The organism is Streptomyces sp. NPDC101490, from assembly GCF_044767145.1.
Lineage (GTDB): Bacteria > Actinomycetota > Actinomycetes > Streptomycetales > Streptomycetaceae > Streptomyces.
Window position 1 is genome coordinate 734,399 of sequence record NZ_JBIWNI010000003.1, and the last position, 52,977, is coordinate 787,375.

At 72.6% G+C, this 52,977-nt stretch carries 47 protein-coding genes and 3 tRNA genes (1 of these 50 running past the window's edge); 21 read left to right on the plus strand and 29 right to left on the minus strand.

The window, feature by feature from the left end; all coding sequences use genetic code 11:
- Positions 1–12: the start of a GNAT family N-acetyltransferase gene (locus ACIRQY_RS10960; RefSeq protein WP_403923737.1), read on the minus strand. The gene continues 435 nt to the left of window position 1, outside the view; only the first 12 of its 447 coding nucleotides appear in the window; it begins with the start codon at positions 10–12; the stop codon falls past the left edge of the window.
- A 176-nt stretch (positions 13–188) separates the two neighbouring features.
- Positions 189–1,586 carry a cytochrome P450 gene (locus ACIRQY_RS10965; protein WP_403923739.1) on the minus strand — a complete coding sequence of 466 codons (1,398 nt, stop codon included), beginning with the start codon at positions 1,584–1,586 and terminating at the stop codon, positions 189–191.
- Positions 1,587–2,003: 417 nt separating this feature from the next.
- Between ACIRQY_RS10965 and ACIRQY_RS10970 the strand changes: the two genes are divergently transcribed.
- The gene (locus ACIRQY_RS10970) at positions 2,004–2,501 is read left to right on the plus strand and encodes an NUDIX domain-containing protein (RefSeq protein ID WP_351789181.1); all 498 of its coding nucleotides are present in this window, start codon (positions 2,004–2,006) and stop codon (positions 2,499–2,501) included.
- Positions 2,502–2,774: 273 nt separating this feature from the next.
- Positions 2,775–4,439, plus strand: coding sequence for a prenyltransferase/squalene oxidase repeat-containing protein (locus tag ACIRQY_RS10975; protein ID WP_403923742.1), 1,665 nt, complete (start codon positions 2,775–2,777; stop codon positions 4,437–4,439).
- On the opposite strand, the gene ACIRQY_RS10980 is transcribed toward ACIRQY_RS10975, so the two are convergent.
- A complete protein-coding gene (locus ACIRQY_RS10980) occupies positions 4,394–4,894 on the minus strand; it encodes a MarR family winged helix-turn-helix transcriptional regulator (RefSeq protein ID WP_403923745.1) in 501 nt (166 codons plus the stop codon). The genes ACIRQY_RS10975 and ACIRQY_RS10980 overlap by 46 nt on opposite strands.
- A gap of 193 nt (positions 4,895–5,087) precedes the next feature.
- Here ACIRQY_RS10980 and ACIRQY_RS10985 point away from each other — a divergent pair, with 193 nt between their 5' ends.
- From ACIRQY_RS10985 to ACIRQY_RS11000, 4 genes are all read left to right on the plus strand, one after another.
- Entirely contained in the window at positions 5,088–5,504 is a 417-nt protein-coding gene (locus ACIRQY_RS10985; protein ID WP_351789189.1) for an organic hydroperoxide resistance protein, read from the plus strand.
- 178 nt (positions 5,505–5,682) lie between these two features.
- On the plus strand, positions 5,683–7,734 hold the full coding sequence (locus ACIRQY_RS10990) for a phosphocholine-specific phospholipase C (protein WP_403923749.1): 2,052 nt from the start codon (positions 5,683–5,685) through the stop codon (positions 7,732–7,734).
- A 160-nt stretch (positions 7,735–7,894) separates the two neighbouring features.
- Complete coding sequence (locus ACIRQY_RS10995; protein WP_403923752.1) at positions 7,895–8,437, plus strand: VOC family protein; 543 nt, start codon at positions 7,895–7,897, stop codon at positions 8,435–8,437.
- Entirely contained in the window at positions 8,430–9,263 is an 834-nt protein-coding gene (locus ACIRQY_RS11000; protein WP_403923755.1) for a MerR family transcriptional regulator, read from the plus strand. The genes ACIRQY_RS10995 and ACIRQY_RS11000 overlap by 8 nt, the downstream gene beginning before the upstream one ends.
- Positions 9,264–9,318: 55 nt before the next feature.
- Here the strand turns inward: ACIRQY_RS11000 and ACIRQY_RS11005 are convergent, their stop codons facing one another.
- The 6 genes from ACIRQY_RS11005 to ACIRQY_RS11030 all read right to left on the minus strand — a co-directional run bounded on the left by ACIRQY_RS11005 (position 9,319) and on the right by ACIRQY_RS11030 (position 11,997).
- Positions 9,319–9,780 (minus strand): hypothetical protein, encoded by a 462-nt coding sequence (locus ACIRQY_RS11005; RefSeq protein WP_403923758.1) that lies wholly within the window; start codon positions 9,778–9,780, stop codon positions 9,319–9,321.
- Between the two features lie 189 nt (positions 9,781–9,969).
- Positions 9,970–10,428, minus strand: a complete 459-nt coding sequence (locus ACIRQY_RS11010) for a hypothetical protein (protein ID WP_403923761.1) — start codon at positions 10,426–10,428, stop codon at positions 9,970–9,972.
- Between the two features lie 368 nt (positions 10,429–10,796).
- On the minus strand, positions 10,797–11,450 hold the full coding sequence (locus ACIRQY_RS11015; RefSeq protein WP_403923764.1) for a hypothetical protein: 654 nt from the start codon (positions 11,448–11,450) through the stop codon (positions 10,797–10,799).
- A 157-nt stretch (positions 11,451–11,607) separates the two neighbouring features.
- Positions 11,608–11,681: transfer RNA gene (locus tag ACIRQY_RS11020), tRNA-Ile, on the minus strand.
- Positions 11,682–11,846: 165 nt separating this feature from the next.
- Positions 11,847–11,919 (minus strand) — tRNA-Asn (locus tag ACIRQY_RS11025).
- Between the two features lie 5 nt (positions 11,920–11,924).
- Positions 11,925–11,997: transfer RNA gene (locus ACIRQY_RS11030), tRNA-Asn, on the minus strand.
- A 157-nt stretch (positions 11,998–12,154) separates the two neighbouring features.
- Between ACIRQY_RS11030 and ACIRQY_RS11035 the strand changes: the two genes are divergently transcribed.
- From ACIRQY_RS11035 to ACIRQY_RS11050, 4 genes are all read left to right on the plus strand, one after another.
- Entirely contained in the window at positions 12,155–12,466 is a 312-nt protein-coding gene (locus ACIRQY_RS11035; protein ID WP_351789206.1) for a YtxH domain-containing protein, read from the plus strand.
- A 29-nt stretch (positions 12,467–12,495) separates the two neighbouring features.
- The gene (locus ACIRQY_RS11040) at positions 12,496–13,935 is read left to right on the plus strand and encodes an FGGY family carbohydrate kinase (RefSeq protein ID WP_351789209.1); all 1,440 of its coding nucleotides are present in this window, start codon (positions 12,496–12,498) and stop codon (positions 13,933–13,935) included.
- A 95-nt stretch (positions 13,936–14,030) separates the two neighbouring features.
- The gene (locus tag ACIRQY_RS11045) at positions 14,031–15,764 is read left to right on the plus strand and encodes an ABC transporter ATP-binding protein (protein ID WP_351789212.1); all 1,734 of its coding nucleotides are present in this window, start codon (positions 14,031–14,033) and stop codon (positions 15,762–15,764) included.
- The gene (locus tag ACIRQY_RS11050; RefSeq protein ID WP_351789214.1) at positions 15,764–17,689 is read left to right on the plus strand and encodes an ABC transporter ATP-binding protein; all 1,926 of its coding nucleotides are present in this window, start codon (positions 15,764–15,766) and stop codon (positions 17,687–17,689) included. The genes ACIRQY_RS11045 and ACIRQY_RS11050 overlap by 1 nt, the downstream gene beginning before the upstream one ends.
- A 117-nt stretch (positions 17,690–17,806) precedes the next feature.
- Here ACIRQY_RS11050 and ACIRQY_RS11055 read toward each other — a convergent pair whose 3' ends face one another.
- The 5 genes from ACIRQY_RS11055 to ACIRQY_RS11075 form a co-directional block, all read right to left on the minus strand.
- Positions 17,807–18,823 carry an RNA polymerase sigma factor gene (locus ACIRQY_RS11055; protein WP_403923769.1) on the minus strand — a complete coding sequence of 339 codons (1,017 nt, stop codon included), beginning with the start codon at positions 18,821–18,823 and terminating at the stop codon, positions 17,807–17,809.
- A gap of 118 nt (positions 18,824–18,941) precedes the next feature.
- The gene (gene dnaG / locus ACIRQY_RS11060; protein ID WP_351789217.1) at positions 18,942–20,831 is read right to left on the minus strand and encodes a DNA primase; all 1,890 of its coding nucleotides are present in this window, start codon (positions 20,829–20,831) and stop codon (positions 18,942–18,944) included.
- Between the two features lie 13 nt (positions 20,832–20,844).
- Positions 20,845–22,107 carry an FAD-dependent oxidoreductase gene (locus ACIRQY_RS11065; RefSeq protein ID WP_351789220.1) on the minus strand — a complete coding sequence of 421 codons (1,263 nt, stop codon included), beginning with the start codon at positions 22,105–22,107 and terminating at the stop codon, positions 20,845–20,847.
- 165 nt (positions 22,108–22,272) lie between these two features.
- Entirely contained in the window at positions 22,273–23,727 is a 1,455-nt protein-coding gene (locus tag ACIRQY_RS11070) for a deoxyguanosinetriphosphate triphosphohydrolase (protein WP_403923773.1), read from the minus strand.
- 170 nt (positions 23,728–23,897) lie between these two features.
- On the minus strand, positions 23,898–24,584 hold the full coding sequence (locus ACIRQY_RS11075; protein ID WP_403923776.1) for a hypothetical protein: 687 nt from the start codon (positions 24,582–24,584) through the stop codon (positions 23,898–23,900).
- Between the two features lie 80 nt (positions 24,585–24,664).
- Between ACIRQY_RS11075 and ACIRQY_RS11080 the strand changes: the two genes are divergently transcribed.
- Both ACIRQY_RS11080 and ACIRQY_RS11085 read left to right on the plus strand, forming a co-directional pair.
- A complete protein-coding gene (locus ACIRQY_RS11080) occupies positions 24,665–25,387 on the plus strand; it encodes an aquaporin (RefSeq protein ID WP_403923779.1) in 723 nt (240 codons plus the stop codon).
- Positions 25,388–25,431: 44 nt separating this feature from the next.
- The gene (locus tag ACIRQY_RS11085; protein ID WP_403923782.1) at positions 25,432–26,121 is read left to right on the plus strand and encodes a vancomycin high temperature exclusion protein; all 690 of its coding nucleotides are present in this window, start codon (positions 25,432–25,434) and stop codon (positions 26,119–26,121) included.
- Here the strand turns inward: ACIRQY_RS11085 and ACIRQY_RS11090 are convergent.
- From ACIRQY_RS11090 to ACIRQY_RS11110, 5 genes are read right to left on the minus strand one after another with little or no spacing between them, the layout of a single operon-like run.
- Positions 26,101–26,493, minus strand: a complete 393-nt coding sequence (locus ACIRQY_RS11090; RefSeq protein WP_403923785.1) for a gamma-glutamylcyclotransferase family protein — start codon at positions 26,491–26,493, stop codon at positions 26,101–26,103. The two genes, ACIRQY_RS11085 and ACIRQY_RS11090, sit on opposite strands and share 21 nt — an antisense overlap.
- A complete protein-coding gene (cutA, locus tag ACIRQY_RS11095) occupies positions 26,490–26,816 on the minus strand; it encodes a divalent-cation tolerance protein CutA (protein ID WP_351789238.1) in 327 nt (108 codons plus the stop codon). The genes ACIRQY_RS11090 and cutA overlap by 4 nt, the downstream gene beginning before the upstream one ends.
- Positions 26,817–26,857: 41 nt before the next feature.
- Positions 26,858–28,939, minus strand: a complete 2,082-nt coding sequence (locus ACIRQY_RS11100) for an ABC transporter transmembrane domain-containing protein (protein ID WP_403923788.1) — start codon at positions 28,937–28,939, stop codon at positions 26,858–26,860.
- A complete protein-coding gene (locus tag ACIRQY_RS11105) occupies positions 28,936–30,669 on the minus strand; it encodes an ABC transporter ATP-binding protein (protein ID WP_403923790.1) in 1,734 nt (577 codons plus the stop codon). Before ACIRQY_RS11105 ends, ACIRQY_RS11100 begins: the two co-directional genes overlap by 4 nt.
- 12 nt (positions 30,670–30,681) lie before the next feature.
- Positions 30,682–31,317, minus strand: coding sequence for an NADPH-dependent FMN reductase (locus ACIRQY_RS11110; protein ID WP_403923794.1), 636 nt, complete (start codon positions 31,315–31,317; stop codon positions 30,682–30,684).
- A gap of 195 nt (positions 31,318–31,512) precedes the next feature.
- Between ACIRQY_RS11110 and ACIRQY_RS11115 the strand changes: the two genes are divergently transcribed.
- The 4 genes from ACIRQY_RS11115 to ACIRQY_RS11130 all read left to right on the plus strand — a co-directional run bounded on the left by ACIRQY_RS11115 (position 31,513) and on the right by ACIRQY_RS11130 (position 34,937).
- Positions 31,513–32,280: an aminotransferase class IV gene (locus ACIRQY_RS11115; RefSeq protein ID WP_403923796.1), complete on the plus strand. Its 768-nt coding sequence runs from the start codon at positions 31,513–31,515 to the stop codon at positions 32,278–32,280.
- A gap of 211 nt (positions 32,281–32,491) precedes the next feature.
- Positions 32,492–33,292 carry a WHG domain-containing protein gene (locus ACIRQY_RS11120; RefSeq protein ID WP_403923799.1) on the plus strand — a complete coding sequence of 267 codons (801 nt, stop codon included), beginning with the start codon at positions 32,492–32,494 and terminating at the stop codon, positions 33,290–33,292.
- A 327-nt stretch (positions 33,293–33,619) separates the two neighbouring features.
- Positions 33,620–34,177, plus strand: coding sequence for a hypothetical protein (locus ACIRQY_RS11125; RefSeq protein ID WP_351789251.1), 558 nt, complete (start codon positions 33,620–33,622; stop codon positions 34,175–34,177).
- A 142-nt stretch (positions 34,178–34,319) separates the two neighbouring features.
- Positions 34,320–34,937 carry a class F sortase gene (locus ACIRQY_RS11130; protein ID WP_403923802.1) on the plus strand — a complete coding sequence of 206 codons (618 nt, stop codon included), beginning with the start codon at positions 34,320–34,322 and terminating at the stop codon, positions 34,935–34,937.
- A gap of 119 nt (positions 34,938–35,056) precedes the next feature.
- Here ACIRQY_RS11130 and ACIRQY_RS11135 read toward each other — a convergent pair whose 3' ends face one another.
- The 3 genes from ACIRQY_RS11135 to ACIRQY_RS11145 are packed head-to-tail and all read right to left on the minus strand — an operon-like array spanning position 35,057 to position 37,863.
- Positions 35,057–35,842, minus strand: a complete 786-nt coding sequence (locus ACIRQY_RS11135; protein WP_351789256.1) for a TSUP family transporter — start codon at positions 35,840–35,842, stop codon at positions 35,057–35,059.
- Between the two features lie 10 nt (positions 35,843–35,852).
- Entirely contained in the window at positions 35,853–36,191 is a 339-nt protein-coding gene (locus tag ACIRQY_RS11140) for a hypothetical protein (RefSeq protein WP_403923804.1), read from the minus strand.
- A gap of 58 nt (positions 36,192–36,249) precedes the next feature.
- Positions 36,250–37,863 carry a ferric reductase-like transmembrane domain-containing protein gene (locus tag ACIRQY_RS11145; RefSeq protein ID WP_403923807.1) on the minus strand — a complete coding sequence of 538 codons (1,614 nt, stop codon included), beginning with the start codon at positions 37,861–37,863 and terminating at the stop codon, positions 36,250–36,252.
- Positions 37,864–38,252: 389 nt separating this feature from the next.
- Between ACIRQY_RS11145 and ACIRQY_RS11150 the strand changes: the two genes are divergently transcribed.
- From ACIRQY_RS11150 to ACIRQY_RS11160, 3 genes are all read left to right on the plus strand, one after another.
- Positions 38,253–38,837 carry a TetR/AcrR family transcriptional regulator gene (locus ACIRQY_RS11150; protein WP_403923810.1) on the plus strand — a complete coding sequence of 195 codons (585 nt, stop codon included), beginning with the start codon at positions 38,253–38,255 and terminating at the stop codon, positions 38,835–38,837.
- Positions 38,838–39,194: 357 nt separating this feature from the next.
- The gene (locus ACIRQY_RS11155) at positions 39,195–40,481 is read left to right on the plus strand and encodes an MFS transporter (RefSeq protein WP_403923813.1); all 1,287 of its coding nucleotides are present in this window, start codon (positions 39,195–39,197) and stop codon (positions 40,479–40,481) included.
- A 127-nt stretch (positions 40,482–40,608) separates the two neighbouring features.
- Entirely contained in the window at positions 40,609–41,373 is a 765-nt protein-coding gene (locus ACIRQY_RS11160) for an SDR family NAD(P)-dependent oxidoreductase (protein WP_403923815.1), read from the plus strand.
- A gap of 11 nt (positions 41,374–41,384) precedes the next feature.
- On the opposite strand, the gene ACIRQY_RS11165 is transcribed toward ACIRQY_RS11160, so the two are convergent.
- The 3 genes from ACIRQY_RS11165 to ACIRQY_RS11175 form a co-directional block, all read right to left on the minus strand.
- Entirely contained in the window at positions 41,385–41,798 is a 414-nt protein-coding gene (locus ACIRQY_RS11165) for a VOC family protein (protein ID WP_403923818.1), read from the minus strand.
- Between the two features lie 109 nt (positions 41,799–41,907).
- Positions 41,908–42,369 (minus strand): group III truncated hemoglobin, encoded by a 462-nt coding sequence (locus ACIRQY_RS11170; protein ID WP_403923821.1) that lies wholly within the window; start codon positions 42,367–42,369, stop codon positions 41,908–41,910.
- 191 nt (positions 42,370–42,560) lie between these two features.
- Positions 42,561–43,652 carry a hypothetical protein gene (locus ACIRQY_RS11175; protein WP_403923823.1) on the minus strand — a complete coding sequence of 364 codons (1,092 nt, stop codon included), beginning with the start codon at positions 43,650–43,652 and terminating at the stop codon, positions 42,561–42,563.
- A 220-nt stretch (positions 43,653–43,872) separates the two neighbouring features.
- Between ACIRQY_RS11175 and ACIRQY_RS11180 the strand changes: the two genes are divergently transcribed.
- Entirely contained in the window at positions 43,873–45,030 is a 1,158-nt protein-coding gene (locus ACIRQY_RS11180) for an alkaline phosphatase PhoX (protein ID WP_403923826.1), read from the plus strand.
- 62 nt (positions 45,031–45,092) lie between these two features.
- Here the strand turns inward: ACIRQY_RS11180 and ACIRQY_RS11185 are convergent, their stop codons facing one another.
- From ACIRQY_RS11185 to dusB, 3 genes are all read right to left on the minus strand, one after another.
- Positions 45,093–46,106: a helix-turn-helix domain-containing protein gene (locus ACIRQY_RS11185; protein WP_403923829.1), complete on the minus strand. Its 1,014-nt coding sequence runs from the start codon at positions 46,104–46,106 to the stop codon at positions 45,093–45,095.
- 760 nt (positions 46,107–46,866) lie between these two features.
- Positions 46,867–49,578, minus strand: coding sequence for a pyruvate, phosphate dikinase (gene ppdK, locus ACIRQY_RS11190; RefSeq protein WP_403923832.1), 2,712 nt, complete (start codon positions 49,576–49,578; stop codon positions 46,867–46,869).
- Between the two features lie 355 nt (positions 49,579–49,933).
- The gene (dusB, locus tag ACIRQY_RS11195) at positions 49,934–51,070 is read right to left on the minus strand and encodes a tRNA dihydrouridine synthase DusB (protein WP_351789285.1); all 1,137 of its coding nucleotides are present in this window, start codon (positions 51,068–51,070) and stop codon (positions 49,934–49,936) included.
- Positions 51,071–51,122: 52 nt separating this feature from the next.
- Here dusB and ACIRQY_RS11200 point away from each other — a divergent pair, with 52 nt between their 5' ends.
- Positions 51,123–52,559: an MFS transporter gene (locus tag ACIRQY_RS11200; protein ID WP_403923835.1), complete on the plus strand. Its 1,437-nt coding sequence runs from the start codon at positions 51,123–51,125 to the stop codon at positions 52,557–52,559.
- A gap of 117 nt (positions 52,560–52,676) precedes the next feature.
- On the opposite strand, the gene ACIRQY_RS11205 is transcribed toward ACIRQY_RS11200, so the two are convergent.
- Positions 52,677–52,977 (minus strand): transposase (locus ACIRQY_RS11205; protein WP_403923838.1); only part of this gene is annotated, 301 nt, incomplete at its 5' end.

Consider the following 52,977-nt stretch of genomic DNA (forward strand, 5'->3'; position numbering starts at 1 on the left):
GAACTCGGACATGGGGCGAGTATAGGGGCGTCCTGCGATTTTGATCCTTACGTTTTGATGAACGCGGGGCCCTGACGTGCCGCGATCCGAGCGTCGGCGCCCGGATCGCACGAGCCATCCTTGCCTAGCCCGGCTGTACGGACCCAGCCGTACGAGCCCGGCCGCACGGGCCGACGGCCCACGTACCGCTATCCGGCGGGCCGCCCCTCCCGCTCCGGCTCCCCCTCGGGCTTCCCCGTCCTGGCGGTGAGCAGCATCCGCTGGGGGCCCGGGGAGAGCACGAGGCGCGGGACCGGCCGGGGCGGGCGCGAGGAGACCGGGGTCAGCCGCCAGCGGGCGGCGACGGCGGCGAGCGCGAGGGTGGCCTCGGCCGTACCGAAGGCCTCGCCGAGGCATTTGGTGGCGCCGGCCCCGAACGGCAGGAAGGCCTCGCGCGGCACCTCGCCCGCGCTCCACCGGTCCGGGTCGAAGCGCGCCGGGTCACGGTGCGGATCGGGCCGCCGGTGGACGAGGTACAGACAGCACAGGACCGTTCCACCGGCCGGGACGGTGACTCCGGGGCCGAGTTCCACCGGGCGGACGGCGGTCCGGGCGACGGCCCAGGCGGGCGGGTAGAGCCGCAGCACCTCACGGACGACGTCACCGGCGTACGGCAGCCGGGGCAGATCGGCCCCGGTGGGCGGACGGCCGTCGAGCACCGCGTCGGCCTCCGCGTGCAGCCGGGCGCGGGGCCCGGGATGGTCCGCGAGGAGCCGCAGGCCCCAGGCGACGACCGAGGAGGTGGTCTCCGCACCGGCCAGGACCAAGGTGGCGGCCTGGTCGCCGAGTTCACCGTCCGAGAGCGGCCGACCCCGGTCGTCGCGGGCGGCGAGGAGCAGCGAGAGGGCGTCGTCGCGGTCGGTCCCGGCCGCCCGGTGGGCGGCGACGAGAGCGCCGACGCCCGCGTGCCAGACGGCGAGGGCGCGGCGGTAGCGGCGGCGGGTCGGGGAGGGCACCAGGTCGACGGCGGGGGCGACGACCCGGGTGTAGACGGCGCGCAGCAGGACGTCGAGGGCGGCGCGCAGTTCCTCGGCGGCGGCGGGGGCGAGCCCGGCGGAGAACAGGGCGCGCAGGGTGACGGCGGTGGTGAGCCGGAACGCCTCCTCGGTGACGTCCACGACCGTGCCGGGCCGCCAGCGGTCGGTGAGGGCCCGGATCTCGGCGGCCATGACGGCGGTGTGGCGGTCCATGAGCCGGTGGTGGAAGGCGGGTTGGAGGGTCCTGCGCTGCCAGAGGTGTTCGGCGTGGGGGCAGGTGGCGAGTCCGTTGCCGAGCACGGCGCGGACCTTGTCGTAGAGGACGCCGTCCCGGTCGAAGCCCCGGTGGTCGGTGAGGACCCGGCGGACGAGCGCGGGTTCGCTGACGACATGGACGGTACGGGGGCCCATGCGGACCCGTACGACGTCCCCGTGCGCGGGGAGCGAGCCGAGGAAGTCCAGGGGGCGGGTGACGAGGTACGGGAGGTGGCCGAGCAGCGGCCAGGCACCGGGGGCGAGGGGCCCTCCGCCCCCCGAACAGTCTTTCCCTTCAGGCCACTTGGGGCTCACCGGGCGGCCCCTTCTTCCACTGCGGACACCGGGGCACCGAAGCCCGGAAGGGATCTGAAGATCGCACAGGGCACTACGATACGTCATCATGCGACTGCGAAGCGTGATGAGTTGGGTCCTGGAGGGTGATCCGACGGGTCCGGCCGGTGGCGCGCGGGGCCGTGGCGCGCGGGGCCCTGACACACAGGACGCCGGCGCGCAGGGCCGTGGCACGCAGGACGCCGGCGCGCACCCGCCGTTCGGCTGCGGCCCGCACACCTGCCCGGTCGCGCGGTTCGCCACGCGCGGGAGGGGGTCGCCGCCCGGAGCACTCCCGGAGGGGGCCACCTCCGGGACGACGGCACCGCCGGGCGTCCCGGTGTCCGGCAGCGGCCCGCGCCTCGCGGGCCCGCCGCACCCGCGCGTGCGTGCGCGGACGTGAACGCGCACGCCCATGAGTGGATCGACTACGTGGACCCCGGGGACCGGGTCGTCGCCCAGGGCCGCAGGACCGCCCAGCCTCCCGGACTGCTCCGCCGGTACGCGGCCACCGTCTGCACCGACCGCGCGGGCCGGGTCCTCCTCTACCGCCGGATGCCCACGGCCGAGGCCTACCCGGACCACTACGACGTACTGGTCGGCGGGGCGGTGCGGAGCGGCGAGGGATACCGGGCGGCGGCCCTGCGGGAGTTGCGGGAGGAGCTGGGCTGGGAGCCGGTGGACGGCCTCACGGAGGCGTACCGGGTACGCGTGGACGACCCGCACGGCGCCTGCTTCCTGACGGTCCACCGCTGGGTGGCCGACCGGCCTCCCCGGCCCGCTCCGGAGGAGGTCGCCTGGTGCGGTTTCGTCGCCCCGCTCACGATCGCCACGGGCGGCTACACGCCCCTGGTCCCGGCCGGGGCGGACGCGGTGAGACGCCTCTTCCCCCTCTGACCGGCCCCTCACCCCCTCCGGGCGAAAGACCCACGGACCTCACCGGCCACCCCGCCCCCACGGCAGACCGGCCACGCCCGCCCCCCACACCACGACCGCAGCAGCCACATCCCCCGTGCCCAGCGACCCCCGCCCCACCCCTCGCACCCCATCCACCCCGAGCACCACCCCTCCCTCCCCACCCACGAAGCGCCCCCACACAAAGCCCCCCGAAGCACACCCACACAGAACACACCCCCACGAAGAACACCCGCACATGAAGGACACCCGCACATGACGCACTGCGCGCCGCCCTTGGCGGGGGCATCCCTCGCCGTCCCCGGGACCCGGTCGGGGACGGTGGCCGCGGACGGCCGTCTCGACCGCGCGCGGGCCCGGCTCGCCGGACGCCTGACGGCGGCGGCGGGAGCCGACGGGCTGCTCCACGCCCCCTGCGACAGCCGCCTCCTGGAATCGGCGCTCGCGCTGCGGCTGCTCACCGTGACCGGGACCGACCCGGACGCCCAGGAGCGCCTGACCCGTCGGCTCAAGACCGCTCTGGACGAGGGCCCGCCGGATCCGTTGCAGGAGGCGGCGGCCCGTGCGGCGATGGGCGAGTACGTGGACGGGCCGGCCGCGCTGAACCGGCTGCTCGGCGGTTTCGACCACTTCACCGCCGGGCGCAAGCGCCTGATGTTCCAGACCGTCCTGGCCGAGCTGGGCGCCCACCCCTTCCCCGAACTCCCCTCCCCCGGTTCGGTCTTCGAGGCGCGCGGCCAGCAGCACTGGCTGATCACGGAGATGGCCGCGCTGAAGGTCCTGCACGCCTTCGGCACCGGTTCGCCCCGGCTCGTCACCGAGGACGACTGGCGGGCGCTCGCGCCCTCCGCGCTGCCGGGCCCTCCCCCGTACGGCAACCATCTCGCCCGGATGCTCGCCCTGCTCGCGCTGCGGCACCGGTCCCGGTACGCGACGGCGGTACGGGCGCGGGCGCGGGACCTGCGGAGGGAGCTGCGCGCGGACGGCGGGCTGCCGTTCATCACCGGCATGGACGTCTTCGCGACGGCGACCGGCGGGCTCGCCCTGGCCGGGGCGGGGGCGCCCGAGGCCACCCTCCGGGCCCTCGCGTCCGCACTGACGTCTCATCAGAACCGTGACGGGGGCTGGGGGTTCGAGCGGGGCGTCACCCAGAGCGACGTGGACGACACCTCGTACTGCGTGGAGTTCCTGCGGGCGACGGCCCCGGAGCGGTGCGGTGCGGAGGTGGTGGCGGGCGAGCGGTACCTGCTGGCGCGGCACGGCGGGGACGGCGGCTTCCCCACCTTCGAGCCGGGGACCGCGTCGGAGGTGGCGATGACGGCCGCCGCGGTGAACGCGCTGGCTCCCGAACCCGCGTACCGGCGGGTGGTGGCGGACGCGGTCCGGTTCGTCGCGGACCGCCAGGAGACGACCGGGCCCTTCGAGCGGAGCTGGAGCCTCAACGAGAGCAACGCCCTGTTCCGCGCGGTCCTCGCGTACGACTCCTTCCTGGCCGCCGCGCCGGGCCACCCGGCGCTCGCCGGGGTCGCGCGGGCCCGGACGCGGGCGGTGGCGCGGCTCGTGGACACCCAGAACGCCGACGGCGGCTGGGGGCACGTGCCGAGCGACCCGAGCGACCCGATCAGCACCGCGTACGCGCTGATCGGGGTGGCCAGGACGCCCGCGCTGCCGTCGGCGGCGGGTGCCACGGAGAGGGCGGTGCGCCACCTCCTGGACCGGCAGCTCCCCGACGGGGGGTTCGTCTCACGTCCCGACCAGGCCGGTCCGAGGCCCCTGGCGTATCACGTGCCGCTGCTCACGGACGTCTGCGTGCTGCTCGGGCTGAACCACGCGCGCGCGTCCGTCGCACCGGCGGGTGCGCGGCGGCGGTCCGGTCAGCCGTCCGAGGCGCAGGGGGCGGGTCCGTCCGGGGCGGGGTGATCGAGCCGGTCGAGCCGGGCGGTCAGGGTGTCGAGGCGGTCGCGCAGGTCACGGACCTCTTCGAGGCGCAGACCGGTGGCCGCCGCGATGCGGCGGGGGACACTGAGGGCCCGCTCCTTGAGGGCGGCGCCCTCGGCGGTGGGGCGCACGGTGACGGACCGCTCGTCCTCGGGGCTGCGGCGGCGCTCGACGTGTCCGGCCGCCTCCAGCCGCTTGAGCAGCGGTGACAGGGTGCCGGAGTCGAGGCGGAGGCGTTCGCCGATGCCCTTCACGGGCAGTTCGCCGTGCTCCCAGAGGACCAGCATGACGAGGTACTGGGGGTAGGTGAGCCCGAGGTCCTTGAGGGCGTCGCGGTAGACGCCGTTGAAGGCGCGGGTGGCCGCGTGCAGCGAGAAGCAGATCTGGTGGTCGAGCCGGAGGAAGTCCTCGTCCGGGACCGTGGCGGGCGTCTCCATGCCCTCAGGATACGCGAGACCCTTCACACGCGATTGAGTTGTGCACAACTAAATAGTGCGCTATCAATAGAGGGCGGGCACGACAGAGGGCCACCGCGGGTGAGGTCACCGCGCGGACGGGTCACCGCACCGGAGGGTCACCGCCGCACAACCTTCCGGATCTTCCGAACCTCCCGAGGACAGGACGAGAACCATGGACGCCATCTACACCGCCGTCGCCACCGCCAACGGCCGCGAGGGCCGCGCCGTCAGCTCCGACGGCCACATCGACCTCGCCCTCGCCCACCCCCAGGCGCTCGGGGGCGATGGCCGGGGCACCAACCCCGAGCAGCTCTTCGCCGCCGGATACGCGGCCTGTTTCGCCAGCGCCATGCAGCTGATCGCCCGCCAGGAGAAGATCGACGTCACCGACGCCTCGGTCACCGCGGAGGTCACGATCGGCAAGGACCCCGCCGACGGCGGCTTCGGCCTCGCCGTCGTGATGCGCGCCGAGTTCCCCGAGCACCTCCAGGGCGAGGCGGGCCGCGCCCTCCTGGAGAAGACCCACGCCTTCTGCCCGTACTCGAAGGCGACCCGGGGCAACATCGCGGTCGAGCTCGTCGTCGAGTGACCCTCCCCCGGAGGGGGCACGGGCACGAGGGGTTCGTCCGCCGTACCGCGGGCAGTCACGGGACGGCCGCCGGGCAGTGGTCCGGGGGCGCTGTCCTTGGGTCGCCCGCCGGGCAGCCGCCCGGCCGTCGCGCGCGCACCCCGCCCCGCACCCGTACCCCCTCCGGAGGAGTCCCCCCATGGCCGAGCTCGACCGCCGCCGCTTCCTTCAACTCGCGGGCGGAACAGCCGCTTTCACTCTCCTGTCGGAGAGCATCGCGCGGGCCGCTGCGATCCCGGCGCAGGGCTCCACCGGCACGATCCAGGACGTCGAGCACATCGTCGTCCTGATGCAGGAGAACCGGTCCTTCGACCACTACTTCGGCGCGCTGAAGGGCGTACGCGGCTTCGGTGACCCCCGGCCGGTCACCCTGCCGAGCGGGAACCCGGTCTGGCACCAGTCCGACGGCAAGAAGGTCACCCTCCCCTTCCGTCCCCCGAGCGACCGCCTCGGCATGGAGTTCCTCCAGGGCCTCAACCACGACTGGGCGGGCGGCCAGAAGGCCTTCAACAAGGGCCGCTACGACCAGTGGATACCCGCCAAGACCCCGGCGACGATGGCGTACCTCACCCGCGAGGACATCCCCTTCCACTACGCCCTCGCGGACGCGTTCACCATCTGCGACGCCTACCACTGCTCGTTCATCGGCTCGACCGACCCGAACCGCTACTACCTGTGGAGCGGTCACACCGGCAACGACGGGACGGGCGGCGGCCCGGTCCTCGACAACGCCGAGGCGGGCTACGGCTGGAAGACGTACCCCGAGCGGCTGGAAGCGGCCGGGATCTCCTGGAAGGTCTACCAGGACATCGGCGACGGCCTGGACGCGGCCGGTTCCTGGGGCTGGATCGACGACGCCCACCGGGGCAACTACGGCGACAACTCGCTCCTCTACTTCAACAGTTACCGCAACGCCCGGCCCGGCGACCCGCTGTACGAGAAGGCCCGCACCGGCACGAACGCCAAGGCGGGCGAGGGCTTCTTCGACCGGCTGCGGGCCGACGTCCAGGGCGGAAAGCTGCCCCGCGTCTCCTGGATAGCCGCCCCCGAGGCCTTCTCCGAGCACGCCAACTGGCCCTCGAACTACGGCGCCTGGTACATCGCGCAGGTCCTGGACGCGCTCACCTCCGACCCGGACGTGTGGGCCAGGACGGCGCTCTTCCTCACGTACGACGAGAACGACGGCTTCTTCGACCACGTCGTCCCGCCGTACGTCCCCGGCTCCGCCGCCCAGGGCCTGTCCACCGTGGCCACCGGGCTCGACCACTTCCCCGGGAAGACCGGTTACACCGCCGGACCGTACGGCCTCGGCCCGCGCGTCCCGATGATCGTCGTCTCCCCCTGGTCCACCGGCGGCTACACCTGCTCCGAGACCTTCGACCACACCTCGGTCATCCGCTTCGTCGAGCAGCGCTTCGGGGTCCGCGAGCCCCAGATCTCACCCTGGCGGCGGACCGTCTGCGGCGATCTGACCTCGGCCTTCGACTTCACGCGTTCGGACACCTCGGCGGCGGCCCTGCCGCCGACCGCCGGCTACCGCCCGCCGGACCGGAACCGGCACCCCGACTTCCTCGCCACCGCCCCCGCGACCGGGACCATGCCCCGCCAGGAGCGCGGCGCCAAGCGGACCCGCCCCCTGAAGTACGCGCCGTACGCCGACGGCGCCGCCGACACCACGGCCGGCACCTACCGCCTCACCTTCTCCGGCGGTCCCTCGGCGGGCGCGCAGTTCCACGTGACCTCGGCGAACCGCACGGACGCCCCCTGGACGTACACGACGGAGGCGGGCCGGACGATCACGGACACCTGGAACACCACGTACTCCAAGGGCCTCACCGACCTCACCGTCCACGGCCCCAACGGCTTCCTCCGCCGCTTCCGCTCCCCAGGGAAGACCGCTGTCCCCGAGGTCACCGCCCGCCACGACGCCACCGGCGACCTCGGACTGACCTTCACCCACACCGGCCCGGCCACGACCGTGACCGTCACCCACACCTACGCGAACGCCCAGTGGACCCTGCGGGTCCCCCAGGGCGGGACGGTCACCCACACCGTCCCACTGACCTCCTCGTCCCGCTGGTACGACGTGACCGTCACGTCCCCGGCATCCCCGGACTACCTCCGCCGCCTCGCGGGCCACGTGGAGACGGGCACCCCGGGCACGACGGACCCGGGAATCCTCACGTACTGAGGCGACGCCGGGGGGCGGGGGCCCGGGGGCCCGGGGGGCCGCCCCGGACGCCGGTGCCCACGGGGCGGGGGGCCGCCCAGTGAAGGGACTCCCGGGGCGGCCCGGCAGCGGCCTTCCCGGGCTTGACCCTCACGCCGCGTGAGGCCCAAGGGTGGGGCTCATGAGCGACGACCACTACCCCGCGTTCGACATGAGCCCCGTGCCCGTCCCCGGCCCCGACGCGGTCCCGCCGGAGCCGTTCCGGGGGATCTACGGCATGCCCGCCTTCGCGACCGTCCCCACCGCCGACCTGGCCGCCTCCGTGGACTTCTGGACCCGGGGGCTCGGCTTCTTCGAACTGTTCACCCTGCCCGGCACGCTGGTGCACCTGCGCCGGTGGGCGTTCCAGGACGTGCTCCTCCTCGCGGCGGAGAGCGCTCCGGACCGGCCCCCGGCGACGAGCCTGAGCTTCGCGTGCGTGCTCAGCCAGATCGACCCGCTCGCCGCGGCCTGCCGCACCCTGCGCCCGGGCTCGGTCGAAGGCCCCCGGGACACCCCCTGGAACACCCGTGACATCGAGGTGATCACCCCGGAGAACGCGCGGATCGTCCTGACGGCGGCGAAGCCCTTCGACCCGGCCGGCCAGGAGGCCCGGAACCTGGCGGCCATGGGGATCGTCCCACCGGCCGACGCCACCGGCGACGACAATGGCGGACATGCCTGATGCCCCCGACGCCACCACTGGAGCCGACGGCGACGGCGACCGCGACGGCCTGACCGTCGGCCAGGTGGCGGCGCGGCTCGGCGTGACCGTCCGCGCGCTGCACCACTGGGACGAGACCGGCCTGGCCCGGCCGTCGCTGCGCACGGCCGCCGGATACCGCCTCTACACCCCCACCGACCGGGAGCGCCTCCACCGCGTCGTGGTCTACCGCGAACTGGGCCTCGGCCTGGACGACATCCGGACCGTCCTCGACGACCCGGCCGAGGACGTGCCCGGATCGCTGCGAACCCAGCGCGCCCGGATCACCGAACGGATCGAACGGCTCCAGCTGCTCGGCGCCGGACTGGACCGGATGATCGAGGCCCACGAACACGGCCTCCTCCTGACCGCCGAGCAGCAGACCGAGGTCTTCGGCCCGGCCTGGAACCAGGACTGGCCCGCCGAGGCCCGCGACCGCTACGGGGACACGGCCCAGTGGCAGCAGTACGCCGAACGCTCGGCAGCCCGGGGCCCGGAGGAATGGCGGACGGTCACGGAGGCGACCACGGCCCTCGACCGGGCCCTCGGCGACGCGATGGCCGCGGGCACGCCCCCGGACTCCCCGGAGGCGAACCACCTGGTCGAACGGCACCGCGAGGTCTTCGCCGCGTACTTCCCCCTCACCCGCCGGATGCAGGTGTGCCTGGCCCGCCACTACGAGACCGACCCGGCGTTCACCGCCCACTACGACACGGTCCACCCGGGCCTCGCGACCTGGTTCCGCCAGTGCGTCGACGCGAGCGCCCACGCGCACGGAATCGACCCGGAGACGGCGGGGTGGGAGTAGCAGACGCCGGCTCCCGGGGCCCGGGGCCCGGGGCCCGGGGCCACCGGATCGTGGATCACTCCTCGCAGTACACCCCGATGAAGACCTCTCCCTTCCAGGACTTGCCTTCCGGGACAAAAGCCCGATAGTCCACCAGACACTCTCCATTCCATTCACGGGAACGTGAACTCGTCAGATAGTTTTCACCATCCCTCAGCCTCCAGCCCTCCCCTTCAGCTTGCGAAAGCCGAGTGACATCCCTAGGCGACGCCCGGACGAAGTCCTTCCAGCGCATCCCCAGAGATTCCAGATATGCCACACCGTCGTCCGGCTTTGCAACGAAATACATATTCGCCGCAAAGCCATCCTTGTCTTCCTTCTCGCAGAACCTAAAAGAAGAAACTTGCGGCAGATCCCCTAGGGAGTACCTGGATTTCAACTGCGCCGACACCTCAGCAGTCGAACATGACCCTGAATCACTCGACGCCGACACCGAGCACGCCGAAGCCAGCAGACCCAGCCCGAGCAAGAAAGCCACAGTACGTCTATATCGCATCCCGGATCACCTTAGAGCCCCCCGCGTTCAACCCTGACCCGACATTTCTCATTATCGCACCGCGAGCATACACGGAACCTTCAAATGGGCCGCACCTGCCTCGTCACGATTCAGGGCAGGAACACGAAATACCTCTGCACCCCGAGGGTGTATATCTGTTGCCGTAGTCAGTCACGAACCTTGAACATCCCGCTCATACCACGGACCCGGGTCGTGCGGAAGAAACCCCTTGGCACCGCCTGACTCGGCAGAGCCAACGATGGAGAGGTAGACGCTGCACTTCTTTCCCGTACCAGCCCCGATGTAGTCGAATCTGACTCCATCGGGTTCATCAGGGTAGGTGTCGAACACCCAGCGCGCCGGACCCGTATATGTGAGGTTGACCTTGTCGACGGCCTGCCCACAACCCGTCTCCGGCTCCAGCACCTGCTCCAGCTCCGCGGAACCGTCCGCTCGAACCGTCAGTCGCCCGCCTCCGTCGGCCGACCAGACGCCCCGCACGTCAGTGGCAGCGAGCTTCGAGCCGCTCTCGTCGCCACCGAGAGCCACGAGGAATGCGACCACCACGGCGACCGTGACCCCTCCCGATGCAACCAGCAGCCAGTGGGTACTCCGCGAAATTCCAGTCACTCGAAGCCCTCATTCATCCACATGTGGAAAATCTCGACTTACGCAAAAGCCCCTGACTCCGCATAAGCCCCAGCCTCGGCCATGATCCTGGCCTCAGAACAAAATGACCCGCCCTGGAATTCCGCAGCATTCGCCCCCCGGAGGACATCCTTACCGATCTCCCTGCCTTTTGAATCATCATACAGATCCGTCACGATCGGGACGCTGCCCTTTCGGCAGACACGTCCCACAGGTATCCGCCCACGCAATCGCCCCCTCCTCGCCAAATTCTGCAGTCAACCTTGCCAGCCACAGCACATGTCGATATAAATCCTTGCCCAACTCCATACGGGGAGCATCGGCCTTCGAAACGCTTGCGGCCCAACCCTTTATCCTCTTGGCGACCAGGCATTCGAGAGGATGCCTGACGCACCTATCTCGTTCAGCAAGGTTCGACTCACGTACGGACCACTCCGCATGCGAGTCTGCTCCGTCTCCAGGAACCCAGGCGAGCGGCCAAGCCTGACGATCCACATACTCCCGCTCCAGAACGACCGTCTCTCTTGCGCCATCTCTTTTACGGATGGGCCGCCACCACCCGCTCCCCCTGCATGGTTCCTGACAGTTCCTCCAACATATTCACCTCCCTCGGCCGGGTCGACGCTGATGAACTGGCCCAGGCCGGGGTCGTATTCACGGGTGCCGATGTGGGTGAGGTTGGTTCCGGTGTCGGTGGGCCTGCCCAGGAAGGTCTTGTCGTCGGGCCAGGTGCCGCTCGTGGTGCCGCGGGCGCTGCCGAAGGGGGTGGCGCAGCGCTTGGTCGGTCGCTGGGCGGTGTCTGCGGTGAGGGAGAGGCCGCCGGTGCCGTGGTGGTCGGACGCGAGGAAGCGGAGCTTCTCCGTGCCGGTCTCGTTGGTGCGCGGCGCGATGGTGGTGCCTGCGACGCCGTAGTACCTGTGGGCCCACTTCTTGGTGCCCTTGAGGTGGACTTCGGTGGTCCCGAGGCGGGGCGTCGGCCCAGGGGGGCGAGTGGCGCGGGCCACAGTCGGAGATCCGCCGAACGAGGGGTTCGGGCGTGTCGGGCGGCCCGCGTCCAATCTCTGTCCCAGCGGGTGTGATTTCCTGCCCAGGACGGGCCGCCAAGGCCCTTCGTGCTCACGTCTGACCGATGAAGTGCCTGGTCACGACGTTTCTTCTGTGTGGGGCGGGTGGGACTCGAACCCACGGCCGACGGATTATGAGTCCGCTGCTCTAACCGGCTGAGCTACCGCCCCCGACGGTGACGCGCGTACAAGTGTGCGCGCCGTCTGCCGCAGCATAGCCGCTCATACGATCTCCTGCTCCGGAAGATCGGCTCTGCTGACCATGAAGACCCCGGGGCGGTCCCCGTGGTTCCCGCAGACGCGAAAAAGGACCCCGAAGGGTCCTCTTCCGTTCCGCTCCCCCGGCTGGACTCGAACCAGCAACCCTCCGGTTAACAGCCGAATGCTCTGCCAATTGAGCTACAGGGGATCGCGCTCCCCCGACTGGACTCGAACCAGTAACCTGCCGGTTAACAGCCGGCTGCTCTGCCAATTGAGCTACAGGGGATTGCTGCGTCGCAGCGATCGTACCCAGTCCGGCTGAACCGGGAGGGCGCTCGCTCGCTGCGAGACATACATTAGCGCAAGCAGGGGGGTGCTCCGCCAATCGGTATCGCCGCGGGCACCGGGGACACATCAGGGAAGCTCAGGGAAGGATGGTGGCCGTGCGGTACAAGCTGACGTTCGTCGTGGGACTCGGCCTCGGCTACGTGATCGGCACGCGGGCCGGGCGCGAACGGTACGAGCAGTTGAAGAAGTCCGTGCGGGACTTCACACAGAACCCGGCGGTGCGCAACGCCGCCGAGTCGGCCGCCCAGACCGGCCGCCAGGCCGCGGGCAGGGCGGCGCACGTCGTGGGCGACAAGGTCGGCGACCGGCTGCCGTCCTCCGTGACCGTCCGCATCCAGGCCCTGCGCGAGCGGAGCGCGGGCAACGGAAGGGTCGAGGACGACGACTGGGGCACCAGCAACACCTGAACCGTCCCGCGTGCGGCAGAATCGGGGGCATGGGGATAGTCGCCGGACTCGACAGCTCAGCGGAGTTCACACGCATCGTCGTCTGTGACACGGACACGGGTGCCGTACTGCGGCAGGGATACGCCTCTCATCCGGGCGAACCCAAGGCCGTCGACGTCGACCCGCAGACCTGGCTGCTCTCGCTCGGGGAGGCCGCCACCGGCGGGCTCCTCGAAGGCGTGGAGGCCATCGGCGTCTCCGCGCAGCAGCACGGACTCGTACCGCTCGACGCGCAGGGCGGCCTCGTCCGGCCCGCGCTCGTGCGCAACGACAAGCGGGCCCAGGTCGCCGCCGCCGACCTCGTCGACTCGCTGGGCGGCCGTCAGGCCTGGGCCGAGGCCGTCGGCTCCGTGCCCGCCTCCGGGCAGCCCGTCGCCAAGCTCCGCTGGCTCGCTCGCACCGAACCCGAGCAGGCCCGCCGGATCGCGATGGTCCTCCAGCCGCACGACTGGCTGGTCTGGCAGCTCCTCGGGAGGCCCGCCCGCCGCACCACCGACCGGGGCGCCGCCTCCGCCACCGGCTACTGGTCGGCCCGCACCGGCACCTGGCGCCCCGACCTGGTCGAGCTGGCGCTCGGGCACCGGGCCGTGCTGCCCGAGGTGCTCGGCCCCTCCGCCGCGGCCGGCACCACCCCCGAGGGCCTCCTCATCTCCGCGGGCACCGGCGAGACCATGGCCGCCGCCCTCGGGCTCGGGCTCGGACCGGGCGACGCGGTCGTCTCGCTCGGCGCCTCCGGCTCCGTGATGGCCGTCCACCACGAGGCCCTCGCCGACCCCAGCGGCATGATCACCTCCTTCGCCGACGCCACCGGCATGCACCTGCCGGTCGTCCACACCTCCAACGCGGTACGGGCGCTGCGCGGCACCGCCGAGATGCTGGACCTCGCCTCCCTGGAGGAGCTGTCCGCGCTCGCCCTGAAGTCCACCCCGGGCGCCTCCGGGCTCGTCCTGCTGCCCTATCTGGAGGGCGAGCGGACCCCGGACCTGCCCGGGACCGCGGGCACCCTCAGCGGCCTCCGGCGGGCCTCGATGAAGCCCGAGCACCTGGCTCGGGCCGCGTTCGAGGGGATGCTCTGCTCGCTCGCCGACGCCCTGGACGTGCTGCGCGCGCGGGGCGTCGAGGTGCGGCGGGTCTTCCTGCTCGGCGCCGCCGCCTCGCTCCACGCGGTGCAGGCCGTCGCGCCCGCCCTGTTCGGGGCGCAGGTCGTCGTCCCCCAGCCGGCCGACTACGCGGCGCTCGGTGCCGCCCGGCAGGCCGCCTGGGCCCTCGGGGTCGCCCGGGGCACCCTGTCCCCGTCCGCTCCCCCGGCCTGGCAGGGCGCCGCCGCCCAGGTGCTCGAACCCGGCGAGGAGCTGGCGGTCGGCCGGGCCGTGCGCCAGCAGTACGCGGCGACCCGGGACCAGATCCACCCGGGTGCCTTCGGTTCGTAAAGGTTCGTCAAGGTTCCTAAAGTCTTTCCCAGGGCCTCGCCCGCACCCCGAAACGGAGTCGTAACGCCCCGGGGGTGCGGGCGATAGTAGGAGCCGTGCTCATAAGACTTCTCCGAACCCACCTTCGGCCCCACCGAAAACCGATCGCGCTGCTCGTGCTGCTGCAGTTCCTGCAGACCTGCGCGAGCCTCTACCTGCCCACCCTGAACGCGGACATCATCGACAACGGCGTCGTCTCCGGGGACTCCGGCTACATCCTGCGGTTCGGCGCCCTGATGATCGGCGTCTCCGTCGTCCAGGTCGTCTGCAACATCGGAGCCGTGTACTACGGCGCGCGGACCGCCGCCGCCCTGGGCCGGGACGTGCGCGGCGCGGTCTTCGACCGGGTGCAGTCGTTCTCGGCGCGGGAGCTGGGGCACTTCGGCGCTCCCTCGCTGATCACCCGTACGACCAATGACGTGCAGCAGATCCAGATGCTGGTCCTGATGGCGTTCACCCTGATGGTCTCCGCACCCATCATGTGTGTCGGCGGTGTCGTGATGGCCCTCGGGCAGGACGTGCCGCTGTCGGGCGTGCTGCTCGCGGTGGTGCCGGTGCTCGGGATCTCCGTGTCGCTGATCGTGCGGCGGATGCGTCCGCTGTTCCGGACCATGCAGACGCGTCTCGACACGGTGAACCGGGTGCTGCGCGAGCAGATCACCGGCAACCGGGTGATCCGCGCGTTCGTGAAGGACGGGTACGAGGCGGACCGGTTCCGCGGCGCCAACGCCGAGCTGACCGACGTGTCGATGGCGACCGGCCGGCTGATGGCGCTGATGTTCCCGACGGTGATGACCGTCGTGAACATCTCCAGCGTGGCCGTCGTCTGGTTCGGGGCGCACCGCATCGACAGCGGCGGGATGCAGATCGGCGCGCTGACCGCGTTCCTCGCCTATCTGATGCAGATCGTGATGGCGGTCATGATGGCCACCTTCATGTTCATGATGGTGCCGCGCGCGGAGGTCTGCGCGGAGCGCGTCGAGGAGGTCCTGTCCACCGAGTCCAGCGTGGTGCCCCCGGCGGAGCCGGTGACCGTGCTCGACCGGCGCGGCCATCTGGAGGTGCGGGGCGCGGACTTCCGTTACCCCGGTGCGGAGGAGTCCGTCCTCAAGGACGTCGAGCTCGTCGCGCGGCCCGGTGAGACCACCGCGATCATCGGCTCCACCGGCAGCGGCAAGTCCACCCTCCTCGGGCTCGTCCCCCGGCTCTTCGACGCCACCGGCGGCCAGGTCCTGGTCGACGGCGTCGACGTGCGCACCCTCGACCCCGTACTGATGGCGAGGACGGTCGGGCTCGTCCCGCAGAAGCCCTACCTCTTCTCCGGCACGGTCGCCACGAACCTGCGCTACGGCAAGCCCGACGCCACCGACGAGGAACTGTGGCACGCCCTCGGTGTGGCCCAGGCGGCCGACTTCGTCCGGAAGCTGGAGCACGGCCTGGACGCCCCGATCGCCCAGGGCGGCACGAACGTCTCCGGCGGGCAGCGCCAGCGCCTCGCCATCGCGCGGACCCTGGTGCAGCGGCCGGAGATCTATCTGTTCGACGACTCGTTCTCGGCGCTGGACTACGAGACGGACGCCCTGCTGCGGGCCGCGCTGTCCGAGGAGACCGCCGACTCGACGGTGGTGATCGTCGCCCAGCGGGTCTCCACCATCCGTGACGCCGACCGGATCGTCGTCCTCGACGAGGGCCGGGTCGTCGGCACCGGGCGGCACCGGGAGCTGATGGCGGACAACGAGACGTACCGGGAGATCGTGCTCTCCCAGCTCACCGAGGCGGAGGCAGCCTGATGGCCGGTCCTGGCGGACGCATGATGGCCGGTGGCGGCCCCGACCAGCGGTCGATGGACTTCAAGGGGTCGGGCAAGCGGCTGCTGCGGCAGCTCGCGCCCGAGCGCGGCGCGCTCTGGGTGATGCTGGTCGCGGGTGTGCTGTCGGTGGCGGCCTCGGTGGTCGGTCCGAAGATCCTCGGCAAGGCGACCGACCTCGTCTTCGCGGGTGTGATCGGGCGGCAGATCGAGGGCGGCACGAAGACGGAGGCGATCCAGCGGCTGCGGGCCGCGGGCGACTCCGGTATGGCGGACATGCTGTCCGGGGTGGACTTCACCCCGGGGCGGGGGATCGATTTCTCTGCCGTCGGCACGGTGCTGCTCGTGGTCCTCGGCGTGTACGTGGCGGCGGGTCTGCTGATGCTGGTCTCCACCCGTATGTCGATCAAGGTGATCAACCGGACGGTCTACCGGATGCGGGAGGACGTCCAGGCGAAGCTGTCGCGGCTTCCGCTGTCGTACTTCGACAAGGCTCAGCGCGGTGAGGTCCTGTCCCGGGCGACCAACGACATAGACAACATCTCGCAGACGCTCCAGCAGTCGATGGGGCAGCTGGTCAACTCGCTGCTGACCATCGTCGGCGTGCTCGCGATGATGTTCTGGATCTCGCCGCTGCTCGCCCTGGTGGCGCTGGTGACGGTGCCGGTGTCGGTGTTCGTCGCGGCGAGGATCGGCAAGCGTTCGCAGCCGCACTTCGTCCAGCAGTGGAAGTCCACGGGCACGCTCAACGCGCACGTGGAGGAGATGTACAGCGGGCACACGCTGGTGAAGGTCTTCGGGCGGCAGGAGGAGTCCGCGAGGGACTTCCGCGAGCAGAACGAGGCCCTGTACGAGGCGGGGTTCAAGGCCCAGTTCAACAGCGGTGTGATGCAGCCGGTGATGTTCTTCGTCTCGAACATCAACTACGTCCTGGTGGCCGTGGTCGGTGGTCTGCGGGTGGCGAGCGGCACGCTCTCCATCGGTGACGTGCAGGCCTTCATCCAGTACTCGCGCCAGTTCTCGATGCCGCTGACGCAGGTCGCCTCGATGGCGAACCTGGTGCAGTCGGGCGTCGCGTCGGCCGAGCGGATCTTCGAGCTGCTCGACGCGGAGGAGCAGGAGCCCGACGCGCCGACCAGCGAGAACCCGGTGGACCTCAAGGGAAAGGTGGCCCTGGAGGAGGTCTCCTTCCGCTACGAGGCCGACAAGCCGCTCATCGAGGACCTGTCGCTGAGTGTGGAGCCGGGCCAGACGGTCGCGATCGTCGGTCCCACGGGTGCGGGCAAGACGACCCTGGTGAACCTGCTGATGCGGTTCTACGAGGTGACGGGCGGCCGGATCACCCTCGACGGGGTGGACATCGCGAGGATGACCCGGGAGCGGCTGCGGTCCGGGATCGGCATGGTCCTCCAGGACACCTGGCTGTTCGGCGGGACCATCGCGGAGAACATCGCGTACGGCGCGACGCGCGAGGTGACCCGGGCGGAGATCGAGGAGGCGGCGCGGGCGGCGCACGCCGACCGGTTCGTCCGCACCCTGCCCGAGGGGTACGACACGGTCATCGACGACGAGGGCTCGGGCGTCAGCGCGGGTGAGAAGCAGCTGATCACCATCGCGCGGGCGTTCCTGTCCGATCCGGTGATCCTGGTGCTCGACGAGGCGACGAGTTCGGTGGACACCCGGACCGAGGTCCTGATCCAGAAGGCGATGGCGCGCCTCGCGCACGGGCGGACCTCGTTCGTGATCGCGCACCGGCTCTCCACGATCCGGGACGCGGACGTGATCCTGGTGATGGAGAACGGTTCGATCGTGGAGCAGGGCACCCATGAGGAGCTGCTGACGTCCGGCGGGGCGTACGCCCGGCTGTACGCGGCGCAGTTCGCGCAGGCGGTGGCGGAGGTCGACTGAGCCACGGTCTCCGTACGGCGGGGCCGGGCCGCCGCGGCGGTGCGGCCCCGCCGTGTGTCCGCCGTCGGTTCGTTCGGTCTCCGCCGTCGGCCGTTCGGTCTCCGCCGTCGGCCCGTTTCAGTCGAGGTAGCCGCGCAGCTGGTCCGCGTAGGCGTGGTCGCGGAGTTTGCTGAGGGTCTTGGACTCGATCTGGCGGATGCGTTCCCGGGTGACACCGAAGATGCGGCCTATCTCCTCCAGGGTGCGGGGCCTGCCGTCGTCCAGGCCGTAGCGGAGCTGGACGACCTTCCGTTCGCGTTCGCCGAGGGTGGAGAGGACGTCCTCCAGGTGGCGGCGGAGCAGCAGGAACGCGGCCGACTCGACCGGGGAGGCGGCGTCGCCGTCCTCGATGAGGTCGCCGAGGGCCACGTCGTCCTCCTCGCCGACGGGGGCGTGCAGGGAGACGGGTTCCTGGGCGAGCCGCAGCACCTCGCCGACCCGTTCGGGCGGCAGGTCGAGCTGGGCGGCGACCTCCTCGGCGGTGGGCTCGTAGCCGCGTTCCTGGAGCATCCGGCGCTGGACGCGGATCACCCGGTTGATGAGTTCGACGACGTGGACGGGGACGCGGATGGTCCGTGCCTGGTCGGCCAGGGCGCGGGACATCGCCTGGCGGATCCACCAGGTGGCGTACGTGGAGAACTTGTAGCCCCGGGCGTAGTCGAACTTCTCGACGGCGCGGATGAGGCCGAGGTTGCCCTCCTGGACGAGGTCCAGCATGGTCAGGCCCCGGCCCACGTACCGTTTGGCGACGGAGACGACGAGGCGCAGGTTGGCCTCGATGAGCTTGCGTTTGGCGATCCGGCCGAGGACGACGATCCGGTCGAGGTCGCCCGCGAGCCGTGAGTCGAGGTCGGGGGTCCCGGTCAGCTTCTCCTCGGCGAACAGGCCGGCCTCGACCCGGCGGGCGAGGTCGACCTCCTCCTCGGCGGTGAGCAGCGGGATGCGTCCGATCTCGCGGAGGTACTGGCGGAACAGGTCCGAGGAGGGTGCGTTGCTCCCGGGGTCGGCGCGGCGGCGCGGGGGCGGCACCGCGGCTTCCTCCTCCGCGTCCTCGCCGGGTTCGGCCGGTTCCTGCGACACGGTCTGGGTGTGCACGGCGGGCGACCTCCAGGGAGGGGCGGAACGGCTCCGTCACCCAGTGTGGGGTACGACACATCGCCGCCACGAGGGGCGTGCGGTGACTTTTTGCCAGCGGTGCGTGACGGAACGTGCGTCAGAGGGCGGCGGCGCCGTTGTTCCGCAGGGACTGCTGGTACTGGGTCAGCACCCACAGCTCGCTCTCGGCGGCGGCCTGCCCCTCCATGTCGCGGTGGGCGCCGAGCCGGGCCATCGAGCCCTGGATCTCGCGGATGCGCCGTTCCACCGCGCGGAGCCGGACCGTGACGAGCTGGTCGCCCGCGTAGGCCTCGTCGACGGCCTTCGCGAAGATCGTCTCGACGGCGAGTTCGGTGACGAGGGCGCGGACCGTGTCGTTGGGCGCGGCCTGGCGGACGGTGTCGAGGTAGTCGGAGGGGGCGCCGGTGGCGCCGCCCGCGTCCTGGACGCACTGGCGGACGGCCGCGTACGGCGGGGCGGTGAACTCGTCGGCGCCGTACGCGTCGAAGGCCGGGGAGACCAGTTCGGGGCGCTGGAGGGCGAGCTTGAGCAGTTCGCGCTCGGTGCGGTGGGCGGGGCTGCGCAGGTTGAGCGCGGGCCCGGGGAGGACGGCGGGTGCCTCGATCTCGTACGCGTCGCGCCGCGAGGTCCTCGGGGTGGAGTCCTTGTCGCCGCCGCCGCGCTGCCAGCGGGCGACCCGGGCGACCCGGCGGACCACGAACTGGGTGTCGAGGAAGCCGACCAGGCCCGCGAGCTGGACGGCCACCCGGTGCTGGGTGGAGGGGTTCTTGAGCTTCGCGACGATCGGGGCGGCCTCGTCGAGGGCGGCGGCCTGGCCCGCCGGGGTCTCCAGGTCGTAGCGGTCCACGATCTGGCGGAGCGCGAACTCGAAGAGCGGGATGCGGGGCTCCGCGAGGTCGGCGACGGCCCCGTCGCCCTTGGCGAGCCGCAGGTCGCAGGGGTCCATGCCGTCGGGGGCGATGGCGATGTAGGTCTCGGCGGCGAACTTCTGGTCGTCCTCGAAGGCGCGCAGGGCGGCCTTCTGTCCGGCGGCGTCGCCGTCGAAGGTGAAGATGACGCGGGCCGAGCCGTTGTCCATGAGGAGCCTGCGGAGGATCTTGATGTGGTCGCCGCCGAAGGCGGTGCCGCAGGTGGCGATGGCGGTGGTGACCCCGGCGAGGTGGCAGGCCATGACGTCGGTGTAGCCCTCGACGACGACGGCGCGGCTGGCCTTGGCGATGTCCTTCTTCGCCAGGTCGATGCCGTAGAGCACCTGGGACTTCTTGTAGACCGGGGTCTCGGGGGTGTTGAGGTACTTGGGGCCGTTGTCGTCGTCGCGGAGCTTGCGGGCGCCGAATCCGACGATCTCGCCGCCGACGTCCCTGATCGGCCACATGAGGCGGCCCCGGAAGCGGTCTATGGGGCCCCGCCGGCCGTCCTGGGAGATCCCGGAGAGGATCAGTTCCTTGTCGGTGAAGCCCTTGCCGCGCAGGAAGCGGGTGAGGTGGTCCCAGCCCGCCGGGGAGTAGCCGACGCCGAAGTGCGCGGCGGCGGCCTGGTCGAAGCCGCGTTCGGCGAGGAACTTCCGTCCGATCTCGGCCTCGGGCGAGTCGAGTTGGTCGATGTAGAACTGGGCGGCGGCCTTGTGCGCCTCGATCAGACGGATGCGTTCGCCGCGCTGGTGGCCGGGGTTGTAGCCGCCCTCCTCGTACCGCAGGGTGATGCCCGCCTTGGCGGCGAGGCGCTCGACCGTCTCCGAGAAGGAGAGGTGGTCGATCTTCATCACGAACGCGATGGTGTCGCCGCCCTCCTGGCAGCCGAAGCAGTGGAAGAGTCCCTTGCCCGGGCTGACCTGGAAGGAGGGCGACTTCTCGTCGTGGAAGGGGCAGAGGCCCTTGAGGTTCCCGCCGCCCGCGTTGCGGAGCTGGAGGTACTCGGACACGACGGCGTCGATCGGGACCGCGTCCCGTACCGCCTTCACGTCGTCATCGTTGATCCTGCCTGCCACGCACAGAGTCTACCTACCGGACGAGGTCCTCCAGGGGGACGGAGGCGTCGGCGAGGGCGTCGGCGTCCACGCGCGTGCGGGCCCGGATGAGCCGCTGGATCGGCTCTGTGACGTCCCACACGTTCACGTTCATCCCGGCGAGGACCCGGCCCTCCTTGAGCCAGAAGGCGATGAACTCGCGCTTGCCGGTGTCGCCCCGGACGACGACCTGGTCGTACGAGCCGGGGGGCGCCCAGCCGGAGTACTCCATGCCCAGGTCGTACTGGTCGGTGAAGAAGTAGGGGACGCGGTCGTAGGAGACCTGCTGGCCCAGCATGGCGCGGGCGGCGACGGGTCCGCCGTTGAGGGCGTTGGCCCAGTGCTCGACGCGGAGCCGGGTGTGCAGGAGCGGGTGGTGGGCGGCGGCCACGTCCCCGGCGGCGAACACGTCGGGGTCGGAGGTGCGCAGCGACTCGTCGACGGCGATGCCGCCGCCGTCGGCCCGGTCGACGAGGGCGAGCCCGGCGTTCTCGGCGAGGGCGGTCCGGGGGGCGGCGCCGATCGCGGCGAGCACGGCGTGCGCCGGGTGCTCCTCGCCGTCGTCGGTGCGGACGGCGAGGACCATGCCGTCCTGGCCGATGATCTCGGTGAGCCGGGTGCCGAAGTGGAAGCGGACGCCCCGGTCGGTGTGCAGGTCGGCGAAGAGCTGGCCCAGCTCGGGTCCGAGGACCCGGTGCAGCGGGGTGGGGTCGGACTCGACGACGGTGACCTCGGCGCCGTAGCCGCGGGCGGCGGCGGCGACCTCCAGGCCGATCCAGCCCGCTCCGGCGATCACCAGGTGTCCGTTGTCCCGGCCGAGGCCGGCGAGGACCTGCCGGAGCCGGTCGGCGTGGGCGAGCCTGCGCAGGTGGTGGACGCCCGCCAGCTCGGTGCCGGGGACGTCGAGGCGGCGCGGTTCGGAGCCGGTGGCGAGGAGCAGCTTGTCGTAGCGGATGACGGTGCCGTCGCCGAGCCGGACGGTGCGGGCCTCGCGGTCGACGGCGGTGACGGGCTGCCCGAGGTGCAGCTCGATGTCGTTGCGGGCGTACCAGGCGGCCTCCTGCACGAAGACCGTGTCGCGTTCCTTGGCGCCGGTGAGGTAGCCCTTGGAGAGGGGCGGGCGTTCGTAGGGGTGATCGCGTTCGTCGCCGATGAGGATCACCCGGCCGTTGAACCCCTCGGCGCGCAGGGTCTCCGCCGCTCTGGCCCCTGCCAGGCCCCCGCCGACGATGACAAAGGTCTGATCTGCGTCGACCACGTCTTTCCTCCTCTTTGCGACCGGTTCCAACCTACGCCCCCGGGCGGGCGTCGGGCCGTACCGCCCCGGGGCGCCGCATGTGAGCGTCCCGCACCGGGGGTGGTGGCGGAAGAGGGCCGACCGGGGGCGCGTTCCGCCGAACGGCCCTGATCCGCGGAGCGCGGCTCAGCCGTGGTGCGGGCGGAGCCTGGTGTGGAGGGCGCGGGCGGAGGCGTCGGTGAGGGAGGCGATCTGGTCGACGATCACCCGCTTGCGGGCCCGGTCGTCGCGCGCCGCGTCGAACAGGGACCGGAACTGCGGTTCGAGGCCGTCGGGGGCGCGGGCGACGAGCGCCTCGGCCAGTTCGGCGACGACGATCCGCTGGTCGGCGCGGAGCGCCTCCTGTTCGGCGCGCTGCATGACGTACCGGTCGGCGACCGCCTTGAGGACGGCGCACTCGTTGCGCGCGGCGCGGGGGACGACAAGTTCGGCGCCGTACCGGGTGAGCGGCCCCGTCCCGTACTCCTCCCGGGTGGCGGTCTCGGCGGCGAGGCAGAAGCGGCCGATGAGCTGGCTGGTGGCGTCCTTCAGCCGTGCCTGGGCGACGGCGGAGCCGTCGTAGCCGTGCGGCCACCACTCCTGGTCCATGAGCCGGTCGAGGGCTTCGGCCAGTTCCTGGGGGTCGGTGTCCGCCGGTACGTAGCGGCCGACGGCGACGGCCCAGATGTCGGCCCGTTCGGGCTCGGCGAGGAGGAGGTTGGGGTCGATGTGCCCGGCGTGCAGCCCGTCCTCGAAGTCGTGCACCGAGTAGGCCACGTCGTCGGACCAGTCCATGACCTGGGCCTCGAAGCACTTGCGGTGGGCGGGCGCGCCGCTGCGGATCCAGGCGAAGACCGGCAGGTCGTCCTCGTAGACGCCGAACTTGGGCGAGCCGGGGTCCTCGGGGTGTCCGCCGCGCGTCCACGGGTACTTGGTGGCGGCGTCGAGGGTGGCCCGGGTGAGGTTGAGGCCGAGGCCGACCGGTCGGCCGTCGGCGTCCCGTACGAAGTGCTTGGGTTCGATGCGGGTGAGGAGGCGGAGCGACTGGGCGTTGCCCTCGAAGCCGCCGCAGTCCTGGGCGACCTCGTTGAGCGCCTGCTCGCCGTTGTGCCCGAAGGGCGGATGGCCCATGTCGTGGGAGAGGCAGGCGGCTTCGACGAGGTCGGGGTCGCAGCCGAGGGCGGCGCCCAGCTCGCGGCCGACCTGGGCGCACTCCAGGGAGTGGGTGAGCCGGGTGCGGGGGCTGGCGTCCCAGGCGTGGCCCCGGGTGCCGGGGGTGACGACCTGGGTCTTCCCGGCGAGCCTGCGGAGCGCGGCGGAGTGCAGCACACGGGCGCGGTCGCGCTGGAAGGCGGTGCGGCCCGGCCGTTTGTCGGGCTCGGCGGCCCAGCGCTCGGTGGCGGCGGTGTCGTAGCCGGGGGTGGCGGAGCGGCTCTCGGCGCCCCCGGGGGCGGCACCGGGGGTGCGGTCCGCGCGGTCCGTGCGGTCCGTGCGACCTGCGTGGGTCGTGCGGTCCTGGCGACCTGCGTGGCTCGTGCGGTCCTGGTGATCCGAGCGATCTGTGTGATCCGTGCGGTCCGTGCTGTGCTCGTTGCCTTCCATGCACCGAAGGTAACCGGCGGGACCGACACGAGGGGCCGTACGCAGGCGGCTCCCGTAGGGGACGACGGGGGCCGGGCGGGTGATCCGGGCGGCGCCCTCGGCCTCGGTCCCCGCCGTCTCCCGTCCCCGCCGTCCCTGCCGTCCCCACCGCCTCAGCCGCCTCAGCCGCCTCAGCCGTCCAGCCAGACCCGCAGGGGTCCCGTCCTCTCGAAGCCCGCCGCGAGGGCGGGGGGCAGGTCGTCGCCGGACTCGTAGCCGGCGACCGGCTTCGCCGGGTCCGTGAGGGCGAGGCAGCCGGCCCACACCCGGGCCGGGTCGGTGCCGTCGGCCGTGAAGAGGTTGGAGACCCCGGTGACGGCGGTGCTCGCGCTGAGGACGGCGCCGCCGAGGAGGCGTCCGTCGGGGCCGTGTCCCACGACGAGGGTCGTCGCGGGGTGGTCCAGGAGTCCGGGGCGGAACAGCGCCGCCTCCTCCGGGTCCCCCCCGCTCCAGGCGAGCGCCCAGTCGGCCAGCTCCCGGGCGGTGGTGACGGACCGCCAGTCGCCGTCGGCCGGGGGCAACGGGAGACCGGCCGGGCGGTGGATCCAGTCGGCCTCGAAGAGGAGGCGGAAGCCCTCGGCCGTGAGGTCGAGCCGGGCGTGGCTGTCCTTGACCGAGGCGCCGGGGGCCGTGCGGTCGATTCCGGCCAGGACGTCCCCGGCGGTGGCGTCCTGAGTGAGCGTCACCGCGTCGGGGTAGTACAGCGGGGTGCGGCGGGGACTGGTCCAGGCCCGGGGCCCGAAGGTGCCGGAGATCCCGTGGGCGGCGCACATCGCCTGGCACCACTCGGCGTTGTTGTGGATCGCGTCGTCGATCATGGCGGGATCGTACGATCCTGTTCGATTTCCTTGCACGCTGTTTACTCCCCGATTCCATTCAGCGGAATACCTTTTCCGCCATGAGAATGTCTCCGCCCGCGCTCCACCGGCGTGTCCTGGCCGAGTTCATCGGCACCGGCGCCCTCGTCGCCGTCATCGTCGGCTCCGGCATCCGCGCCGACCTCCTGAGCCACGACCTCGGCGTCCGGCTGCTCGCCAACGCCGCCGCCTCCGCGATCGGCCTCGGGCTGATCATCGCGCTCCTCGGGCCGCTCTCCGGCGCCCATCTCAACCCCGTCGTGACGCTCACCGAGTGGTGGACCACCCGCCCCGAGGGCGGCGGCCGGGACGTCGCCGCCTATGTCGCCGCCCAGTTCGCCGGGGCCGTCGCGGGCGCGCTGCTCGCCGAGGCGATGTTCGGGCGACGGCCCGTCACCTGGTCCACCGCCTCGCTCTCGGCACCCCATCTGCTCCTCGGCGAGTTCGTCGCCACCGCCGGACTCGTCCTCCTCGTGCAGGGCCTGCGGCACATCGGACGCTCCTCCCTCGCCCCCGTCGCGGTCGCCGGATACATCGGCGCGGCCATCTGGTTCACCTCCTCCGGGTCCTACGCCAACCCGGCGGCCACCGTCGGCCGCGCGTTCACCGACTCCTTCACCGGCATAGCCCCTTCCTCCGTCCCGGGCTTCGTCGGCGCGCAACTGCTCGGGGGCGCGGCCGGGGTACTCCTCGCCGGTGTGTTGTACGGAACAAGCCGGGCGTCCGGCGAACCGAATCCGGCCGGATCACGTCGGACCGGGTGACAGCACACCCCTTCGACACCCTTCGAACAGCAGGAGGCTCCCCCATGCCGGTCCGGCTCCCCCGGCTCCTCCCCCGCACCACCCGGGCCAGGCGCCGTACCGTCCAGGCCGTGATGGCGGCCTCGGTCCTCGCCCTCCTCCCGGTCACCTGGCTGCACACCACCGCCGCCGGGAAGCTGCGGACGACCGCCGACGTGCCCGCCAGGGACGTCGGCGTCGTGTTCGGCGCCGGACTGTGGAAGGGGCGCCCCACCCCGTACCTCGCGCACCGGCTCGACACCGCCGCCGAGCTGTACCGGACGGGCAAGGTGCGGGTCCTCCTGGTCACCGGCGACAACAGCAGGACCTCGTACGACGAGCCCAGCGCGATGCGCGTCTACCTGACCGCGCGCGGGGTGCCCGACGACCGGATCGTCAGCGACTACGCCGGTTTCGACACCTGGGACTCCTGCGTCCGCGCCCGGAAGGTCTTCGGGGTCGACCGGGCCGTGCTCGTCACCCAGGACTTCCACATCAAGCGGGCGGTGGCGCTCTGCAGCCGGGCGGGCGTCGACGCCCTGGGGGTCGGGGTGCCCGAACCCCACGACGACACCTGGTACTACGGCACCACCCGGGAGCTGTTCGCCGCGGGCAAGGCGGCCCTTGACGCCGGTCTGCGGCCCGACCCGCACTTCCTCGGCCCCGAGGAGAAGGGCGTCACCGAGGCGCTGGCCTCACCCGCCGCCCGCCGGTGAGCGCCGGAACCAGTCGCCGGAGGCGATGAGCGGGCCGAGCGGGGTGCCGGGGGCGGCGAGGTAGACCCACGCGCGCGCGGCGCCGCCGTCCCCGACCCGCAGCACCTCGCGGGCGACCCGCTCGTACCCGGCGTCGCCCTCCACCCGGTCCAGCGCGCCGAGCAGTCCCGCGTACTCCCCGGGTCCGGCCGTCACCAGGGTGCCGACGACGGTTCCCGCGCCGGGCACGGCGTACGGATAGCCGGGGCCGTCGTGCAGCAGCGCCCCCGGCAGCCGGGCCGCCTCCTCCGCCCCGGTGCGCCCGAGGAGGAACCGGTCGTGGTTGTACGCGCCCGGGCGCAGCGTCCCGTAGACGAAGAACGGCAGGGTCACGGGGCGCTGGTCTCCTCGGCGAGCCAGGCGAGATAGGCGGCGGAGGCCCGGACGACGGGGGTGGCGAGGATCTCCGGGGTGTCGTAGTCGTGGGCGGCGAGGAGATGGGCCTCCAGGGCCTCGTACCGGTGCTCCGTGGTCTTCAGGAGGACCTGCCACTCCTCGGTGGTCTCGACGGCCCGCTGCCAGTGGTAGACGGAGGTCACGGGTCCCGAGACCTGGCCGCAGGCGGCGAGCCTGGCCTCGACGGCGCCCCGGGCGAGGGCCTCGGCCTTCTCGCGGCTGTCGGTGGTCGTGAGGACGGTGAGGGCGTGTGTGGTCACGTCCTCACCGTAGCCCGCGCGCGGCTCCCCGCGCGGTTGCCTCACACCGTCGCGAACTGGGCCTCGTGCAGGCGGGCGTAGGCGCCCCGGGCCGCGAGGAGTTCCTCGTGGGTGCCCTGCTCGGCGATCGAGCCGTTCTCCATCACCAGGATCACGTCCGCGTCCCGGACCGTGGAGAGCCGGTGGGCGACGACGAAGCTCGTGCGGCCCGCGCGGAGCGCGTTCATGCCCTGCTGGACGAGGAGTTCGGTCCGGGTGTCGACGGAGCTGGTGGCTTCGTCGAGGACCAGGATCACCGGGTCGGAGAGGAACGCGCGGGCCAGGGTGACGAGTTGCTTCTCGCCCGCGCTGAGGCCCCCGCCGTCCTCGTCGAGGCGGGTGTCGTAGCCCTCGGGCAGGGTGCGGACGAACCGGTCGGCGTGCGCGGCGCGGGCCGCCGCCACGACCCGTTCCCGCGAGACCTCGCCGGGCGCCCCGTACGCGATGTTGTCGGCGATGGTCCCGCCGAACAGCCAGGTGTCCTGGAGGACCATGCCGATGCCGGAGCGCAGTTCCTCCCGGGTCATCGCCGCCGTGTCGACGCCGTCGAGGGAGATCCGGCCGCCGGTCACCTCGTGGAACCTGGGGAGCAGGTTGACCAGGGTCGTCTTGCCCGCCCCCGTGGGGCCGACGATCGCGACCGTGCTGCCGGGCCGGACGGTGAGCGAGAGGTCCTCGATGAGCGGCCTGCCCTCCTCGTACCGGAAGGCCACCTTCTCGAAGGAGACCTCGCCGCGGAGTTCGGCGGGCCGCCTCGGTGCGGCCGGGTCCGGGCTCTCCTCGTCGGCGTCGAGGAGGTCGAAGACCCGCTCGGCGGAGGCCACCCCGGACTGGAGGAGGTTGGCCATCGCGGCGACCTGGGTGATCGGGCCGTTGAACTCGTACGAGTACTGGATGAAGGCCTGCACGTCACCGACGGACAGGGTGCCGCTCGCCACCCGCAGTCCGCCGACGACGGCGATGGCGACGTAGTTCAGATTGCCGACGAAGGTCAGCGCGGGCTGGATGAAGCCGGACACGAACTGGGCGCGGAAGCCCGCCCGGTACAGCTCCTCGCCCAGTTCGTCGAAGCGGCGCACGGCCTCGTCGCGGCGGCCGAAGGAGACGACCTCGGTGTGTCCGGTGATCATCTCCTCGACATGGCTGCCGAGCTTGCCGGTGACCGCCCACTGCTTCACGAACTGCGGCTGGGCGCGCCGCCCGACGAGGGCGGCGACGAGGACCGAGACGGGCACGGTGGCGAGGGCGACGAGGGCGAGCAGCGGCGAGATCCAGAACATCATCGCGAGGACGCCGAACAGGGTCAGGACGGCCCTGATCATCTGGCTGAGGGCCTGCTGGAGGGTCTGGGTGACGTTGTCGATGTCGTTGGTGGTGCGGGAGATGACCTCGCCGCGCGACTGCCGGTCGAGATAGGTGAGGGGCAGCCTCGCCAGCTTGTGCTGGGCCCGCTCGCGGAGCCGGTGCCCGGCCCGCTGGACGACGGTGGTGGCGATCCGGAGCTGGATCCAGGTGAAGAGGGCCGAGCCCGCGACCACCAGGACGGAGAGGGCGAGGACCCGGCCGACGGCGGCGAAGTCGACCCCGGCGGGGCCGGTGGCCCCGGAGACGACGAGGTCGGTGGCGCGGCCGAGGAGGAGCGGGCCGAGGACGGAGAGGAGGACGGCCGTGGCGCCCGCGGCGAGGACGGCGAGGAGGAGGGCCCGGTCGGGGGCGAGGGTGCGCAGGAGCCGGAGCCCGGAGGCCCGGAAGGAGAGGGAACGTTCCTGGACGGCGGCGGCGGGGACACCGGGGCCGCGCTGCTGGGGGGAGGGGCCGGTACGGGCGGGTGCGGTCGAGACGGGGCCGGGGGGCTTGTCGGTGGGGCGCGGGGCGGCTGACTGCGGGGTGCTGGGGCGCGGGGCGGTGGGGCTCTTCCTTGTGGGGTTCTCGCCGGTCAGGGGCTTGTCGGTGGGCCGCTGGCCGGTGGTGCGGGTGGGGTCGGTGGTGGTGGTGCGGATGGGGTCGGTGGTGGTGCGGGTGGGGTCGCCGTTCCGGCCGGGGGGTTCCTCCGTCGCCGGGTTCTCCGTGGTGGATGGGTTCATGCCGCTTCCTCCTCGGTGAGCTGCGAGAGGACGATCTCCCGGTAGGTGGCGTTGTCCCGCATCAGGGACGTGTGGGTGCCGGTGCCGACGTTCCGGCCCCGGTCGAGGACGACGATCCGGTCGGCCTCGCGGATGGTGGAGACCCGCTGGGCGACGATCACGACGGTCGCGCCCGCCGTCTCCTCGCGCAGGGCCTCGCGGAGCCGGGCGTCCGTACGGGGGTCGAGCGCGGAGAAGGAGTCGTCGAAGAGGTAGAGCCGGGGGCGGGCGACGAGGACCCGGGCGATGGCGAGGCGTTGCCGCTGCCCGCCGGAGAAGTTCGTGCCGCCCTGGGAGACCGGCGCGTCGAGCCCGTCCCCCGACTCCCGTACGAAGTCGGCCGCCTGGGCGACCTCCAGGGCGTGCCAGAGCTCCTCGTCGCTCGCGCCGGGCCTGCCGTAGCGGAGGTTCGTCGCGACCGTGCCGGAGAAGAGGTACGGCTTCTGCGGGACGAGTCCGACCGTCCTCGCCATCAGTGCCGGGTCGAGCCGCCGGACGTCGACGCCGTCGACCAGCACCTCGCCGCCCGCCGTGTCGAAGAGCCGGGGCACGAGTCCGAGGAGGGTCGACTTGCCGCTGCCGGTCGAGCCCACGATCGCGGTCGTCTCGCCGGGCCGGGCGACGAGACCCACGTCCGTGAGGACGGGCTCCTCCGCGCCCGGGTACCGGAAGCCCGCGCCCCGCACCTCCAGCTCCCCCCGGCCGTCCGCGGTCCGCACCGGATCGGCCGGCGGGACCACCGAGGAACGGGTGTCGAGCACCTCGCGGACGCGCTCGGCGCCCGCCTCCGCCCGGGGCATGTTCATCAGGAGGAAGAGGACCATCATCACGGACATCGCGGTCTGGAGCAGATAGCCGAGGAAGGCGACGAGCCCGCCCGGCTGGAGCGTGCCGGAGTCGATGCGGTGGGCGCCGACGTACACCAGGGCGACGGTCGCGAGCTCCCAGACGATCAGCACCGTCGGGTACATCAGGGCCTGGAGCCGGCCCGCCCGGAGGCCGACGGAGAGCAGTTCGTCGTTGGCGGCGCCGAACCGCTCCCTCTCGTACCGGTCGCGGACGAAGGCACGGACCACCCGGACGCCGGTGATCTGCTCGCGCAGCACCCGGTTGGCGCCGTCGACGCGCTCCTGCATCCCCCGGAACAGCGGCCGCATCCGCAGCACGATCGTGCCGACGGCCCCGGTCATCACGGGCACGAAGAGCAGCAGGACCACGGCGAGCGGCACGTCCTGGCGCAGGGCCATGACGATCCCGCCGACGCACAGGAGCGGCGCGGCGACCAGCATGGTCAGGACCATGACGGTGAACGTCTGGATCTGCTGGACGTCGTTGGTCGTACGGGTGATGAGGGAGGCGGCCCCGAACCGGCCCCGCTCCCGGACGGAGAACTCCTGGACCCGGCGGAAGACCTCGGAGCGCAGGTCACGGGCGACGCCCATGGCGATCCTCGCCCCGGTGTAGGTGGCGGCGGCCGCGACCACCGCCTGGAGCAGGGTGACGGCGATCATCACGGCGCCGCCGCTGAGGACCCGGTCGGTGTCCCCGCGCAGGACTCCCTCGTCGATGACACCCGCGTTGAGGGTGGGCAGGGCGAGGGAGGCCAGCGTCTGGACGAGCTGGAGGACGACCAGGAGCACGAGGAGCCGCCGGTGGGGCCGGAGGCGGGGAACGAGCAGTCGCAGAAGCATCGGCCCGGGCCCTCACGCGCCGTAGGGGCGGACGGCCTTGGCGTCCCGGAGGGCGTGTCCCCACCAGGCGAGCTGGTCGAGGAGGGCCTTGGCCGCGGCCTCGGCGCCCGCCGGGTCCTTGTGCCGCCCGTCCTCGTCGAACTGGCTGTGGGCGTGCGGGAAGGAGACGGTGTCGCGGATGGTGACGGAGTGCATCTCGGCGTAGACCTGGCGGAGTTGCTCGACGGCCCGCAGGCCGCCGGAGATGCCGCCGTAGGAGACGAAGGCGACGGGCTTCGCCTGCCACTCGGTGTAGTGCCGGTCGATGAGGTTCTTGAGGGAGGCGGGGAAGGAGTGGTTGTACTCGGGGGTGACGACGACGAAGGCGTCGGCGGCGGCCAGCACGGGGCTGACCTTGGCGAGTTCGGCGAGGACGGCCGGAGAGGGCTCGTACGAGAGGGCGGTGGGGAGGTCGAGGTCGACGAGGTCGACGACGGTGACGGAGAAGTCATCGCGTTCGGCGAGGTGGGAGAGGAACCAGTCGGCGACGACCGGGGCGAAGCGGCCTTCGCGGTCGCTGGCGACGACGAGGGCGAGCGCGAGGGGCGCGGGGGTGGTGGTGACGGGAGCGGCGGTGACGGATGCCGTGACGGCGTTCGTGATGTCCATGGAGAGGATGGTGGTACCTCAAGCTTGCTTGAGGTCAAGTACCGAATCTCCACTCCCCTCCCGAACGGCCTTCTGGTGAAGGCGTGGTGGGGTTCCGGTGGTACGAGCTTCCCTGATCGCGCCCCCGCCGCGCGGGCCCGGTCTCGGCCCCCGGCACCCCGGCCGCGCGGGGAGCGGCGGCCGTACCGTGGGGGCATGACGACTCCGCCCGAACACATCGAGATCGACGGCGCACCGGCTGCCGACCCCGCACTGCTCGCCACCCTCATGAACGGTTTCGGTCACTTCACGGCGATGCAGGTACGGGACGGGCGGGTGAGGGGCCTCGGCGCGCACCTCGCCCGGCTCGACCGCTCCACCCGTGAACTGTTCGACCGGGAACTGCCCGGCGGGCGGGTCCGCGAGCTGATCGCGAGCGCCCTGGCGGCGGCCGGACGGCGGGACGCCTCGGTGCGGGTGTACGTGTACGGGGGCGCCCGGGTCGCGGTGACCGTCGCCCTGCCCGCACCCGACGGGCCGGGCGCGCCGCAGCGCCTGACGGCCGTGGACTACTGGCGTCCGGCCGCGCACATCAAGCACCTGGGCGGCTTCGGGCAGGCCTACCACCGGGCGGAGGCCCTGCGGGCCGGTTACGACGAGGCGCTGCTCACCTCGCCGCTCGGCGAGATCTCCGAGGGGGCGATCAGCAACATCGCCTTCTGGGACGGGACTTCGCTGGTCTGGCCGTCGGCCCCGTGCCTTGAGGGCATCACCATGACCCTGCTCTCGGGCGCCCTGGAGTCGGTCCGGCGCCCGGTGACCCGGGCCGATCTGCCGGGCTACCGGGCCGCCCTGGTGACCAACGCCCGGGTCATCGCGCCGGTGACCGCGATCGACGGGACCGGGTTCGCGGTCGACGAGGAGCTGATGGCCCGGGTGCGCGCGGCCTACGACGCGGTGGAGGCGGAGGCGGTGGCGGGCTGACGCGGCGGGGGCGGAGACCGCCGGGCGCGACCGAAGGCGTGGGGGGGGCCGGAGACCGCCGGGCGCGATCAAGGCCGTGGGGGGAGGCCACCGGACGCGGCCGAGGGCGTGGGGGCGGAAACCGCCGGGTGTGATCAAGGCCGTGGAGGTCCGGCGCCCGGAGCGCCGGAACACGGGGTAGCGGCGTCACCCCGGGGGTACGTCGTCCCCCATGAGCACGCCCTACCAGGACGCCCGGCGCATCGGCCAGGACGCCGTGCGCGCCACGATCCTCGGCCGCGCCGTCGAACTGCTGGTGTCGGAGGGCCCGGCCGCCCTGACCGTGCGGCGGATCTCCGCCGACATCGGCGCGTCGACCAAGGTCCTCTACACCCTGTTCGGCGGGAAGGAGGGGTTGGCCGACGCGCTGTACCGGGAGGGTTTCGCCCGGCTGCGCCGCGCCCAGGAGGGCGTTCCGCGCGGCGGCGGTCCCCTGGCGCACCTCGTCGCCCTCGGCGCCGCCTACCGTGGCCACGCCCTGGCCGAACCGGCCTACTACCGGGTGATGTTCGAGCGCGCGCTGCCCGGCCACCGGCCGGGCCCGGAGGCCCTCGCGGTCGCCGAGACGGCCCTGGGGACCTCGACCGCCGCCGTCACCGCCTGCATGGAGGCGGGTGTCCTCCGGCCGGGCGACGCCCGCGAGGTCTCCAGGGCCCTCTGGGCCGCCTCGCACGGCGCGGTGAGTCTGGAGATCTCCGGGCACTTCGCCCCGGAGGAGGCCGCCGCCCGCTACGACGCGCTGCTCGCGGCGGTGCGGCGGGCGTTCGGCGCGGAACCGCCGGAGACCGGGGCCGGGGCCGGAGTCGAGGCCAGAACCGGGGGCGGGGGCGAGGCCAGGACCGGGAGCGGGGGTGAGGTCGGGACCGGAGCCGAGAGCGAGGCCAGAACCGGGGCCGAGGGCGAGGCCGGGATCGGGGGTGCGGCCGAGGCCGGAGCCGCCCCGGTCCTCCCCGCCGTGGAAGGGGAGCGATGACGACGACCCCCCGCGACCGCCACCCCTCCGGCGGCCGGGCGACACGGCCGGAGCCGACCCGCCCCGACGAGGGCCCGCCCGACAGGCCGCGCGTGCGGTCACCCGTTCGGCACCGCGTGTCGCCTGACGCCCCGAAACCCACTCCGACCTGCGAGGACTCCGGGAATCCAGCCGACACACCGCACCGGACGGCCCAATCCTGATGCCTCATCAGCAGGCGCGGGGCGCGCCACGGCTCTTATCTCGGTCATATGAAGGTCACTGCCGGGAAGTCCCTCCCGGCAGGACCGCCCCGCATGACCGCTCGCGCGCCCCGGAGGCTCCCCTATGCGCACCCCTGTCCGCCTGCTCACCGGTACCGCGCTGACGGTCGTCGCGCTCGGGGCGTTCGCCGCCCCGGTCGCGTACGCCAACAACGGCAACGAGAACGACCGCACCAACAACGGCAACCACCACGACAACGGCCGCCCCGAGTTCCTGGAGATCTACCCGTCCTCCGCCGAACCCGGTACGAGCGTCACCGTCAGCACCCGCGCCTGCGGTGAGCACGGTCACGGCGTCGGTGACGCGAACTCGCTCGGCGCGGGCGAGTTCCAGCTGAACCCGAGCACGCACAAGGACGTCGTGGTCGGACGGTTCCACGTGCCGGAGCACGCCAGGGCCGGTACCCACGGCATCAGCGTGGCCTGCGACAACGGCAGGACGGCCCGGGGCGAGCTGACCGTCAGGCACCGGGGTCCGAGCGGGCACGTCCAGACCGGTGTCGGGGGCAGCGTGGGCCCCGACACCGCCCAGGTCACGGCAGGTGCGGCGGTGCTGGCCGCGACTGCCGTGGGCGGGGTCTGGCTCCTGCGCCGCCGGGCGAGCGGCGCGCAGGGCCACTGACGGAGCACGTCCGAGGAGCGACGCCCCTGGCGTGACGCTCCGGACACCTCCCGAGGACCACCGCCCGCCCTGCCCCCGCCGCCCCGTCGCACGGGCCCGGCGGGGGCGGGGCCACCTCCATGAACCGACAGGGGGAACCCAGGTGAGCAACAGGAGCAAGGGCTGGGGCCTGGCCGTCGCCGCCTGCGTCGGGCTCTGGCTCGTCCAGAACGGCTCCGGGCAGGTCACCCCGCCCGTGCCGTCGGCGGCCCAGGCCTTCGCCGCGGGGCCGAGCGTGCACACCGACGCCGCCGCCGACCCGCTGCCGCCGTCGCCGCCGGTCCGGCTCCGTATCCCGGAGACCGATGTGGACACCCCGATGGCACCGCTCGGGCTCGCGGCGAACGGCTCGCTCGACGTGCCACCCGCCTCGGACCGGAACCTGGCCGGCTGGTACCGGGAAGGCACCACACCCGGCGCCAAGGGCACGGCGATCGTCGCGGGCCATGTCGACAACGCCGAGGGACCGGCCGTCTTCTACACGCTCGGCGCGCTGCGCAAGGGCCACCGGATCGAGGTCGACCGGCAGGACGGGCGCACGGCGGTGTTCACCGTCGACGCGGTCGAGGTGTACGAGAACAAGGACTTCCCCGACCGCAAGGTGTACGACGAGGCGGGCCGGGCCGAGATCCGGGTGATCACCTGCGGCGGCGGCTTCTCGAAGAAGAACGGCTACCAGGGGAACGTGGTCGCCTTCGGGCACCTCATCGGGGTGAGATGACCCGGGGCCTTGTCCCGTCCGGGCTCCGGTGGTCCGGGGCCATGGCCCGTGGCCTGTCACCGCTGGCCCGGAGCCCGTGGCCCGGAGCCCGTGGGCCTGAGCCCTTGTCCCGTCCGGGCTCACGCCCACTGGTCGAAGGCGAGCTTCGCGACCAGGGACAGGACCACGACGAGCAGCACCCCGCGCACGAACTCGGCGCCCCTGCTCAGGGCCATCCGCGCCCCGACGGTCCCGCCCACCAGGTTGAAGACCGCCATGACGGCGGCCAGCTGCCAGTACACGCTGCCCTGGTGGGCGAACATGACGAGCGCGCCCGCGTTGGTGCAGACGTTGACGATCTTCGCGGTCGCGGAGGCCGTCACCAGGTCGAGGTGGAGCACCGCGGTCAGCGCGAGGACCAGGAAGGTGCCGGTGCCCGGCCCGAACAGGCCGTCGTAGAAGCCGATGCCACCGCCCACGACGACGATCGCGGTCACGATCCGCGCCCTGGTCAGCGGTGCCCGGTCCGCCCCCTCCGGCTTCGCCCCGAACGACGGCCGCAGCACCACGAAGGCCGCCACCGCCAGCAGCACCACCATGATGACCGGGCGCAGCACGTCACTGCTGATCCCGGCGGCGAAGAAGGCCCCGCCCATGGAGCCCATGAGCGCGGCGAGCCCGATACGGACCGCCGTCCACACCTTGACCGGCGCTTTGCGGACGTAGGTGACGGCGGCTCCCGAGGTGCCCACGATCGAGACGGCCTTGTTGGTGCCGAGGATGTGCGCGGCGGGGACGTTCGGGAGGCCGAGCAGCAGGGCGGGCAGCAGGAGCAGGCCACCGCCGCCGACCACGGCGTCGATCCAGCCCGCCACGAGCGCGGCGAGGCACAGCAGGACGAGGGTGGTCAGCGATATGTCGGGCATGGCCGTGAGCCTAGGGAGACGGTCGTTGCCCCGTCCATCGATCGCCGGATAGTTGAGCTACGTCTGAGCTTGCGGCGCCCGGCTCACGGTCCGGGGCGGGCGGGGCGGCCGGGCTCACGGAGGCGGTGAGCAGCGTCGCGGCGATCGCCCCGGCGCCGAGGAGGGCGGTCGCCAGCCGCCGCCGGGCCCGCTCGACGGAGACGGCCGCGAACGGGGCCCGGGGCGCGCCGTGCCTGCCCCGGCGGGCCCGCGCCCCGGACGGCGGCGGTCCCTGGACGTCCACCGCCTCCGGTACGTCCGCCGTGCCCCGCACGTACGGGGCCCCTCGTACGTCCACCGCCTCTCGCACGTCCGTACCTCCCCACGCGTCCGCCGTACACCGTCGTGCGTCCGGTCCGCTCGTCTCGCTAGGCATGGTCGAAGTCCTCGCTGTGGATGCGGGAGGCCGGCACTCCGGCCCGGATCAGGTTGGCGGTGGCGGCCCGTGCCATCGCGGGCGGCCCGCACAGGTAGACGTCGTGGACAGCGAGGTCCGGCACCAGTTCGCGCAGGGCGCGCGGGGCGAGCGGGTCGAAGGAGGCGTCCGAGGGGCCGAGGAGGAAGTGGAGCGCGGCCCGGCGTTCGCGGGCTATGCCCTCCAGTTCGGCGCGCAGGACGAGCCCGGTGGCGTCGGACGCCCGGTAGAGGAGGGTGATGTCTCCCGGCCCGCCGGGCAGCGTCTCGAAGAGGGCCCGCAGCGGAGTGATGCCGACGCCGCCGGCGAGCAACAGGACCTTGCGGCGGGTGCGGCGGTGGGCGGTGAGCGCGCCGAACGGACCCGAGGCCAGGACCCTGGTGCCGGGGCGCAGCCGCCGGATGCGCCGGGTGTGGTCGCCGAGCGCCTTGACCGTGATCCGCAGGGTGTCGTCGCGGACCGGGGCGGAGAGGGAGAAGGGCAGTGCGGTGGCCCAGAGCCCGCGCCGCAGGAACCGCCAGCGGAAGAACTGGCCGGGTTCGGCGCGGAGCCGGGCCACTCCCCTGCCCCGGACGAGGACGGAGACCACCCCGGGCCCCTCGTCGCGGACCTCGACGACCCGCAGGTCGTGGCGGAGGGCGGCGCGGACGGGGACGACGAGCCGGTACCAGACGAGGAGGACGGCGACGGTGCCGTGGGCCATCGACCAGAGCCAGCGGGTGAGGAGGCTGTCCGCCACGTCGGGCCCGGCGAGCTGGTGGACGAAGCCGAGGGCGGCGGCGAGCAGACCGCCGAGGTGGACGGCCCGCCAGGTCTCGTGCCGGACCCGGCGGCGGACGGAGCGCGCGGAGGTGACGCCCACGGCGACGAAGAGGGCGGTGCCGACGGTGGCGGCGGCGAGCGCCGGGTACGCCAGGAGGTGCCCGGTGGCGGTGACCAGGTCGGTACGGGTGTGGGCGGCGTAGCCGCAGAGGGCGAGGAGCGCGTGCGCACCGATGAGCCCGAGGACGTACCGGCCGCCGAGCGCGTGCCAGCGGGCGAGCCGGTCGGCGCCGACGCCGTGCTCGACGGCCGGGACGCGGGCCATGAGCAGCAGCAGGACGAGGACGCCGTATCCGGCGAGGAGACCGGTGAGGTGGGCCCCGGTGGCGAAGAGGGCGTCGAGCCGGGCGGACGGCCGGGCCTGGACGCCCCACAGCAGGGTGACCGCCCCGGCACCGGCGAGGATGCCGTTCCGCAGCCGGTCGGGGGCGAGCCGGAGCGGAGGGACGTCGGGGTGGGGGTGAGGAGTGGGGGCGTGGACGCCAGGGGTGGGATGGGGATGGGTGCGGTCGGCGGGGTGGACCGGGCCTGCGGGGGGAGTGTGGCCGGTGGAGTGGAGCGGGGTGGTGGGGTGAATGTGGCCTGTGGGGTGAACTGGGCCTGTGGGGTGGAGCAGGGCGGCGGGGCGGGTGCGGTCGGCGGGGCGGGGCGAGCCGGAGGGCGGGGGCGGGGCGGCGGGCGTGGCCGGGGCCGGCGGGGCGGGCAGGGGCACGTACAGGGGGTGGGGGCTGGACTCGGGGGTCACATCCGGCACCCTAGGTCGGCCTCCGCACGCGAACCCGGCGCTCGGGCCCGTCCACCTGATCCTTAAGGCAGGCTTGAGCCGAGGCTGACCACGGGTTAACCCCGGTGGCGGAGCCGGGACGGGACGGGGTGGCGCAGCCGGAACGGGGTGGCACAGCCGGGACGGACGCGGGACCGGCGGCCGGACGGGGCCGCCGCACGCCGGATTTCCCGATTCCCCCCTTGTCTCATATCCGGACAGCAGATCGCCGTGAGCGGACGTCCGGCGGACCCGCGAGCACCCGGCGGCCCGGCCGGCACCAGTCCCCCGGCCCGACCAAAGCCACCCCCTTGACCGATCGTTCCAAAAATTGCTTGACCGCTCGTTCCAGAAAGCCGTACGGTCCTCTCGTGGCCAGGACCAAGGAATTCGATCCCGACGCCGCGCTCCAGGCAGCGCTCGACCTGTTCTGGGCGCGCGGCTACGAGGCGACGGCGATGTCGGACCTCGTGGAGCACCTCGGCATCGGCCGGGCCAGCATCTACGCGACCTTCGGCAACAAGCACGAGCTGTACCTGAAGGCGATGGACCGCTACCTGGAGACCCGCGACCCGGATCTCACCGAGGAACTGTCCGCGCCGGGTCCGGCACTGCCCGCCGTCCGCGCGCTCGTCCGCCGCTTCGCCGCCGAGGCGTCGACCGATGAGGAGCGCCTGAACGGCTGTTTCGTCACCAACTCGGCGGCGGAGCTGGGGCCGCACGACACGAAGGTGGCACGCCGCGTCGAGCTGAGCTGGGAGCAGATCGAGACGCTCCTGCACGCGTCGCTCGCACGGGCGCGCGCCGGGGGCGAACTCCCGGCCGACCGCGACCCACGGGCGCTCGCCCGGATGCTGCTCGTCCTGATGCAGGGCATCCGGGTGGTCGGCAAGGTGTCGAGCGACCCGGCCCGGGTCCGCGACGCGACGGAGCAGGCACTGACCCTGCTGGACTGAACGATCCGGAAAAGGCGCCCACGGGGGAGGCGCCTTTTCTTCGGCGCCCATATTGGAACGAACGGTCAAATATAACGGGGGGTGGCCATGTCGTCGATGACGACGAGAAGCACCGACGAGGGCACGGAAGGGTGCGGGGCGGAGGGCGGGGACGGGAGCGCGGACAGGAGCACGGACCGGAGCCCGGACGAGGGTGCGGATACGGGTCGGGGCAGGAGAACGGGCGAGGGTACGAGTCGGGGCGGGGGTACGGTCACGGCGGGCGCGACGGCAGCCGGAGACACGGGCCCGAGGCACAGCACGCCCGCCAGCACCAGCGTCCGCCGTACCCGCGCCGGATTCGTCCTGCTCGGGGCCGTGCAGATGACGCTCGTCTTCACCCTCGCCTCGCTGGCCGTACCCCTCCCCCGCATCGGCGTCGAACTACGGCTCGATCGGGCCCAGTTGATCCTGCTGAGCGCCGCGTACGGGCTGACCTTCGCCGGGCTGCTGCTCCTCGGCGGACGGCTCGCCGACCGATTCGGCGGACGGCGGACGCTCACCGCCGGGCTGCTGCTCTTCGGCGCCGCCTCCGCCCTCGCCCCCCTCACCCAGGGGTACGGGGCCCTGCTCGCCGCCCGGTTCGGACAGGGCGCCGGTGCCGCGCTGGTCGCCCCGGCGGCGATGGCCGCGCTCCGGGACCTGTTCCCGGCGCCGGGCGCGTACGGCAGGGCGATGGGCACCTGGGGCGGGCTCTCCGTGCTGGGCGCGACCGCGGGGAACCTGCTCTCCGGGGTGATCGCGGCGGCCTCCTCCTGGCGCGGCACGTTCGCGGTACCGATCGCCGTGGCCGTCGCCGCACTGCTCCTCGCGCCCCGGCTGCTGCCACCCGCGCCGCCCTCCGGGACGGCCGGGCGCCGCTCGCTCGACCTGCCCGGTGCGCTGCTCGCCACCGGCGGCATCGTCCTCGCCAGTTACGGGCTGGTCCTCACCGACGCCCACCCGTGGGCGTCCGCCCAGGTCCTGGTCCCGCTGCTCGCCGGAGTCGCCCTGCTCACCGCCTTCGGGGCGGTGGAGCGGCGGACGGCCGATCCGCTCCTGCCGCCGGGTTTCCTGCGCGACCGGCGCCGCGCCCTGGGCCTGGCGGCGATCGGGCTCACCGCGGCGGGCACGGCCACCGTCTTCGTCCTGCTGTCCCTCGCGCTCCAGCGGGAGCGCGGCTGGGACGAACTGCGCACCTCCGCCGCCTTCGTGCCCTTCGCCGTCGCGCTGCTGGGCGCGGGCCGGCTGACGGGCCCGCTGATCGCACGGTACGGCCCCGGCCGGGTGACCTCGGCGGGCCTCGGGACGGCGGCCGTCGGCCTGGGGCTGCTGGCGGCGACCGGCTTCGAGACCTCGGTCCCGTACGCGTACGGCTTGCTGCCGGGGCTCGTCCTGCTGCCGCTCGGCGGCGCCCTGTCTTTCTCCGGCGCCGCCGTCCTCGCCACCGAGGGCGTCCCGGCGCACCGCGCGGGGCTGGCCGGAGGCGTCCTGAACACGGCGATGGAACTCGGTCCGACCGTCGTCTTCGCCGCCCTGCTCACCCTCGGCGGCGACGCGGTGTCCCTGGCGGCGGCCACCGTCCTCTTCGCGGCCCTCGCGGTCGCCACGACCCGCACGGAGTGACACCACCACCCGCATCACGCATCGCACGCCGCACGGACCACCGACCGCAGACCGCAGACCGCAGACCGCAGACCGCAGACCACAGACCACAGACCAAGCAGCAACCATCACAGGGGAGTTGACCCATATGTCCGCATCACGTTTCACCGGCCGCGTCGCACTCGTCACCGGGGCGGGTTCCGGTCTCGGCCGGGCCGTCGCGCTCGCCTTCGGCGCCGAGGGCGCGAAGGTCGTCGTCGCGGGCCGCACCTCGGGCCCGCTGGAGGAGACGGTCGCGCTGATCGAGGCCGCCGGGGGCACGGCCGCGGCCGTCACCGCCGATGTGGCCTCCGCCGAGTCCGTACGGGAACTGGTCCGCGCCACGGTCCAGCGCTTCGGCGGGCTCGACGTGGCCGTGAACAACGCGGGGATCTTCCGGGGCGGACACAGCGCCGCCGACTTCCCGCTGGAGGACTGGCAGGCACTCCTCGACACCAACGTCACGGGGGTCCTGCACGCCCTCCAGGCCGAGGTGGCCCACATGCGGGCGCACGGCGGCGGGGCGATCGTGAACGTCTCGTCGAACCTGGGCCCCCACGTGCGCGTCCCCGGGGTCTTCGGCTACCAGGTGTCGAAGGCGGCCGTGTCGGCCCTGACCAGGGCCGCCGCCCTGGACCACATCGCCGACGGGGTCCGCATCAACGCGGTCAGCCCCGGCGCCTCCGAGTCGTCGATGTCGCTGCTGCCCGGGGAGACGGAGGCCGAGCGGGAGGTCCGGATGAAGCAGGACTCTCCCCTCGGCAGGATCTCCTCGGCCGCCGAGATCGCGGCGGCCGTGCTGTACCTCGCGTCGGACGCGGCGGGCTCCGTCGTGGGCGCGGATCTGGTGATCGACGGCGGGGTCTCCGCCTGACGCACCGGGGCTCAGCCCTGGACGGCCGCCGGGTCCATCCAGAAGATCTCCCAGTGGTGGCCGTCCAGGTCGGTGAAGGAGCGGCCGTACATGAAGCCGTGGTCCTGCGCCTCCTTCGCCGGGGTGGCGCCCGCGGCCAGCGCCGCCTCGGCCAGCGCGTCGACCTCCTCGCGGCTCTCCGCGCTCAGCGTGACCAGCGCCTCCGTGGTCCGGGTCGCGTCGGCGATCTCCTTGCCGGGGGCCATGAAGCCACGGAACTTGGGCTCTTCCAGCAGCATCACGAAGATCGTGTCGCTGATGACGACACACGCGGTGGACTCGTCGCTGAACTGCGGGTTGATCGTCCAGCCGAGCTTCTCGAAGAAGGTCCTGGCGGCGGCGACGTCCTTGACGGGCAGGTTGACGAAGATCATCTTCTGGGCCATGGCGTGCTCTCTTCCCTCGGTGCGTACGCGCGCTTCCGTTCTCGCGCCTTCAAGAGGTAGGACGGGTACCGCGCCCCGAACTCATCGCTCTCCCGAGATCTTTTTCCGCTCAGGAGGCGGTGCGCAGCTCGAAAGCGGCCAAGGGGATGAATCCACCGGACCCGCCGCCGGTCGCCGCCCCCGCCACCGCGTCGGGCCCGGCGAGCCGCCGCAGCAGCGCGAGGGCGATCCGCTCGCCCTGCGCCTTGGCCCGGTCGGCGAGCGGCCCGGCGTACAGCCCGTCGACGCTCGCCCGCCACAGCTGCGTCCAGCGGCCGAAGTGGGCGGCGGTCAGCGGCCGTGCGGAGTGCAGGGCGCCGTGCGGGGCGAAGGCGTCACGCCGGTACGGGGCGCTCCGCAGGAGGGCCCGCTCCCAGAAGTCGGTGATGTGCGGCAGATGGGCCTCCAGGTCCGTCCCGGCGACCTCCGTGAAGAAGGGCCCGATGAGGGGATCGGCGAAGGCGGCGGTGTAGAAGTGGCGCAGGAGCACGTCGAGATCGGCACGGTCGCGGATGTCCCGGGTGGCACGCATGCCCCCAGTGTCCCCGCCGCTCGCCCGCCCCCCAAGTGCCGAAGGTCCCCGGGCCCACCGCCCGCGAGGCCCCGTCCGGAGCCATCCGGCTCCTACCCGGCCCAGCCGCCGGTCCGGTCTCCCGCCCGGCCCCTTCCCCGGCCTCCTTCCGCCGCCGGTCCGGTCACCCCCGCCCGTCCCTCCGTCCCCGCTCAGCCGCCCGTCCGGTCGCCCTCGGCCGTCCACCGGCTGAGCGTCCCGCCGTCCGCCTCCGCGTCGTACGTGAGCCAGCTCCCGTCACCGAGCGGGCGGACCGGGCTGTCGACGGGGCCGCCGGGGTACGTGACGGGGCCCCGTATCTCCAGGGTGCGGGCGTCGAGGAGCCAGTGCCGGGGGCCCGAGTCGTCCACGTCGTACTCGACGCCCGTGGAGACGACGACCGTGTCCGCGTCGACGAAGCCGGGCGCGTGGTCCCACGGCAGCTCGTCCGCGTCGGCCCCCTCCGCCGCCGGGAGCGGGTCGCGCGCGGCGAGGACCGTACCGTCCAGGGCGTGCAGCCGCAGGTCGGAGCCGTAGTGCTCGACGGTGAGGAAGCCCCCGTGCGCCGGGTGGACGTCCACGAGGATGCGGTCGAGGGCCCCGTCGAGGTCCCACACGGTCGGCCGGGTGCCGTCCCAGCGCGCCCAGAACAGCAGGACGCCGTCCTGGCCCATGCCGACGCAGAGCCCCATGTGGACGCCGTCGGGGTGGGAGAAGTGCTGCGAACCGGACGCCTCGCTGTCACCGAGCGGAATCCGGGCGAGCTCCCGGCCGTCCCGCGCGTCCAGGACCGACCAGACCTCCTGGTACTCCTCTCCCGGGGCCAGGACGTGCGCCCAGACGAACCGGCCGTCGTCGGAGACCCGGCAGGAGCCGTGCTCGTAGCCCTGGCAGGGGCCCCGCCCGGCCGCCGGATGCGGATGGCCGAGCGGGGAACCCCAGCAGGTGTGCTCGTACTCCCAGAGCGTCTCGCCGTCGGCGGTCACCGCCCGTACCGCCCGCTGTCCGGCGAACACGGCGAAGCTCCCGTCGGGGCTCACCGACCCCCCGCCCCGGGCGAAGTCCGGCCAGGGCAGCGGGAAGACGGCGGCGGGCGCCTGCTCCCCGCCGAACAGGGCGTCCAGTTCGTGGACCTCCAGGTCGTCGCCGTGGAGCAGCAGGGCGCGGGGCGGACGCCCCGACCGGCTCTCCCAGACGGAACCCTGGACCAGTGCCCGCCCCTCCGGCAGCCGGAGCGAGTCGAGCAGATGCGCGGAGATCGACATGGTCCGAAGCTAACGGGTGGCACCGACAGCGGGGGACGCACGGTGCCGCCGGGCGCCCCTCCGGCCTCGGCCGGAGGCGCCCCCGCCCGGTGCGCGCCGTCTCCGCTTCACCGCTCGTTGACGCGCAGTCAACTCCGTACTCCTAGGTTCCGGAGACGCGCGACCCCGTCGCCCGACCGGCGCGGCGGGGCGGATCACCATCCTTTCCCGGGAGTGAGACGTGGAGCGACGCGGTTTCCTGCGTGGAGCGGTCATCGGCACCTCGGCCGCCGTCTTCGGCGGCAGCCTGTGGCACGGGGCGGCGTTCGCCGCCCCCGCCCAGCCGGGCGCGGGCCCCTACGGGGCGCTGGGCGCGGCCGACGCCAACGGCATCCTGCTGCCCGCCGGGTTCACCAGCCGGGTGATCGCCCGGTCCGGACAGCCGGTCCCCGGCACCTCGTACAGCTGGCACAGCGCCCCCGACGGCGGCGCCTGCTTCGCCGACGGCACCGGCTGGATCTACGTGTCGAACTCGGAGGTCAACCCGGGCGGCGGGGCGAGCGCGGTGCGCTTCGACGCGGCGGGCACGGTCACCGGCGCGTACCGCGTCCTCTCCGGCACCCGGCAGAACTGCGCGGGCGGCGCCACCCCGTGGAACACCTGGCTCTCCTGCGAGGAGGTGTCCCTCGGCTACGTCTACGAGTCGAACCCGTGGGGCGGCACCGCGTACCGCCGGGACGCGATGGGCCGGTTCAAGCACGAGGCCGCCGCCGCCGACCCGGTCCGCAAGGCGGTCTACCTGACCGAGGACGAGACCGACGGCTGCTTCTACCGCTTCCTCCCCACCACCTGGGGCGACCTTTCGGCGGGCACCCTCCAGGTCCTCAAGGCGTCCACCGCCACCTCGGGCGGCTTCACCTGGCAGAACGTGCCGGACCCGGACGGCTCCCCGACCACCACCCGCAACCAGGTCCCGGGCGCCAAGCGCTTCAACGGCGGCGAGGGCTGCCACTACGCGGACGACACCGTCTGGTTCACCACCAAGGGCGACAACCGGGTCTGGCAGGTGAACCTCGCCGCGGGCACCTACGAGCTGGCCTACGACGACTCGCTGGTCCCCGGCGGCGCCGCCCCACTGACCGGCGTCGACAACATCACCGGCAGCGCCTCCGGGGACCTGTTCGTCGCGGAGGACGGCGGCAGCATGGAGATCTGCCTCATCACCCCGGACGACGTCGTCGCGCCGTTCCTGCGGATCAGCGGCCAGTCCGGCTCGGAGATCACCGGCCCGGCCTTCTCCCCCGACGGCGGGCGGCTGTACTTCTCCAGTCAGCGCGGCACCGTCGGCAGCTCCTCCGGTGGCATCACGTACGAGGTCAAGGGCCCGTTCCGCAGCTGATCCATGACGCCCGGGACGGTGGCCGTCGCGTCACCGCGCGCCCCCGTGCGCGGGTGCCCGTGTCACCGGCCCGTCCGGGCGTAGCACCGCCCGTCCGCCGACCGCTGGGCGCCGCCGAGGAGGGCGGCGCCCAGCGGTGTCAGGGTGTGCAGGACCGCGTTGCCGTTGCGCAGGGTCGCGATGAGCCCGGCCTCGCGCAGGACGCCCGCGTGCTGGCTCGCGGAGGCCAGGGACACCCCGGCCCTGCGGGCCAGTTCGCTCGTCGTGCCACCGTCGCCGATGGCGTGCAGGACCACCGAGCGGGTCTGTCCGACCAGCTTGCCGAGCGAGGTGCCGCCGGGCGGGCGGACGGTCGGCGCCTCGCCGTGCGTGACCGGGTAGACGAGGACCGGCGGCAGCGCGGGATCGCGCAGCACGACGGGCGTCCCCCGGCAGAAGTACGAGGGCTGGAGCAGCAGCCCCCGCCCGTCCAGGTGGACGTCCCGGTCGACCGGGTAGTCGGCCTCCAGGACGGGTGCGCGCCAGCGCAGCATCGGCGGCAGCGAGTCGAGGAGTTCCTCGGCGCCGCCGTCCAGGAGGGCGCGGCCCCGGCGTGCCCGGTCGGCCTCGACGCTGGCGCGGATGCGCGGCCAGTACGGCTCGACGGCCGCCCGGTGATAGCTCCGCAGGGCCCCCACGAGCCGGTCGAAGGGCTGGGCGGCGCCGTCGGCGAGGGCGCGCAGCGAGTGCGGCACGGTCCGGCCGCCGGAGCGGTCGGCGGCGAGCAGGGCGAGTTCGTCGTGGAGCCGCAGGGGATCGGTGGCCCGGATCGCCTGGAGTCCCTCGTCGAGTCCCTGGATGCCTTCCGCAGGTGTCAGGAAGTCGGGGAAATATCCACGGCCGGGTACGAGCGCCGCGAGGATGCGGGTCTCACCGCCGAGCCGCATCCGTGTTTCGGAGCGCCATTCCCCGTAGACCACAGGGCCGCGCCGGTCCCGTAAACGATGAAAACTCAGAATCGTTTCCCATAGAACGTCCGGCCGGGCGGCCGTCCGCACCCCCGCCAAGTCGATTCCGGTGAAATGAATCCGCAGCATGACGTCCCCACCTGTGCACGATCAACCACCCCCGACAACGAGTATGCACAGCATCACAGCACGTTACCAGGGTGTTTCAGCCACAGTTGAAAAGCATCGCGGCGATCAGGGCGGAAACGAAAAGCTGTACGGGTCGGGCAGGAAACCTTCAGGACCGAGGTGACGGACCAAGACCGTGGGGGGCTTAGTCCGTCCGGCGGCGGTCGGCGAGGTTACGGCTCACCTGCCCGGCACCAGTAAAGGGCGCGGCCTCCGGGTGGGGATCCGGGGGTCGCGCCCGCCCCATTCTCCGTACCGCTTCACGCCTCTTCGCTTCTTTTCGGCCACACACGAAGAAGTTCAACAACGAATAATTCAAACGGCCGAAATTGAACACCGACTCACGACCGCGCGAATGGCTTCCGTACGGCGCCCATACGGGATTCGTACGGCCCCGCCGCCGCACCGCACCCGCACCGCACCCGCACCGCCCCGCACCCGCACCGCGCGGCCTCCCGGACGGACGGCGGGAATCGCGGCGGGTGCGACGGCGGGACGGACGACGGGGACGGACGACGCGGACGGCGCCGTGCGACGGGTGCGACGGCGGGACGGACGACGGGTGCGAGGCGGGACAGGCGACGCGGACGGACGACGGGACGGACACCTCCGCACTGAGGTGTCCGTCCCGTCCTGTGGTTCCGGTGCCGCCGCCCGCCGGTGAGGGTGGAGGCGGCGGGGGCGGCACCGGGGGTCCCGCGGGGGCGCCGGGCGCCCGGGTTCAGCGGCTGTCGCTGCCCTTCGCCTCGGCCGCCGCGCGGCCCGCCTCCAGGCGCGCCACCGGGATGCGGAAGGGCGAGCAGGAGACGTAGTCCAGGCCGACCTCGTGGAAGAAGTGCACCGACTCCGGGTCGCCGCCGTGCTCGCCGCAGACACCGAGCTTGATGTCGGGGCGGGTGGCGCGGCCCGCCTCGACGGCGCTGCGGACCAGGGCGCCGACGCCGTCCTTGTCGATGGTCTCGAAGGGGCTGACGCCGAAGATGCCCTTCTCCAGGTAGGCGGTGAAGAAGGAGGCCTCCACGTCGTCGCGGGAGAAGCCCCACACCGTCTGGGTCAGGTCGTTGGTGCCGAAGGAGAAGAACTCGGCGGCCTCGGCGATCTGTCCGGCGGTCACGGCGGCGCGCGGCAGCTCGATCATGGTGCCGAGGGCGAGCTTGAGGTCGACGCCGGTGCGGGCCCGTACCTCGGCGATGACCTGCTCGGCCTCCTCGCGGACGATCTCCAGCTCCTGGACCGTGCCGACCAGCGGGATCATGATCTCGACGCGGGGGTCGCCCTTGGCGTCGACGCGCTGGGCGGTGGCCTCGGCGATGGCCCGGACCTGCATGGTGAACAGGCCGGGGATGACCAGGCCGAGGCGGACGCCGCGCAGTCCCAGCATCGGGTTCTGCTCGTGCAGCCGGTGGACGGCCTGGAGCAGGCGCAGGTCGTTCTCGTGCGGCTCCTTGCGGGACTCGGCGAGGGCGACCCGGACCGACAGCTCGGTGATGTCGGGCAGGAACTCGTGCAGCGGCGGGTCGAGCAGCCGGACCGTGACGGGCAGCCCGTCCATGGCCTCGAACAGCTCCACGAAGTCCGTCTTCTGGAGCGGGAGCAGGGCTTCGAGGGCCTCGTCGCGCTCGGTGTCCGTGTCGGCGAGGATCAGGCGCTCGACGTACTGGCGGCGCTCGCCGAGGAACATGTGCTCGGTGCGGCAGAGGCCGATGCCCTGGGCTCCGAAGCGGCGGGCGCGGTTGGCGTCCTCGGCGTTGTCGGCGTTGGCCCGGACCCGCAGCCTGCGGACGCGGTCGGCGTAGGCCATGATCCGGTGGACGGCCTGGACGAGTTCGTCGGCGTCGTCGGCCCCGGCGTGCATCCGGCCCTCGAAGTACTCGACGACCGGGGACGGCACGACGGGCACCTCACCGAGGTAGACCTTGCCGGTGGAGCCGTCGATGGAGACGACGTCGCCCTCCTCGACGACCCGGCCGTCGGCCGTGGTCATCCGGCGGCGCTTGGTGTCGACCTCCAGCTCCTCGGCGCCGCAGACACAGGTCTTGCCCATGCCCCGGGCGACGACGGCGGCGTGCGAGGTCTTGCCGCCGCGCGAGGTCAGGATGCCCTCGGCGGCGATCATGCCGTCCAGGTCGTCCGGGTTGGTCTCGCGGCGGATCAGGATGACCTTCTCGCCGGAGCGGGACCACTTGACGGCGGTGTACGAGTCGAAGACGGCCTTGCCGACGGCGGCGCCCGGGGAGGCGGCGATGCCGCGCCCGATCTGGTCGGCCTTGGCGGCCTCGTCGAACTTGGGGAACATCAGCTGGGCGAGCTGGGCGCCGTTGACGCGCTGGAGCGCCTCGGCCTCGTCGATGAGGCCCTGGTCCACGAGCTGGGTGGCGATGCGGAAGGCGGCGCCGGCGGTGCGCTTGCCGACCCGGGTCTGGAGCATCCAGAGGTGGCCGCGCTCGATGGTGAACTCGATGTCGCAGAGATCCTTGTAGTGGGTCTCCAGCGTGTTCATGATCTCCATGAGCTGGTCGTACGACGCCTTGTCGATCGACTCCAGGTCGGCCAGCGGCACGGTGTTGCGGATGCCCGCGACGACGTCCTCGCCCTGCGCGTTCTGGAGGTAGTCGCCGTAGACGCCCTCGTGGCCGGAGGCGGGGTCGCGGGTGAAGGCGACGCCGGTGCCGGAGTCGGGGCCGAGGTTGCCGAAGACCATCGAGCAGATGTTGACGGCGGTGCCGAGGTCGCCGGGGATGCGCTCCTGGCGGCGGTACAGCTTGGCCCGGTCGGTGTTCCAGGAGTTGAAGACGGCCTGGATGGCGAGGTCCATCTGCTCGCGCGGGTCCTGGGGGAAGTCGCGGCCGGTCCCGGTCTCCACGATCTTCTTGAAGTGCTCGACGACCCGCTGGAGGTCGGCGGCGCCGAGGTCGGTGTCGCTGGCGACCCCCTTGGCGGCCTTGGCCTCGTCGAGGGCCTCCTCGAACAGTTCGCCGTCGACGCCGAGGACGGTCTTGCCGAACATCTGGATGAGACGGCGGTACGAGTCCCAGGCGAAGCGCTCGTTGCCGGCCTGGCGGGCGAGCCCGGCGACGGACTCGTCGGAGAGGCCGATGTTGAGGACGGTGTCCATCATGCCCGGCATGGAGAACTTGGCTCCTGAGCGGACGGAGACCAGGAGCGGGTCGTCCGCCTGGCCGAGCCGCTTGCCCATCCGCCGTTCCAGGGCGTCGAGGTGCGCGCTCACCTCGTCGCGCAGCGCGGCCGGTTCCGAGCCGCTCTCGAGGTAGACCTTGCACGCCTCGGTGGTGATCGTGAACCCGGGAGGGACCGGCAGGCCGAGGTTGGTCATCTCGGCCAGGTTCGCGCCCTTGCCACCGAGCAGGTCCTTCAGGTCCCTGTTGCCCTCGGTGAAGTCGTACACGAACTTCTGATCATTGTTTTCCGACACGGGTCCCGACTCCTCGATGACTCGGTTGGCTGCCCTGACGGCGAGGAACATACCCAGATCGAAGGCTTCTGGGGAGGTACGCCTAGCGGTCACGTGGCCTTAACCACCCGTCCGCCAGCACTTCGAAAGTAACCGACCGGTAGCTTCCGCTTTCAGGCCCCGAAGGCGACATGACTCCCCACAGAGACAAGTCGCTCACATGAGCACACATTCGAGCATCTGTGTTCACTTCTTGAACGCAAAAAGGGTGGCACCCGGTGCCACCCTTCAGGGAGTACAGTCTTGCGTAACCTGCTCATCTGAGCACCACCCCCCTCAAGGGTGGCGAGGATCACTCCCCCGGGATGGTCCGATCTCAGCCGCCGGACGTGTCCAGCTCGGCCTCTTCGCTCACGCCCGCACAGTCGTACGGGTCCTTCAACCAGCCATCCGGCAGGACAACACGGTTGTTTCCGGACGTACGGCCCCGAGGGCCGTCGGCACCCACCGGCCACGGCTGGTCCAGGTCCAGCTCGCTCAACTGAGCGCTCAGCTCGTCCAGGGAGGAGGTGATCGCCAGCTTCTTGCGCATCTCGGAGCCCACCGAGAAGCCCTTCAGGTACCAGGCCACATGCTTGCGGAAGTCGATGACACCGCGTGCCTCGTCACCCAGCCACTCCCCGAGCAGCCGCGCGTGCCGCACCATCGCGTCCGCGACCTCCCGGAGCTCCGGCTGGGCGTAGGCGTCGGTGCCCTCGAAGCCCGCCACCAGGTCGCCGAAGAGCCACGGGCGGCCCAGGCAGCCCCGCCCCACGACCACGCCGTCACAGCCCGTCTCCCGCATCATCCGCAGGGCGTCGTCGGCGGACCAGATGTCACCGTTGCCGAGCACCGGGATCTCGGGCACGTGCTCCTTGAGGCGCGCGATCGCGTCCCAGTCCGCCGTACCGCCGTAGTGCTGCGCCGCCGTCCTGCCGTGCAGGGCGATGGCCGTGACACCCTCCTCGACCGCGATCCGGCCCGCGTCGAGATAGGTGATGTGGTCGTCGTCGATGCCCTTGCGCATCTTCATGGTCACCGGCAGGTCGCCCGCGTTGGACACCGCCTCGTGCAGGATCGCCCGCAGCAACGGCCGCTTGTAGGGCAGCGCCGAGCCGCCGCCCTTCCGGGTCACCTTCGGGACCGGGCAGCCGAAGTTCAGGTCGATGTGGTCGGCGAGGTCCTCGTCCACGATCATCCGCACGGCCTTGCCGACCGTCACCGGATCCACCCCGTACAGCTGGATCGAGCGGGGGCGCTCGGTCGCGTCGAAGCGGATGAGCTGCATCGTCTTCTCGTTGCGCTCGACCAGGGCGCGGGTCGTGATCATCTCGCTCACGAACAGCCCCTTGCCGCCGCTGTACTCGCGGCAGAGGGTCCGGAAGGGGGCGTTGGTGATGCCGGCCATGGGGGCGAGCACCACCGGCGGCTGCACGATGTGCGGCCCGATGGCAAGGGGGGAGAACGCGGTCATGGCGCCATTGTCGCGCACTGCGCCGGTCGGGGGTCGGCCGTACTATCCGCACATGCCCGAGCTCACACGCTCACCGCTCCCCCGGCGCAGGCAACTGCTCGTCCTGGCCGTCTGCTGCATGAGCCTGCTCATCGTCAGCCTGGACAACACCGTGCTCAACGTCGCCCTGCCGTCCATCCGGCGCGATCTGGGCGCCTCCGTCTCCGGACTCCAGTGGACGATCGACGCGTACACGCTGGTCCTCGCCTCCCTCCTGATGCTCGCCGGTTCCACGGCCGACCGCATCGGCCGCCGCAAGGTCTTCGTCACCGGACTCGTCGTCTTCGCGCTCGGCTCCCTGCTCTGCTCCCTCGCGCCGAACCTGGAGGCCCTGATCGCCTTCCGCGCGCTCCAGGCGGTCGGCGGCTCGATGCTCAACCCGGTCGCCATGTCGATCATCACCAACACCTTCACGGAACCCGCCGAACGCGCGCGTGCCATCGGTGTCTGGGGCGGGGTCGTCGGTGTGTCCATGGCCGCGGGACCGCTGGTGGGCGGAGTGCTCGTGGAGACCGTCGGCTGGCGGGCGATCTTCTGGATCAACCTGCCGGTGGCCTTGGTCGCCCTGCTCCTCACCCTGCGGTACGTCCCCGAGTCCCGGGCGCCCCGGCCCCGGCGGCCCGACCCCGTCGGGCAGCTCCTGGTGGCGGCGCTCCTCGGCTCGCTCACGTACGCGATCATCGAGACCGACCCGCTGTTCGCCGGGATCGCGGCGGGGGCGCTCGCCGGACTGCTCTTCTACGAGCCCCGGCGCCGCGAGCCCCTGATCGATCTGCGGTTCTTCCGCAGCGCGCCGTTCAGCGGGGCCACGGTGATCGCGGTCGCCGCCTTCGCGGCCCTCGGCGGCTTCCTCTTCCTGAACACCCTGTACCTCCAGGACGTGCGCGGCCTCACACCGCTGCGGGCGGGCCTGTTCATGCTGCCGATGGCGGGGATGACCCTGGTCTTCGCGCCGCTGTCCGGGCGTCTGACGGGGGCGCGGGGGCCACGGCTCCCGCTGCTGTTCTCCGGAGCCGCGATGACCGCCGGGGCGCTGCTCTTCGCGGCCTTCGGGGCGGAGACGGACGATGCGCTGCTCTTCACCGGGTACGTGGTGTTCGGCATCGGCTTCGGTCTGGTCAACACGCCCATCACCAACACGGCCGTCTCCGGGATGCCCCTGGCACAGGCGGGGGTGGCGTCGGCGGTGGCCTCGACGAGCAGACAGGTGGGGCAGACGCTGGGAGTGGCGGTCGTGGGCGCGCTGCTGGCGGCGGGGACCCGTGGCGGAGGCTCCCTGTCCGACTTCGCGGCGGCGGCCCGGTCTGGGTACTGGGTGGTGACGGCGTGCGGGCTCGTGGTGTTCGTCGCGGGGGCGCTGACCAGCGGGAAGTGGGCCCGTGGAACGGCGGAGCGGACGGCCCGGCGGCTGTCGGTGGAGGAGCCGGACTCCCCGTCGCGGACGCCCTAGTAGTGCTTTGTTAGGTGGTGTCGTAGGGCTGCCATGGGGTGGTTTGTCGGCAGGTGGGGCAGGTTCCGGTCCAGGTGGCCAGCAGGTGTTGGAGGAGGTCCAGGGCCTGGTAGAGGGTCAGGCCCTGGCAGGGGCTTTTGGGCAGGTCCGCTGTTCGGTCAGGAACAGGTGGGCGGCTGTGACGAGGGTGACGTGGCGGTGCCAGCCGGTGAACGACCGGCCCTCGAAATGGTCCAGGCCCAGGCTCGTTTTGAGTTCGCGGTAGTCGTGCTCGATGCGCCATCTCGACTTCGCGAGGCGGACCAGGTCCTTGGCGGGGATGCCCGTGGGCAGGTTCGAGATCCAGTACTTCACCGGCTCGGCCTCGTCCTCGGGCCACTGCGCGATCAGCCAGACGAGCGGGATCGTCCCGTCGTCG

Coding starts and splice junctions, on each gene's coding strand:
- ACIRQY_RS10995 (WP_403923752.1), top strand. CDS start 7,895: ATGAGCGACGACCACTACCCCGCGTTCGACATGAGCCCCGTGCCCGTC.
- ACIRQY_RS11070 (WP_403923773.1), bottom strand. CDS start 23,727: ATGGAAGGCAACGAGCACAGCACGGACCGCACGGATCACACAGATCGC.
- ACIRQY_RS10980 (WP_403923745.1), bottom strand. CDS start 4,894: ATGGAGACGCCCGCCACGGTCCCGGACGAGGACTTCCTCCGGCTCGAC.
- ACIRQY_RS11040 (WP_351789209.1), top strand. CDS start 12,496: ATGGGGATAGTCGCCGGACTCGACAGCTCAGCGGAGTTCACACGCATC.
- ACIRQY_RS11120 (WP_403923799.1), top strand. CDS start 32,492: ATGAGCACGCCCTACCAGGACGCCCGGCGCATCGGCCAGGACGCCGTG.
- ACIRQY_RS11175 (WP_403923823.1), bottom strand. CDS start 43,652: ATGTCGATCTCCGCGCATCTGCTCGACTCGCTCCGGCTGCCGGAGGGG.
- ACIRQY_RS11200 (WP_403923835.1), top strand. CDS start 51,123: ATGCCCGAGCTCACACGCTCACCGCTCCCCCGGCGCAGGCAACTGCTC.
- ACIRQY_RS10975 (WP_403923742.1), top strand. CDS start 2,775: ATGACGCACTGCGCGCCGCCCTTGGCGGGGGCATCCCTCGCCGTCCCC.
- ACIRQY_RS11115 (WP_403923796.1), top strand. CDS start 31,513: ATGACGACTCCGCCCGAACACATCGAGATCGACGGCGCACCGGCTGCC.
- ACIRQY_RS11105 (WP_403923790.1), bottom strand. CDS start 30,669: ATGCTTCTGCGACTGCTCGTTCCCCGCCTCCGGCCCCACCGGCGGCTC.
- ACIRQY_RS11110 (WP_403923794.1), bottom strand. CDS start 31,317: ATGGACATCACGAACGCCGTCACGGCATCCGTCACCGCCGCTCCCGTC.
- ACIRQY_RS11050 (WP_351789214.1), top strand. CDS start 15,764: ATGGCCGGTCCTGGCGGACGCATGATGGCCGGTGGCGGCCCCGACCAG.
- ACIRQY_RS11085 (WP_403923782.1), top strand. CDS start 25,432: ATGCCGGTCCGGCTCCCCCGGCTCCTCCCCCGCACCACCCGGGCCAGG.
- ACIRQY_RS11125 (WP_351789251.1), top strand. CDS start 33,620: ATGCGCACCCCTGTCCGCCTGCTCACCGGTACCGCGCTGACGGTCGTC.
- ACIRQY_RS11080 (WP_403923779.1), top strand. CDS start 24,665: ATGAGAATGTCTCCGCCCGCGCTCCACCGGCGTGTCCTGGCCGAGTTC.
- ACIRQY_RS10990 (WP_403923749.1), top strand. CDS start 5,683: ATGGCCGAGCTCGACCGCCGCCGCTTCCTTCAACTCGCGGGCGGAACA.
- ACIRQY_RS11100 (WP_403923788.1), bottom strand. CDS start 28,939: ATGAACCCATCCACCACGGAGAACCCGGCGACGGAGGAACCCCCCGGC.
- ACIRQY_RS11160 (WP_403923815.1), top strand. CDS start 40,609: ATGTCCGCATCACGTTTCACCGGCCGCGTCGCACTCGTCACCGGGGCG.
- ACIRQY_RS10985 (WP_351789189.1), top strand. CDS start 5,088: ATGGACGCCATCTACACCGCCGTCGCCACCGCCAACGGCCGCGAGGGC.
- ACIRQY_RS11165 (WP_403923818.1), bottom strand. CDS start 41,798: ATGGCCCAGAAGATGATCTTCGTCAACCTGCCCGTCAAGGACGTCGCC.
- ACIRQY_RS11170 (WP_403923821.1), bottom strand. CDS start 42,369: ATGCGTGCCACCCGGGACATCCGCGACCGTGCCGATCTCGACGTGCTC.
- dusB (WP_351789285.1), bottom strand. CDS start 51,070: ATGACCGCGTTCTCCCCCCTTGCCATCGGGCCGCACATCGTGCAGCCG.
- ACIRQY_RS11075 (WP_403923776.1), bottom strand. CDS start 24,584: ATGATCGACGACGCGATCCACAACAACGCCGAGTGGTGCCAGGCGATG.
- ACIRQY_RS11000 (WP_403923755.1), top strand. CDS start 8,430: ATGCCTGATGCCCCCGACGCCACCACTGGAGCCGACGGCGACGGCGAC.
- ACIRQY_RS11135 (WP_351789256.1), bottom strand. CDS start 35,842: ATGCCCGACATATCGCTGACCACCCTCGTCCTGCTGTGCCTCGCCGCG.
- ACIRQY_RS11185 (WP_403923829.1), bottom strand. CDS start 46,106: ATGCTGCGGATTCATTTCACCGGAATCGACTTGGCGGGGGTGCGGACG.